Annotated in this window: 33 protein-coding genes, 6 tRNA genes and 1 pseudogene (1 of these 40 cut by a window edge); 29 read left to right on the forward strand and 11 right to left on the reverse strand. The window is 75.5% G+C overall.

The features are described from left to right. The first annotated feature begins 231 nt into the window (after nt 1-231). The 7 genes from ACZ7GX_RS34935 (at nt 232) to ACZ7GX_RS34965 (ending at nt 1,305) form a co-directional block, all read left to right on the forward strand. Entirely contained in the window at nt 232-372 is a 141-nt protein-coding gene (locus tag ACZ7GX_RS34935) for a hypothetical protein (RefSeq protein ID WP_498783180.1), read from the forward strand. A gap of 294 nt (nt 373-666) precedes the next feature. Further along, nucleotides 667-739, forward strand: a tRNA-Leu gene (locus ACZ7GX_RS34940). Between the two features lie 7 nt (nt 740-746). Continuing rightward, nucleotides 747-819, forward strand: a tRNA-Gln gene (locus ACZ7GX_RS34945). Nucleotides 820-838: 19 nt separating this feature from the next. Further along, nucleotides 839-911: transfer RNA gene (locus ACZ7GX_RS34950), tRNA-Gln, on the forward strand. A gap of 26 nt (nt 912-937) precedes the next feature. After that, a tRNA-OTHER gene (locus ACZ7GX_RS34955) sits at nt 938-1,008 on the forward strand. Nucleotides 1,009-1,010: 2 nt separating this feature from the next. Further along, nucleotides 1,011-1,087 (forward strand) — tRNA-His (locus ACZ7GX_RS34960). A gap of 146 nt (nt 1,088-1,233) precedes the next feature. Next, nucleotides 1,234-1,305: transfer RNA gene (locus ACZ7GX_RS34965), tRNA-Cys, on the forward strand. Between the two features lie 94 nt (nt 1,306-1,399). On the opposite strand, the pseudogene ACZ7GX_RS34970 reads toward ACZ7GX_RS34965, so the two are convergent. After that, nucleotides 1,400-1,699: pseudogene (locus ACZ7GX_RS34970) on the reverse strand (helix-turn-helix domain-containing protein); the annotation flags it as partial. 162 nt (nt 1,700-1,861) lie between these two features. Between ACZ7GX_RS34970 and ACZ7GX_RS34975 the strand changes: the two are divergent. Next, nucleotides 1,862-2,215, forward strand: a complete 354-nt coding sequence (locus tag ACZ7GX_RS34975; protein ID WP_498783182.1) for a nuclear transport factor 2-like protein — start codon at nt 1,862-1,864, stop codon at nt 2,213-2,215. 157 nt (nt 2,216-2,372) lie between these two features. Continuing rightward, nucleotides 2,373-5,339 (forward strand): AfsR/SARP family transcriptional regulator, encoded by a 2,967-nt coding sequence (locus ACZ7GX_RS34980; RefSeq protein WP_498783184.1) that lies wholly within the window; start codon nt 2,373-2,375, stop codon nt 5,337-5,339. Between the two features lie 6 nt (nt 5,340-5,345). On the opposite strand, the gene ACZ7GX_RS34985 is transcribed toward ACZ7GX_RS34980, so the two are convergent. The 4 genes from ACZ7GX_RS34985 to ACZ7GX_RS35000 form a co-directional block, all read right to left on the reverse strand. Next, the gene (locus ACZ7GX_RS34985; RefSeq protein ID WP_498783186.1) at nt 5,346-5,669 is read right to left on the reverse strand and encodes a hypothetical protein; all 324 of its coding nucleotides are present in this window, start codon (nt 5,667-5,669) and stop codon (nt 5,346-5,348) included. A 152-nt stretch (nt 5,670-5,821) separates the two neighbouring features. Next, complete coding sequence (locus ACZ7GX_RS34990) at nt 5,822-6,787, reverse strand: GHMP family kinase ATP-binding protein (protein WP_498783187.1); 966 nt, start codon at nt 6,785-6,787, stop codon at nt 5,822-5,824. Between the two features lie 64 nt (nt 6,788-6,851). Then, entirely contained in the window at nt 6,852-7,463 is a 612-nt protein-coding gene (locus ACZ7GX_RS34995) for an LOG family protein (protein WP_498783189.1), read from the reverse strand. Nucleotides 7,464-7,549: 86 nt separating this feature from the next. Then, entirely contained in the window at nt 7,550-9,682 is a 2,133-nt protein-coding gene (locus ACZ7GX_RS35000; RefSeq protein ID WP_498783191.1) for an AfsR/SARP family transcriptional regulator, read from the reverse strand. 187 nt (nt 9,683-9,869) lie between these two features. Here ACZ7GX_RS35000 and ACZ7GX_RS35005 point away from each other — a divergent pair, with 187 nt between their 5' ends. The 6 genes from ACZ7GX_RS35005 to ACZ7GX_RS35030 all read left to right on the forward strand — a co-directional run bounded on the left by ACZ7GX_RS35005 (nt 9,870) and on the right by ACZ7GX_RS35030 (nt 28,379). Then, nucleotides 9,870-10,100, forward strand: a complete 231-nt coding sequence (locus tag ACZ7GX_RS35005) for a phosphopantetheine-binding protein (RefSeq protein WP_498783193.1) — start codon at nt 9,870-9,872, stop codon at nt 10,098-10,100. Nucleotides 10,101-10,220: 120 nt separating this feature from the next. After that, a complete protein-coding gene (locus ACZ7GX_RS35010; RefSeq protein ID WP_498783195.1) occupies nt 10,221-12,467 on the forward strand; it encodes a lantibiotic dehydratase in 2,247 nt (748 codons plus the stop codon). After that, the gene (locus ACZ7GX_RS35015; RefSeq protein WP_498783197.1) at nt 12,464-14,845 is read left to right on the forward strand and encodes a lantibiotic dehydratase; all 2,382 of its coding nucleotides are present in this window, start codon (nt 12,464-12,466) and stop codon (nt 14,843-14,845) included. The genes ACZ7GX_RS35010 and ACZ7GX_RS35015 overlap by 4 nt, the downstream gene beginning before the upstream one ends. Continuing rightward, entirely contained in the window at nt 14,845-18,099 is a 3,255-nt protein-coding gene (locus ACZ7GX_RS35020; protein ID WP_498783198.1) for an amino acid adenylation domain-containing protein, read from the forward strand. Before ACZ7GX_RS35015 ends, ACZ7GX_RS35020 begins: the two co-directional genes overlap by 1 nt. Before the next feature lie 25 nt (nt 18,100-18,124). Beyond that, nucleotides 18,125-27,163: an amino acid adenylation domain-containing protein gene (locus tag ACZ7GX_RS35025; RefSeq protein ID WP_498783200.1), complete on the forward strand. Its 9,039-nt coding sequence runs from the start codon at nt 18,125-18,127 to the stop codon at nt 27,161-27,163. Continuing rightward, on the forward strand, nt 27,156-28,379 hold the full coding sequence (locus ACZ7GX_RS35030; RefSeq protein ID WP_498783202.1) for an MFS transporter: 1,224 nt from the start codon (nt 27,156-27,158) through the stop codon (nt 28,377-28,379). The genes ACZ7GX_RS35025 and ACZ7GX_RS35030 overlap by 8 nt, the downstream gene beginning before the upstream one ends. A gap of 118 nt (nt 28,380-28,497) precedes the next feature. Here ACZ7GX_RS35030 and ACZ7GX_RS35035 read toward each other — a convergent pair whose 3' ends face one another. The 5 genes from ACZ7GX_RS35035 to ACZ7GX_RS35055 are packed head-to-tail and all read right to left on the reverse strand — an operon-like array spanning nt 28,498 to nt 33,552. Beyond that, nucleotides 28,498-29,565, reverse strand: coding sequence for a GntG family PLP-dependent aldolase (locus ACZ7GX_RS35035; RefSeq protein WP_498783204.1), 1,068 nt, complete (start codon nt 29,563-29,565; stop codon nt 28,498-28,500). A gap of 14 nt (nt 29,566-29,579) precedes the next feature. After that, the gene (locus ACZ7GX_RS35040; RefSeq protein WP_498783206.1) at nt 29,580-30,782 is read right to left on the reverse strand and encodes an ATP-grasp domain-containing protein; all 1,203 of its coding nucleotides are present in this window, start codon (nt 30,780-30,782) and stop codon (nt 29,580-29,582) included. Next, complete coding sequence (locus tag ACZ7GX_RS35045; RefSeq protein WP_498783208.1) at nt 30,779-32,314, reverse strand: argininosuccinate lyase; 1,536 nt, start codon at nt 32,312-32,314, stop codon at nt 30,779-30,781. Before ACZ7GX_RS35045 ends, ACZ7GX_RS35040 begins: the two co-directional genes overlap by 4 nt. Further along, nucleotides 32,314-33,351, reverse strand: a complete 1,038-nt coding sequence (locus tag ACZ7GX_RS35050; RefSeq protein WP_498783210.1) for a cysteine synthase family protein — start codon at nt 33,349-33,351, stop codon at nt 32,314-32,316. Before ACZ7GX_RS35050 ends, ACZ7GX_RS35045 begins: the two co-directional genes overlap by 1 nt. Before the next feature lie 3 nt (nt 33,352-33,354). Then, nucleotides 33,355-33,552, reverse strand: a complete 198-nt coding sequence (locus ACZ7GX_RS35055; protein WP_230572455.1) for an MbtH family protein — start codon at nt 33,550-33,552, stop codon at nt 33,355-33,357. Between the two features lie 208 nt (nt 33,553-33,760). Here ACZ7GX_RS35055 and ACZ7GX_RS35060 point away from each other — a divergent pair, with 208 nt between their 5' ends. Both ACZ7GX_RS35060 and ACZ7GX_RS35065 read left to right on the forward strand, forming a co-directional pair. Beyond that, nucleotides 33,761-35,056 carry a Zn-dependent hydrolase gene (locus ACZ7GX_RS35060; protein ID WP_498783211.1) on the forward strand — a complete coding sequence of 432 codons (1,296 nt, stop codon included), beginning with the start codon at nt 33,761-33,763 and terminating at the stop codon, nt 35,054-35,056. A 17-nt stretch (nt 35,057-35,073) separates the two neighbouring features. Further along, on the forward strand, nt 35,074-35,646 hold the full coding sequence (locus ACZ7GX_RS35065) for an LOG family protein (RefSeq protein WP_498783213.1): 573 nt from the start codon (nt 35,074-35,076) through the stop codon (nt 35,644-35,646). A 211-nt stretch (nt 35,647-35,857) separates the two neighbouring features. On the opposite strand, the gene ACZ7GX_RS35070 is transcribed toward ACZ7GX_RS35065, so the two are convergent. Further along, nucleotides 35,858-37,339, reverse strand: coding sequence for an amino acid adenylation domain-containing protein (locus tag ACZ7GX_RS35070; RefSeq protein ID WP_498783214.1), 1,482 nt, complete (start codon nt 37,337-37,339; stop codon nt 35,858-35,860). 288 nt (nt 37,340-37,627) lie between these two features. Here ACZ7GX_RS35070 and ACZ7GX_RS35075 point away from each other — a divergent pair, with 288 nt between their 5' ends. The 12 genes from ACZ7GX_RS35075 to ACZ7GX_RS35130 all read left to right on the forward strand — a co-directional run. Next, nucleotides 37,628-37,870, forward strand: a complete 243-nt coding sequence (locus tag ACZ7GX_RS35075; protein ID WP_498783216.1) for a phosphopantetheine-binding protein — start codon at nt 37,628-37,630, stop codon at nt 37,868-37,870. A 77-nt stretch (nt 37,871-37,947) separates the two neighbouring features. Beyond that, nucleotides 37,948-40,884, forward strand: coding sequence for a non-ribosomal peptide synthetase (locus ACZ7GX_RS35080; RefSeq protein ID WP_498783218.1), 2,937 nt, complete (start codon nt 37,948-37,950; stop codon nt 40,882-40,884). Then, nucleotides 40,881-43,820, forward strand: coding sequence for an amino acid adenylation domain-containing protein (locus ACZ7GX_RS35085; RefSeq protein ID WP_498783219.1), 2,940 nt, complete (start codon nt 40,881-40,883; stop codon nt 43,818-43,820). Before ACZ7GX_RS35080 ends, ACZ7GX_RS35085 begins: the two co-directional genes overlap by 4 nt. Beyond that, nucleotides 43,817-46,729 carry a type I polyketide synthase gene (locus tag ACZ7GX_RS35090; protein ID WP_498783221.1) on the forward strand — a complete coding sequence of 971 codons (2,913 nt, stop codon included), beginning with the start codon at nt 43,817-43,819 and terminating at the stop codon, nt 46,727-46,729. Before ACZ7GX_RS35085 ends, ACZ7GX_RS35090 begins: the two co-directional genes overlap by 4 nt. Next, nucleotides 46,726-47,817, forward strand: coding sequence for a MupA/Atu3671 family FMN-dependent luciferase-like monooxygenase (locus ACZ7GX_RS35095; protein ID WP_498783223.1), 1,092 nt, complete (start codon nt 46,726-46,728; stop codon nt 47,815-47,817). Before ACZ7GX_RS35090 ends, ACZ7GX_RS35095 begins: the two co-directional genes overlap by 4 nt. Then, complete coding sequence (locus tag ACZ7GX_RS35100; protein WP_498783225.1) at nt 47,814-50,786, forward strand: condensation domain-containing protein; 2,973 nt, start codon at nt 47,814-47,816, stop codon at nt 50,784-50,786. Before ACZ7GX_RS35095 ends, ACZ7GX_RS35100 begins: the two co-directional genes overlap by 4 nt. After that, the gene (locus tag ACZ7GX_RS35105) at nt 50,783-52,009 is read left to right on the forward strand and encodes an MFS transporter (protein WP_498783227.1); all 1,227 of its coding nucleotides are present in this window, start codon (nt 50,783-50,785) and stop codon (nt 52,007-52,009) included. Before ACZ7GX_RS35100 ends, ACZ7GX_RS35105 begins: the two co-directional genes overlap by 4 nt. After that, on the forward strand, nt 52,006-52,836 hold the full coding sequence (locus ACZ7GX_RS35110; protein ID WP_498783228.1) for an SDR family oxidoreductase: 831 nt from the start codon (nt 52,006-52,008) through the stop codon (nt 52,834-52,836). Before ACZ7GX_RS35105 ends, ACZ7GX_RS35110 begins: the two co-directional genes overlap by 4 nt. Before the next feature lie 2 nt (nt 52,837-52,838). Continuing rightward, the gene (locus ACZ7GX_RS35115; RefSeq protein ID WP_498783230.1) at nt 52,839-54,068 is read left to right on the forward strand and encodes a condensation domain-containing protein; all 1,230 of its coding nucleotides are present in this window, start codon (nt 52,839-52,841) and stop codon (nt 54,066-54,068) included. A 16-nt stretch (nt 54,069-54,084) separates the two neighbouring features. Continuing rightward, on the forward strand, nt 54,085-54,771 hold the full coding sequence (locus ACZ7GX_RS35120; RefSeq protein WP_498783232.1) for a thioesterase II family protein: 687 nt from the start codon (nt 54,085-54,087) through the stop codon (nt 54,769-54,771). After that, the gene (glyA, locus tag ACZ7GX_RS35125) at nt 54,768-56,078 is read left to right on the forward strand and encodes a serine hydroxymethyltransferase (protein ID WP_498783234.1); all 1,311 of its coding nucleotides are present in this window, start codon (nt 54,768-54,770) and stop codon (nt 56,076-56,078) included. The genes ACZ7GX_RS35120 and glyA overlap by 4 nt, the downstream gene beginning before the upstream one ends. Beyond that, nucleotides 56,075-57,671: the 5' portion of a non-ribosomal peptide synthetase gene (locus ACZ7GX_RS35130; RefSeq protein WP_498783236.1), read on the forward strand. Its footprint extends 602 nt past the window's final position; 1,597 of the gene's 2,199 nt are visible here — the first part of the coding sequence; it begins with the start codon at nt 56,075-56,077; its stop codon lies off the right edge, out of view. The genes glyA and ACZ7GX_RS35130 overlap by 4 nt, the downstream gene beginning before the upstream one ends.

The raw sequence follows: 57,671 nt of genomic DNA on the forward strand, positions 1-57,671 counted from the left end.
TACTCCCCCCCCCCCCCCCCCCCCCCCCCCCCCCCCCCCCCCCCCCCCCTCCCCTCCCCCCCCCCCCCCCCCCCCCCCCCCCCCCCCCCCCCCCCCCGCGGCCCGTGCGGAACAGCCGACCAATAACGGGCGAGTTCCGCCTGCCTTGAGAGCGAGTCAGAAAAAGGGCATTGCCGCAATCCTGGGCGACGTGCATACTTGGACCACGCCGAGAGAAGAAGGGTCGAAACCATGACGAGCACGTGGAAGCGGGGTTCGCAGCGCAGGTGTCAACGCGCCGCGATCGTCGCCGGGTGCCCGTCCTCCGACCAGCAGATGTCGGCGTCGCACTGGCACCACATGCACCTGAGCTGCGCGGACTCCCCGCCCTGACCGGATCCGGTCACGTGGACAGGGAGCCGCCCATCGGGGAACCGATCCGGGCGGCTCTGCTATTTCCCGCACCTGGATCAGTTATCCGTGGTGGCGCGCTTGGGAAGCGGAACGGCCTCCAAAACCGTTGCCCGAGGGTTCGACTCCTTCCGCCACTGCGAATTCCGCCCATTCCTGGACCGGAATGTTCGTTGACAACTCCACAGCGGAGCAGACATGTATTCACGCGCCTCGCCCTGGCCGGGGAGAGGCGCGCGGCACCGGGCGACCGCGCACGCGGTTCCCGGCGCACCCGCCCTTGTAGCCCAACGGAAGAGGCAACGCGTTCAGGACGCGTCGAGTCCAGGTTCGAGTCCTGGTGGGGGCACGCACGATCCCGGTTGGTGTAGTCGGCAGCACGGCGGATTTTGGATCCGTCCAGCCCAGGTTCGAGCCCTGGACCGGGAGCCGCCGAGCACCGGCTCGGTGCCCGTTGGTCCAGTCGGCATGGACACCGCGTTCTGACCGCGGAGACCGAGGTTCGAACCCTCGACGGGCAGCGCAGGAACACCAGGCAGCACGATCACGTCCCGTGGCTCAGCAGGCAGAGCACCCGCCGACCGGCGGAAGGCCCAGGTTCGACTCCTGGCGGGACGGCTGTGACCGAGGCCGAAGCAGACGAGGCGCCAGATTGTGACTCTGGTCGAAGCCGGTGCGAGTCCGGTCGGTCACCCCAACCACCACCGCGCCGGGAGCGCTCGGTGTGGTGGCGACGCGCGTGGCCCGGTGGCCACCCGGAGCTCATATCTCCAGGTTCCCTGGTTCGACCCCAGGACGCGCGACCGGATCGACGGCCCGCCACCGGTGGGCCGTCGATCATCCGGCCCACGTCACGACGGTCGTGAGGCGGCCTGCAAAGCCGTCGACTTCCGGGTTCGACTCCCGGGTGGGTCTCGTCACCGTCCTGCTCCGCCGTGGGGTGCGCCATCGTTCCCGGGTCAGAACTCGACCTTGATGTGACGTCCCATCAGGATGCTGCGCTCGGCGCCCGACTGCTTCGCGGAGAGCACGGCGAGCAGGCCGACCGCGCGCGCTCGGCCTCGTCGAGCTGCAACGCCCGGCTCACCGCGTCCAGCACGCTCGCCGAGGTGCCGGACAGGTTCCCGCGTTCCAGGCGCACGTAGTGGTCGATGGACACCCCGGCGAGCAGCGCCACCTCCTCCCGACGCAGCCCGGCCACGCGCCGGTTGCCGCCGTAGGCGGGCAGTCCGGCCTGGTCAGGGGTGATGCGCGCCCGCCGCGAGCTGAGGGACTCGCGGACCTCGGCGCGGTGGTCGGGGCGGCCCATGACCCCAGGGCAGGTCGCCGGGACGTGCTGGAGGAGGTAACGCCAGAACCCCGGACGACCGGCGCTCCCCCGCGGTCGGGCGACCGATAGCCGGGCAATAGGACGGGGTAAGCGGCGGCGGGCAGGTTGGTCTTGATGGCACAACGAGAGAGGGGGTCGCCGATGAGCGCGGATGCCGGGGTCACGGCGATGGGGATCGACCACGTCCGGCTCAGCTACCTCTACCTCGACCAGGGCGACCTCGACGGGTACGGGTCGCTGTTCGCGGCCGACGCCAGGATCGTGCGGCCCGGTGAGCGGGTGCTGCCCGCCCAGGTCGAGTCCGGGCGCGCCGGGCTCAGCGTCGGCAATCACGTGGTGGAGGAGGTGTTCGGCGTCGACGACCGGGTCACCGTGACCGGGCGGCTGACGCACCGGGCGACGGGTCGGGAAGTGGGCTTCGCGGACGTCTTCGCGTTGTCCGAGCACGGCTTGCTGCGGTTCCAGAAGACCTACTTCTTCATCGCGCCGGGGTAGCGGACGGGGTGGTGGCGGCGCGGCCCCGCCGGTGGGACCGACTGCCGAAGGCCCGTTGGTCCTGTCGGACGAGCGGGCCGGTGAGGTTCGAGCACGACGGTGACACCGGCGCTCACCGCGAGTTACCGTGATCACGCGGTCGACTTGGGGAGTAGCAGTGGGTTTGCCAGCGCGATTACCGGAAACCGGTGTGGTCTACCGCGTCCTCGGGCCCCTGCACGTCTCCAGCGGGACCGACGGTGACGTGAAGATCCCGCCGGGGCGGCAGCAGGTGGTGCTCGCCATCCTGCTGCTGGAGGCCAACCGGGTCGTCGGCGTCGACACGCTGGTCGACGCGATCTGGAACGACGCACCGCCCGCGACCGCGCGCACGCAGGTGCAGATCTGCGTGTCGGCGCTGCGCGGCACCCTGATCCGGGCCGGGCGCGGCGAGGCCATCGCCACCAAGCCGCCCGGCTACCTGCTGCGGGTCGCCGAAGGGGAGCTGGACCTGCACCTGTTCGCCAGGTTGACCGCCGACGCCGAGGAGGCGATCCGGGTCGGTGACCGGGTGGTGGCGTCCACGTTGTTGCGCCAGGCCCTCGGGCTGTGGCGCGGGCCCGCGTTGGGCGGCACCACCAGCCGCGCCCTCAACGCCCGCGCGGCCAAGCTGGACGAGGACCGGCTCGCCGCCTTGGAGATGTCGCTGGACCTGGAGCTGGCCGCGGGCCGCCACCACCACCTGGTCGGCGAGATCAGCGCCCTGGTGGCCCAGCACCCGCTGCGGGAACGCCTGCGCGGCCAGCTCATGCTCGCGCTGCACCGGTCGGGGCGGCAGGCCGAGGCGTTGGAGGTGTACCGGGTCGCGCGCGACCTGCTGGTGGACGAGCTCGGCCTGGAGCCGGGTGACGAGCTGCGCCGGCTGGAGGGCGCCATCCTCGCCGGCGACCCCGGCCTGCTGGTCTCGACGCCCGAGCCCGAGGTGCCGGCGCAACGCGCGCCGGAGACCACCGCGCCGTTCCAACTGCCGGCGGACATGGGTGACTTCACCGGTCGCGCCCGGCTGATCGCGCGGGCCGAGGAGCTGCTGACGGGTCCGCAACGCGCGACGCGGGTGCTGGCGCTGGTGGGCAAGCCGGGCGTGGGCAAGAGCGCGTTGGCCGTGCACCTCGCTCATCGCGTGGTGGAGGAGCACTTCCCCGACGGTCAGCTGTACTGCGACCTCGCGGGCACCCGGGCCGCGCCCGCCACGGCGGCCGACGTGCTGGGGCGGTTCCTGCGCGCGTTGGGCATCCCGGGTTCCTCGATCCCCGACGCCGCCGACGAGCGGGCCGAGATGTACCGCCAACTCGTGGCCCGCAAGCGGATGTTGATCGTGCTGGACGACGCGGCGGCCGAGGGCCACGTGCAGGCGTTGCTGCCGGGCAGCGGCACGTGCGCGATGATCGTGACCAGCCGGGCCAGGCTGACCGGTCTGCCCGGTGCGCGGGTGCTCGAGGTCGACGTGCTCGAGCACGACGAGGCGATGGACATGCTGGCCACGGTGATCGGCCCGGAACGGGTGGACGCCGAGCCCGCCGCGGCGACCGCGCTGATCCGGCTGGTCGGCGGGTTGCCGCTGGCGCTGCGGATCGTGGCCGCGCGGCTGGCCGCCCGCCGCCAGTGGTCGTTGGCGTGGATGCTGGAGCGGTTGTCCGACGAACGCCGCCGGCTGGACGAGCTGGCGCACGGCGAGATGGTGGTCCGGGCCAGCCTGGCGCTCACCTACGACGGCCTCGGCCCGGACGCGCGGCGGCTGCTGCGCCTGCTGGGCCTGCTCGACGGCCTGAGCTTCCCCACCTGGGTGGCCGCCGCGCTGCTGGACGCGGACCTGTACCGGGCGGCGGACCTGCTGGAGCTGCTGGTCGACGCGCAGATGCTGGAGATCGTGGCCATCGACCTCGACGGCAGCCCGCGCTACAAGTTCCACGACCTGATCCGGTTGTACGCCCGTGAGCAGTTGGAGCGGCACGCCGAGCAGGACGCGCCCGAGGACGCGTTGGCACGGGTGTCGGGCGGTTGGCTCGCGCTGGCCGAGGAGGCGCACGCGCGCATCTACGGCGGTGACTTCACCGTGCTGCACGGTGGTGCGCCGCGCCGTCGACTGCCCCGGTCCTCTGTGGACCGGTTGCTGGCCGACCCGGTGGCGTGGTTGGAGGCGGAGCACCGCAACCTGTGCTCGGCGGTCGAGCTGGCCGCCGCCGGCGACCTGGTCGAGCTGTGCTGGGACCTCGCGGTCACGTTGGTGACGTTGTTCGAGGCGCGCTGCTACTTCGACGACTGGGAGCGCACGCACGAGCGGGCGCTGGCGGTGGTGCGCGCGGCCGGTGACCGGCGGGGCGAGGCGGCGTTGCTGTGCTCGCTGGCGTCGTTGCGGCTGAGCCGGTCGCGCGGGCACGACGTGGCCGACCTGCTTGACCCGGCGCTGGCGCTGTTCGAGGAGCTGGGCGAAGTCCTGGGTGTCGCGATGGTGCGGCGCAACCTGGCGCTGGCGCACCACCGGCGCGGCGACGCGGAGCGGGCCGAGCCGGAGTACCTGGCCGCGCTGGACGGGTTCCGCCAGGCGGGCGACCCGGTGGGGCAGGCGTACGTGCTGACGCAGCTCGCGCAGATCGACGTGCGCAACGGGGCGGAGGAGCAGGCCGGAGGTCGGCTGCGCGAGGCGTTGGGCATCTGCCGGGAGGTCGGCAACCGGCGGGTCGAGGTGCAGGTCCGCTACCGGCTGTGCGACTTGATGGTGCGGCGCGGGGAGCACCGGGAGGCCGAAGCGGCGTTGACCGAGCTGCTGGACGGTGTCCGGGAGCTGCACGACATCGTGGGCGAGGCGCGGGTGCTCCACCTGCTGTCGGAGGTGAAGCTGGCGCTGGGCGACGGCGCGGGCGCCGAGGAGCTGCTGCGGCGGGCGCTGGAGGTGCACGAGCGGGCGATGGACCACGCAGGCGCGGCGGAGACGTGCACGGAGCTGGCGTTGGTGCTGGCCGGCCGGGGTGACCGGGTGCAGGCCGCCGACCTGCTGGACCGGGCGATCGCGGTGTTCACCGAGCGGAACATGACCGCGTCCCGGGAGCGCGCCGCTCAGGCGTTGGCGGCGCTCGGGGTGGGCTGAACCGGATCACAGCGCGGTCTGCGTCGGACCCCACGGCGTGTCGTCGGACGTCGGGCCCCAAGGGGTGTCGTCGGAAGTCGGACCCCACGGGGTGTCGTCGGACGTCGGGCCCCACGGGGTGTCGTCGGAAGTCGGACCCCACGGGGTGTCGTCGGAGGTCGGGCCCCACGGGGTGTCGTCGGACGTGGGGCCCCACGGGGTGTCGTCGGAGGCGGTCGTCGTCGGGCCCCAGGGCGTGTCGTCGGCGTGGGCGGCGGTGGCGCCGAGGACCGGGAAGAGCACGATCGCGGCGATCGCGGTGGCGGTGGCGAAGGTCTTGGTGATGTTCATTTCGGGGCCTCTTCCCGGTCGGTTCCTGCTGTTGGAACCGACGTTAGGAATGCTCACCATCGCGGCCTTATCGTGCCGCGATGGAGGCATTATCGCGGCTGAATAGAGATCACCCAGAAGCCGCTCAAACCCACCTTGACCTGCACGTCCATCTAGGCGGCCGTAGTTGCCGCCCCTTTCGCGAATGTGTTGTGGGGCGCGGCGGGACCTGTTCCCGTGGTGCGATCCACCGATACCGGGGCGCCCAGTTCCCGACAAGCCGCGCGAATCTCGTCGACTTTCGCGTCGTGGTCCGGGTCGGTGCGCGACACCAGCACGCCGACCATCGTGCCGCTGTGCGCGACGACCACGCCGAGGGCGTCCGCGTCCCGGCTGATCGCGGTCAGCGGTTCGAGCAGGCGCTTGTGACAGCGGCGCTGGTTCAGCTCGGCGCTGCGGGTGGCCACCCTTCCGACCGCCGCCAGGTCGCCCCGCGCCAGTGCCGCGGCGACCTCGTCGAGCAGCACGCCGTACTCGCGGCGCTCGGCGGCGGTGATCGCCGGACGGGTCGTGTTGAAGTCCACGGTGTCCACCTGGCCGCCCTCGTCCACGCCGATCACGGTCAGCGGCGGCGGCGCGCCCAGCGCCCGGCACAGCGCCACGCGGCGGTGGTGGAACGCGACGATGCCGGGGTGCATCAGGCCGTCGGTCGGCTCGACGCCGCGCAGCAGCAGTTCGGTCTCCCTCGGTCCCACGACGCGTCCCAGCGCGTCGCCGACCGCCCGCACGGTGGCCACGAGGTCGGCCGAGGAACTGGCCATGCCCTTGCCCTCGGGCAGGTCGCTGGCGATCTCCAGCGTGCCGCCGAACCGACCCGCGCCGAACCGGTCCAGGGCCGACCGCGCGACGAACGCGGACTTCCGCTTGTGCTCGGGCGACACGCGCAGCTCGGACGAGTCCGGGAACAGCGTGATCCGCGCGGTGGACCAGCGGGCGATCGGCAGCGTCACCAGGAAGTCCTCACCCGACCCGGGCAGCGCGCCCTGCAACAGCTCGCCGAAGGTGCCGAAGGACACCCCGGTGCCCTGCCGCACCTCGACCGACGTGCCCCTCCGCGTCGCCGTCATCCCCTTGGTCACGACCCATCACCACCCTGTGCTCGGTTCGTCGTCATGTCGGTCGGTCGTGCCCGGTCGAAGTCGGTCACGGCGTGGGCCTGCCGAGCAGGCGCAGCACGTCGTCGGCGGTGTCGGCCACGTCGAGCATCCTCACCTGGGCGCTGGTGGCGAAGTCGTCCGCCTCCGCCTGCGCCAGCAGCGCCACCAGCGGGTCGAAGAACCCCCGCCGGTTGACCAGCACGATCGGCCGGGCCAGGCCGCGCGCCTGCTCCAGCGCCATCAGCTCGGCCAGCTCGCGCAGGACCTCCACGCCGCCCGGCAGCACGACGAAGCCGTCGGCGAGCCGGTGCACGAGCTTGATCCGCTCGTCCTCGGTGCGGACGGCTTGCAGCACCGTGCCGCCGACCTTCGGCACACCGCCGCCCAGCGAGGACAGCGGCACCACGTTGTTCACCGGGCTGCCCGCGGCGTGCGCGGTGCGCACCAACCGGCCGAGCACGCCGACCGGGGCGCCGCCGCACACCACCCCGAGCCCGACGGCGCCGAACCGCGCGCCCAGCTCGGCGGCGAAGGACAGGTACTGCCCGCCCGCGCCCTCCTCCGTGCCGCACAGCACCCCGACCCGGCGCACCGGCGGGCGCAGGGACAGGTCCAGCACCTCGGCCGTCAGCACCGCAACACCGGCTCGATCCGGCATCGCCACCACCGTCCTCTCCTGTGGGCCGCCGTCCCGCCGAAGCGAAGACGTCGCCGCCATCGATGTCCTATCGCCGGGCACGGCGGTCACCGGCCCGAGGTCGCGGTGCGCAGTGCGCGCGGCTCGGAGGCGCGCGCGGCGGGAAGGGCGAGCACCACGCCCATCCCCCGGTCTTGCGCGCGACGGGGCGCGTGCACCCGTCGTGGCCGCGCGCCCTCGGCCGGCCGTTGCCGCGCGAACGCCACGACCAGGCCGCCGACGTGGCAGGTCAGGCCGCCGTCGGGGGCGCGTTCCAGCTCGAACAGGCCGGCGTCGACCAGTTCGGCGAGCGCGTCGTCGGCCTCGTCGGGGTGGGCGTCCAGCAGCGCGGCGCACAGCGTGCCGGGGAACTCGACCGGTCCGGGTCCGAGCACGCCGATCCGGCGCAGCAGGCGGCGGGCCACCGGGCTCAGGCGGGCGTGCGGGGTTTTCAGCGCCTCTTCGACGTCCCGGGCGAGCTCGCGCCAGCCGTCGCCCGCGGTGAGGCGGGCGGTCTGGGTCGCGACGGGCCAGTGCGGGCGGGCCGCCAGGCGCGCGCCGGCCAGGCGCAGCGCGAGCGGGTCGCCGCGGCACTCCTCGGCCAACCGCAGGACGTCGTCCTGCTGCGCTCCCGCGCGTTCCGGGCCGATCACGGCGGTGACCAGGCGTGCGCCTTCGCCGGCGCTCAGCGGGCCCGTCGTGACGTGCCAGGCGCCTACGAGCGTGGTCAGCCCGCGCCTGCTGGTGACGATGACGGCGCAGGTCGGGCTGCCCGGGAGGAGCGGTGCGACCTGCCGTTCGTCCGCCGCGTCGTCCAGCACGACCAGCACCCTGCGGTCGGCGGTCAGGTCGCGGTAGAGGTCGGTGCGCTCGTCGGTGCTCGGGGGGATCGACGGATCGGGCACGCCCAGGGCGCGCAGGAAGCGGGCGAGCGCGTGGGCCGGGTCGACGGGGTCGGTGCCCGCGCCGTGGAGGCGGACGAACAGCTGGCCGTCGGGGTAGTCCTCGCGCAACCCGTGGGCCGCGTGCACGGCGAGTGCCGTCTTGCCGCTCCAGGCCCGGCCGCCCACGGCCACCACACGGGTGCCCGGGTCGGTGGTGGGTGGGGCGAGCAGGTCGCGGACGCGGGTGAGGAGGTCGGTGCGGCCGGTGAAGTCGCGGCTGGTCGGTGGCAGCAGGTGCGGCACGGCGCGGCGGGTGACGGCGCCGGGGCCACGACCGGGGCCGGGGCCGGGGCCTGGATCAAGGCCCGGCATCGAGCCGGGACCGGGGTCGGGAGAGGAGCCGGAGCCGGAGCCCGAGCGAGCGTCCGAGGCGGGACGGGCACGCGAGTCGGGACCGGCACCCGGGCCGGAGCGGACGCCGGAGCCGGAGCGGGTGCCCGAGTCTGGACGGGCGGCGGGGGTGAGGCTGGCGGGGGCGCTGCGATTGGACATCGCGGGGGCGGCGGTGGGGGTCCGGTCGGGGTGGGCGGCGGGGTCGGCGCCGGCGAGGATGGCCCGTTGGACGCGGGACAGCTCCTCCCCCGGCTCCAGGCCGAGCTCGTCGACCAGCAGTCGGCGGCCGTCCTGGTAGACGTCCAGGGCCTCGGCTCGCCGGCCGGCCCCGTGCAAGGCCGTCATCATCTGCGCGCGCAGCCGCTCCCGGAACGGGTTGGCGGCCACCAGTTCCGCCAGTTCCCCGATCAGGTCCGGCCGGGGGCCGAGCGGTAGCTGGACGTCGACGTGCTCCTCCACCACCGAGATCCGCCGGTCGGCGAGCGCGGTCCGGGCCGCGTCGACCAGCGTGCCGTTCACGCCGTCCAGCGGCCGTCCGCGCCACAGCGCCAGCGCCTCCCGGAAGTGCGCCACGGCGGCCCGGGGATCGTCACCGGCGGCGGCGAGGCGGGCGCGGGTCACCAACGCGTCGAACGCCAGCAGGTCGAGCTGGTCCTCCCGGCAGCGGATCAGGTAGCCGGGGGTCTGGCGGACCACGACGTCCGGCAGTCCCGCGCCGTGCAGCGCGCGCCGGATCGCGGACACGCAGATCTGGATCTGCTCACGCGCCGTGGACGGCGGCCTGGTGTCCCACACGGCGTCCACCAGCCGGTCCACCGCGACGACCCGGTTGGCCTGCAACAGCAGCATGGCCAGCACCGCCCGCTGACGCGGCGGGAACGCCAGGCCGGCCGCGTCCAGCGGGCCGAGAATCCGGAAAATCATGTCTGCGAACCCCCGGGTCGATTTCACCGAGCTGCTTGCGGACTGACCTTCGTCGCCCTTTTTATCCCGCCGCTATCGCGGACTTAACGGTCGCCCCGTTGCCCTCGCGATAGCACGGCGATAAGCCGCCTTCTTAGCGTTCCGCTCATCAAGATGCCAGGTGGGACCCTATGCAGGAGGTGGCGGGATGTCCGTCGAAACGATCGGCACAACCGTCCTGGAGGTCTTCCGGGACGTGCTGAAGAACAGCGAGCTCGGCGAGGACACCGATTTCTTCGAGGCCGGTGGTGATTCCCTGCTGGCGATCGACGCGATCCAGCGGATCGGCCAGGACGTCGGCCTCGACCTCGACCCCGTGGTCATCTTCATGTACCCGACGCCGGCGAGCTGCGCCGGCGCCGTCGCGGACCTCGGGTAAGCGCCGATGACCTCCGTCGTCACGGGCCGGCGCCCGCCGGCCCCACAACCCGCCGCGGCACCACAACCCGCGGCACCCCAATCGCCAGCACCACGACCCGCGGCACCACGAGCGGCGCCCGTGACCGACGGCTTCCGGTGGTGGCCGGAGCTGATCGTGCGCGGGGCGGGCTTCGCCGCTTCCGGCGTGCTCGACCTGGCCGACCCCGAACTGGGCGGGCACGCCGACGAAGCGGTCGCCGCCGGGGACGACCCCGCCGCGTGGCAGCGGTTCCGCGAGCGGTTCGAGGCCGCCACCACCGCGATGGGGCAACGGCTGCGCGACATCGCCGCGTCCCCGCTGTTCCAGCACGCGGTGACCTGGCAGAACCACAGCCTGCTCCCGCTGGCCGTCGAACCGTTCCTGCGCCGCCCGGCCACCGAGTCGCGCAACTCCAAGAACCGGCAGCGCGAGGAGCTGATCGCCTCCTACTGGCAGCGCTACTGCCTGAAGAACGACTCGATCGGCTTCTTCGGACCGGTCGGCTGGGCACGGTGGGACGACCGCCCGCACAGCGAGGTCGTCGTCGGCGACCGGCTGGTGCGCCGGTCCACCGTGTTCTTCGAGAGCTGGGCGGTCGACCGGCTGGCCGAGGTCGTCGGCGCCACGCCGGGGCTGCGGCCCTGGCTCGCGCCCCGGCGGATGCCCTACCTGCGGCTGGTCGGCGATCGGGTCGAACTGCCGATGGGCGCCCCGGTCGACCTGAACCCCCTCCAGGCACGGGTGCTGCGCGCCTGCGACGGGGTGGCGCGGGCCCGAGACCTCGGCGGTGACGAGGTCGCCGAGGTGCTGGCCGACTTCGCCCGCCGGCGGTGGATCACCTGGAAGATCGACCTGCCGGTGACGCCGTTCCCCGAACGGGCACTGCGCGCGGTGCTGGAGCGGGTGGACGACGAAGATCTGCGCGACGCCTGCCTGGCACCGCTGGACCGGCTGGAGGCGTGCCGGGAGGCCGTCGCCCGAGCGGGCGACGCGACCGCGTTGACCGAGGCGCTGACCGCGGCCGACCGGGTGTTCCACGAGCTGACCGGCGCGGACGGGCGGCGTCACGGCGGTCAGGCCTACGGCGGCCGCACGCTGATGTACCAGGACTGCGCCCGCGACCTGGACGCCGTGTTCGGCCAGGACCTGATGGCCGCGGTCGAGCCGGTGGAGCTGCTGGCCCGGGGCTGCCGCTGGTTGTGCGCGCAGGCCGCCGACACGGCGCGCGCCACGCTGCTGGAGGTCTACCGCCGCGTCGGCGGGCCGTGCGCCCTGTCCGACCTGTGGGCGGCGGCCCTGGGCCCGCTGCGCCGGGACGTGACGGCGGCGGTGGACGCGGCCCGCGTCGAGTACGCGGCGCGCTGGGCGGACGTCCTCCGCCCGCCGCCGGGCGCGACCGAGGTGCGCCGCTCGCACGCCGAACTGCTGCCCGCGGTGCGCGCCGCGTTCGACGTGCCGGGACCGGGCTGGAGCGCCGCGCGCTACCTCAGCCCCGACCTGATGATCTCGGCGACCGACCTGGACGCGGTGCGCCGCGGCGACTTCCAGGTGGTCGTCGGCGAGATCCACCTGGCGATGAACAGCCAGCGCAGCAACTGCTTCGTCACCCAGCACCCGGAGCCTGCCGACCTGCTGCGGCACGTCGACGCGGACTTCCCGCGACCGCGGCTGCTGCCCGCCCCACCGCGCAGCGGCCCGGTCCGCCGGTCCACCCGCACCCAGTCCGCGCTCACCCGCGACGCCGACCGGCTGGTCGAGTTCCACCACCACACCGTCCCCGCCGACCGGCCGGGGCTGCTCCCCAGCAGCGCGATCACCGTGCACGAGGACCACGACGGCCTGGTCGCGGTGCTGCCGGACGGCACGCGGCACGACCTGCTCGACGTGTTCTCCGAGGTCCTGATGGACGTGGTGCTCAACGCGCACAGCCTGTTCGCCGGGCACGCGCACGTGCCGAGGGTGGTCGTGGACCGCGCCGTGGTGCAGCGCGAGACGTGGCGCTTCCCGGCGGCCGAGGTGCCGTTCGCGTCCGAGAAGGACGAGGCCCGCCGGTTCGTCGCGGCCCGCGCCTGGCGGGAGGCCGCCGGCCTGCCGCCGCGGGTGTTCGCCAAGTCGGGCTCCACCGACAAGCCGGTGTACGTCGACTTCGACAGCCCGGTGCTGGTGAACGTGCTGGCCAAGATGCTGCGCGGCGCCGCACCCGACCAGCTCCTCGGCTTCACCGAACTGCTGCCCGACCTGGACCACCTGTGGCTGGTGGACCAGAACGGCGACCGCTGCACGTCCGAGCTGCGCTTCGCGATGGTCGACCGGCTCGGCGCGCCCGATGGACAGGAGGCCCCGTGACCACAGTGCTGCCGGCTCCGGGCGCGATCGCGGACGACGTCCCGCTCGCCCGACCGGACCACCTGACGCTCGGCGGCGGCTGGCGCTGGTCGCCGCACGTGATCGCGCGCGGCGCGGGTTTCCCCGCCGACGGCGTGCTGCGGCTGCGGGCGCCCGCGCTGCTCGACCGCGCCGACGACCTGGCCGACGCCGCGCCGGACGACCCGCGGTGGAGCGGGTACCGCGCCGCGTTCGACACCGCCGCCCGCGCCGGCGGGGTGGAGTTGCAGCGGGTGGCCGCCGACGGCGAGTTCCGCCGCGCGGTGGCCTGGCAGAACCACCGGCTGATCGACGGCGCCCTCGCGCCGTTGCTGCGCTGGCGGTCCGACGAGGAGCCGCGCAACGCCAAGCACCGTGCCAGGGAGGAGCTGATCGCGTCCTACTGGCAGCGCTACTGCGTGAAGAACGACTCGATCGGGTTCTTCGGTCCGGTGCTGTGGGCGACCGCGGTCGCCGAGGCGGACACCCGGCTGCGGCCGGGGCCCGGTCTCACCCGGAGCATGGAGGTCTACTTCGAGCCGTGGGCGGTCGACCGGCTCGCCGACGTGGTGCAGGCGTTGCCCGGCCTGCGGACCTGGCTGCGCCCGCGGCGCAACGCCTTCCTGAAACTGGACGGGGACGTGGTGTCGCCGCCCGGTGGCAAGCCGGTCGCGTTGAGCGCGGCCGAGGCGTCCGTGCTGCGCCTGTGCGACGGGCGCACCCGGGTCCGCGACATGCCCGCCCTGCTCGCCGAAGCGTCCACTGTGGACTCAGTGGTCGCGGTGCTGGACGGCTTCGCCAAGCGCCGCTGGGTGAGCTGGAAGCTGGACGTGCCGGTGTCCAAGTGGCCCCTGCGCGAGCTGCGGGCGTTCGTCGAGGGCGTGTCCGACGACGCGCTGCGGGAGTCCGCCGCGCGGCTGCTGGACCGGCTGGACGCCGGGCGGGCCGGGTTGCAGGCCAAGGTCGACGCCGGGGCCGACGAGGTCACCGCCGCCCTGCTCGACCTGGACGCCACGTTCACCGAGCTGACCTCCGGGCCGTCCACCCGCAACGCGGGCCAGGCCTACGGCGGCCGGACGCTGGTCTACGCCGACTCCCGCCGGGACGCCGACCTGACCATCGGCACGACCGTGCTGGCCGCGGCGGAACCGGTGCGGCTGCTCGCGGACAGCGCGCGGTGGTTCTGCGCCGAGGTCTCCGCGGGCGTGCGGCCCGCGCTGGACGAGGTGCACCGGTCGTTCGACACCGCCGCCCCGGTCGACTTCGCGGCGTTCTGGGTGAAGTCGCTGGTGCCGCTGCGCTCGGCGATCAACCGCGCGGCCGACGCCACCGCCGCGGAGTTCCGCCGCCGGTGGGCCGAGGTGCTGCGGCTGCCCGAGGGCGAACGGCGGGTGCGCCGGGCGTTCGCCGACCTGCTGCCCGCCGTGGGCGCGGCGTTCGCCGCCGGCGGGCCGGGGTGGTCGGCCGCCCGGCACTTCAGCCCGGATCTCATGGTGGCCGCCCGGGACGCCGACGCGATCAACCGCGGCGAGTTCGAGCTGGTGCTCGGCGAGGCGCACATGGCGATCAACGCCCAGCGCAGCAACTGCCTCGTCAGCCAGCACCCCGACCTGCCCGCGCTGCTCGCGCAGACCGACGAGGAGTTCCCCCGGCCGAGGCTGTTGCCCGTGCTGCCCAAGGGCAGCCTGCCGCGCCTGTCGATCCGCACGCACCCCGGGTTCGTGCGGGACCGCGACTTCCTGCTGGAGACCACGCACCACACCGTGCACGCCGACCGGCCCGGCCTGGTCGCCGCGCGCGACGTCGCGGTGGTGCGGGTGGCGGGCGGACTGGCGCTGCGCCTGCCCACCGGCGAGGTGTTCGACGTGCTGGACGCGTTCTCCGAGATCCTGATGGACGCGGTGATCGACCGGTTCAGCCTGTTCGACGACCGCCCGCACACGCCGCGCGTCACCGTCGACAAGGTGGTGCTCAGCCGGGAGAAGTGGCGGGTGCCGAGCGCGTCGGTGCCGTTCGCCAAGTGCAAGGACGAGGCGCTGAGGTTCGTGCTGGCCCGGCGGTGGCGGCGCGAGCTGGGGCTGCCGGAGCAGGTCTTCGTGACGCCGGTGAAGGGCGCCAAGCCGGTCTACATCGACTTCGACAGCCCGGTCTACGTGAACCTGCTGGCGAAGTTCGCCCGGCGGGCGGCGGAGACGGGCTCGGTGCTGACCGTCTCCGAGATGCTGCCGCGGCACAACGGGCTGTGGCTGCGCGACGGGGCGGGGCAGCGCTACACCTCCGAGCTGCGGCTGGCCGCGTTCGACCTGACCGGCGGCGGACCTTCCACCGACGGCGACCGATTCCGGACGGAGGGACCGTGATGGCCGACCAGGTGATGGCCCACCCCGTGATCGCCGACCCCGTGATCGCCGACCCGCCAGCGGGCGGCCCGGCGGCGGGTGCGCTGCCCCGCAACCAGCGGCGGCTGTGGTTCACCCACCAGCTCGACCCCAGTGGCGAAGAGCTGCTGGTGCCGTTGGTGCTGCGGTTCTCCGGGCCGCTGGACGTGCCCGCGCTGCGCTCGGCGCTGACCGGGATCGTCGCCCGCCACGAGGTCCTGCGCACCTCCGTGGTCACGGTGCACGACGAGCCGGTCGCGGTCGTCCGGCCGGCCGGCGCGTTCGACCTGGCGGTGACCGCGCTGCCCGAGGGCAGCGAGCTCCGCCCGGCCGTGGACGCCGAGCTGCGCGTGGCGTTCGACCTGGCGGGCGGGTTGCCCATCCGGGCCCGGCTGTTCCGGCTCTCCGCCGAGGAGCACGTGCTGTGCGTGAGCGTGCACCACATCGCGTTCGACGGCTGGTCGGCGGCGGTGTTCCAGGACGAGCTGGCCGCGCTGTACGACGCGCACCACGCGGGCGTCGACCCGGAGCTGCCCGCGCCGCCCGCGCAGTTCCGCGAGGTCGCGCTGGCCGCCGACGAGCAGCTCGCGGTCGGTGACCGGCTGGCCCGCGGCCTGGCGTTCTGGCGCGCCGAGCTGGCCGACGCGCCCGCGTTCGAGCTGCCACCGGACCGGGCGCGGCCCGCCCGCCGCTCGGGTCGCGGCACGACCGCCTCGTTCACCCTGTCCCCGCGCGCCGCCGAGGCGCTCGCCGGGGTGGCGCGCTCCCGGCGGGCGACCCTGTTCTCGGTGCTGCTGGCCGCCGCCCAGGTGTTCTGCCACCGGGTGTCCGGGCGCGGCGACGTGGTCACCGGCACCTCGCTCGCCGAACGCGACCAGGCCGTGCGCAAGAACCTGATCGGGCCGTTCCTGGCCATGTTGGTGCTGCGCAACGACCTGACCGGCAACCCGCCGTTCGCCGAGCTGGTCGGGCGGGTCCGCCGCCGGATGATCGAGGCCTACGCCCACCGGCACGTGCCGTTCGACCTGCTCGTGGAGGAGCTGGCCCCGGAGCGGGACCTCTCGCGCACCCCGCTGTTCGGCGTGCTGGTGGACATCCAGCCCGGCGCGGTGCGGCTGCCCGAGCTGGCCGGCGTGACGACCGGCGCGGTGCCCGTGGCCGGGAAGACGGCGCGCTACGACGTCGAGATCGCCTTCACCACGTGGGCCGACGGCAGGATCGACTGCCGCGTCACCGGTGACGCCGCGCTCTACCGGGCGGACACCGTGCGGCGCTGGGCCCGCCAGTTCGACACCCTGCTGGCGGACCTGGCGCACCGGCCGGAGCAGCGCGTCGACGAGGCCGCGCTGTCCTCGCCCGAGGAGGCGGCCGGGCTGCGCGCGGTCACCGTGCCCGAGCCCGTGCCCTTCCCCGCCCGCACCCTGCACGAGCTGTTCACCGACCAGGCCGCCCGCACCCCCGACGCCTTGGCCGTGATCACGGCGGACGGCGAACGGCTGTCCTACCGGGAACTGGCCGACCGGTCCGACGCGATCGGGCGGGCGCTGGTCGCCCGCGGCGTGCGGGTGGACGACGTGGTGGGCGTGCGCATGGACCGCACGGCTGACCTCGTGCCCGCGCTGCTGGGCGTGCTCAAGGCCGGGGCGTCGTTCCTGCCCCTGGAGACCGACACGCCGCCCGCGCGGGTGGCCAAGCTGCTCACCGGCGCCCGCGCCCGGCTGTGCCTGTCGGATCACGGCCTGCCCGACGCGGGCGTGCCGACCGCGACCCCGGACGAGCTGGTCGACCCCGGTCCGCACGTCGCGCTGCCCGACGTGCACCCGCTCGACCTGTGCTCGGTGTACTGCACGTCCGGGTCGACCGGCGAGCCGAAGCGCGTGGCCAGCACGCACGAGGGCTGGGTCAACCGGATGCTGTGGATGCAGCGCCAGCACGGCCTGCGGCCCGGCGGGACGGTGCTGCACAAGACCACGCTGACCTTCGACGACGCCGCCGTGGAGGTGTTCTGGCCGCTGCTGACCGGCGGTGTGGTGGCGTTGCTCGGCCCCGGGCTGCACCGCGACCCGCGGGCGATCGTGGCCGCCGGCGTCCGGCACGACGCGGCGCACGTCCAGTTCGTGCCCAGCATGCTCGAGTTCTTCGTCGAGGCGGTCACCCCCGCCGACCTGGCCGGCTGGCCGTCGCTGCGCAGCGTGCTGTCCAGCGGCGAGGCGCTGCGCCCGGACCTGGTGCGCCGGTTCCTCGACGTCACGGCCGCGGCGGGCCGGTCGATCAGCCTGGACAACACCTGGGGCGCCACCGAGGTGTCGATCGACTCGACCTTCCACGTCTGCGGTCCCGAGGACGTGGGCCCGGACGCCGCCGCCGGCGCCGTGTCGCTGGGCGTGCCGCTGGACAACAACGAGGTGCACGTCCTGGACGAGCACCTGCGGCCGGTGCCGGTCGGCGTGCCCGGCGAGCTGTACCTGGGCGGTGTCGGGCTGGCCCGGGGCTACCTGCACGACCCGCGGCGCACCGCCGAGTCGTTCGTGCCGCACTTCGAACGGCCCGGACAGCGGCTCTACCGCACCGGCGACGTGGGCAGGCTGCGGCCGGACGGGTCCGCGGAGTTCCTCGGCCGCGCCGACGACCAGGTGAAGGTGCGCGGTGTGCGCATCGAACTGGGCGAGATCGAGGCCGTGCTGCGCGAGCACCCCGGGATCGCCGACGCCGTGGCCGCCGTGCGCGCCACCGCCGCCGGTCCGACCGTGGTCGGCTACGTGGTGCCCGCGCCCGGCGCCGCCGTGGGCACGGCCGAGCTGCGCGCGTTCGCCGCCGACCGGCTCACCGGGTACGCGGTGCCCGGCGCGCTGGTGGTGCTGGACGCCCTCCCGTTGCTGCCCAACGGGAAGCTCGACCGGCGGGCGCTGCCCGCGCCCGAGCAGGCCGACGTGCCGGCGGCGGAGTTCGTCGAGCCGCGCGACAGCGCCGAGCTCGCCGTGGCCGAGCTGTGGGCCGAGGCGCTGGGCCGGCCGCGGGTGGGCGCGACCGACGACTTCTTCGCGCTCGGCGGGCACTCGCTGCTCGCGATCCGGGTGACCAACGCGATGAGCCGCGCGTTCGGCGTGGCGCTGTCGCCGGTGCTGCTGTTCGAGCGGCGCACCGTCGCCGCGGTGGCCGAACGGGTCACCGACCTGGTGCTCGCCGACGTGGACGCGTTGAGCGACCACGACGCGGAACGACTCCTGACCCCCTGACCGCACGAGACCGACGGGAACCACGATGACCACCGAAGCAGTGCGGCCGGGCGAGATGAGCACGGCGAAGCAGCGGTTGATCGAGCAGCGGTTGCGCGGCCGTGCGTCGGCCGGCGCGCCGGACCGGCCGGAGATCCGCCGGCTCACCGGTGACGGGCCGACCGCCCTCTCCCCGGTGCAGCACGGGATGTGGCTGGCCAACCAACTCCTGACCGACAACGCCGTGTACGGCGTCCAGTGGTCGATGTGGCTGCGCGGTGTGGTGGACCGCGGCGCGCTGGCCGCCGCGTTCGCCGCCCTGGCCCACCGGCACGAGGTGCTGCGCAGCGCCTACCCGGAGGGCGAGAACGGCCCCGTGCAGGTGCTCGGCGACGTGTCGGCGGACCTGCTGCGGGTCGAGGAGCCGCACGACCTGGACGGCGCGCTCGCCCTGGCCGCAGCGCTCGCCCGCGTCCCGTTCGACCTGGCCGCCGGGCCGCTGTTCGGCGCGGTGCTGGTGCCGGTCTCCGGGGACGCCGAGGAGCACCTGCTGGTGATCCGGGCGCACCACCTGCTGGTCGACGAGTGGTCCGGCGGCATCCTGGCCCGCGAGCTGACCGCGTTCTACGAGGCGTTCCACACCGGTGCCGAGCCCTCGCTGCCCGAGCTGGACGTCCGTTACGCGGACTACGCGCGGTGGCAGGCCGAACGGGTGGCCGGGCCGCTGGGCCGCCGCCAGCTCGACCACTGGCGCACCGCGCTGGACGGCGCCGCGCCCGTGCTGGAGCTGCCGACCGACCGGGCCCGCGACGTCGCGGACCACCGCGGCGCGACGATCCGCGCCCGGCTCTCCGCCGAGACCTCCGCGGGCGTGCACCGGCTGGCCGCCGCCTCGGGCACGACCGTGTTCAGCACGGTGCTGGCGCTGTTCGCCGGGCTGCTGCACCGCTACACCGGGCAGCCGAGGTTCGCGATCGGCTCGCTGGTCGCGGGCCGGCCGACGCCGCAGACCGAGCCGCTGGTCGGGTTGTTCGCCAACACCGTGGCCATCCCCGTCGACCTGTCCGGCGACCCGACCGCGGCCGAGTCGGTGCGCCGGGTGAACCGCTCGGTGCTCGACGCGCTGGCCCACTCCGACGTGCCGTTCGACCAGGTGGTCGCCGACCTGCGGGTGGAGCGCAGCGCCGAGCACAACCCCGTGTTCCAGGTGCTGTTCCAGGCGTTCGAGGCCGGTGCCACGCCGTGGCGGTTCGCCGGGCTGGCGGTCGAGCCGGTCCCGGTGGACGACGGCCACGCCAAGGTGGACCTGACCCTGTTCGCGATCACCAGGCCGGACTGCGTCGAGCTGGTCCTGACCTACGCGCGCGGCCTGTACGAGGACGCGACCGCGCGGCGGTTGCTGGACCACCTGGCCGAGCTGATCGGCCGCGCCGTCGCCACGCCGGACCGCCCGCTGGCGGAGCTGGACGTGCTCACCCCGGCCGAGCGCGACCGCGCCCTGCGGAGGTGGAACGACACCGACGCGGTGTTCCCCGACGACGCCACCGTGCACGGGCTGTTCGAGCGGTGGGCCCGGGAGGAGCCCGACCGGGTCGCGGTCCGTGCCGTGGACGGCGGTACGGTGACGTACCGGGAGCTGGACGAGCGGGCCAACCAGCTCGCCCACCACCTGCGGGCGATGGGCGTCGGCCGGGAGTCCCTGGTGGCGGCGTGCGTCGGCCACTCGACCGAGATGTTCGTGGCGCTGCTGGGCATCCTGAAGGCGGGTGCGGCCTACGTGCCGCTGGACGCCGCGTTGCCCAGCGCCCGGCTGGAGTGGATCCTCACCGACACCGCCGCGCCGATCGTGGTCACCACGGCCGCGCTGCGCTCGGCCGTGCCGGAGGCGTTCGCGGGCCGGTTCGTGCTGGTGGACGCCGACTGGCCGGAGATCGACGCCCGACCGCGCAGCGCGCCGGAGCCGTTGTCCGACGCCGGGAACCTGCTCTACGTCATGTACACGTCCGGCTCGACGGGCAAGCCCAAGGGCGTGCTGGTGCCGCACGTCGGCGTGGTCAACTACCTGCACTGGGCGATCACCGGCTACGGGCTGGAGGGCGAGCGCGGCGCGCCGATGCTCGGCTCCATCGCGTTCGACCTGTCGGTGCCGAACTTCTGGCTGCCGCTGGTCGGCGGCCGGTGCGTGACTCTGCTGCCGCCGGACCGCAGCCTGGAGACGCTGGCGGGCGTGCTGGCCGACCCGGGCGACTTCAGCCTGCTCAAGATCACCCCCGGGCACCTGGACGTGCTGCGCGGGATGCTCGACCCGGGTTCGGTGCGTTCCGTGCGCACGTTCGTGGTCGGCGCGGACGAGGTCCGGCCGGAGACCGTGGCGGGCTGGCGGCAGGTCGCGCCGAACGCCCGGATCATCAACGAGTACGGCCCGACCGAGACCGTGGTCGGCTGCTCGGTGCACGTGGTCGAGGACGACTTCGACCCGTCGCGGTCGGTGCCCATCGGCAGGCCCATCGACAACATCCGGATGTACGTGCTGGACAGCGGCCTGAACCCGATGCCGGTCGGCGTGGTCGGCGAGCTGTACATCGGCGGCATCGGCGTGGCCCGCGGTTACCTGCACCGGGCCGCGCTGACCGCGGAGAAGTTCGTGCCCGACCCGTTCGGCGAGCCCGGCGACCGGCTGTACCGCACCGGCGACCTGGCCCGCTACCGGCCGGACGGCGAGCTGGACTTCCTGGGGCGCACCGACTTCCAGGTGAAGGTGCGCGGGTACCGCATCGAACTGGGCGAGGTCGAGGCGCGGTTGGGCCTGCACCCCGGCGTGGTGGACGCGGTGGCCGCGGCGGTCACCGGGACCGGTGGCCACAAGCGGCTGGTGGGCTACCTGGTCGCGGCGGACCGGACCGCTCCCCCGACGCCGGCCGAGCTGCGCGCGTTCCTGGCCGAGGTGCTGCCGGACTACATGGTGCCGTCGGTGTTCGTCGTGCTCGACCGGATGCCGTTGACCAGTGCGGGCAAGGTGGACCGCACCGCGCTGCCGGCACCGGGTTCGGCCGCCGCCGGCCGTGCCGCCGACGACGCGCCGAGCACTCCCGTGGAGCACCTGCTGGTCGCCGTGTGGCGGGAGGTGCTGGGCCGGTCGGTCGGGGTGCGGGAGAACTTCTTCGAGGTGGGCGGCGATTCGGTGCTGGCGATCCGGGTCGCGGCCCGGGCGCGGCGGGCCGGCCTGGCGATGTCGGTGAGCGCGCTCTTCCGCCACCAGACGATCGCCGAACTGGCCGGCGCGGTCGGCCCCGGTGACGTGATCACTGCCGGTGACGCGGCGGTCGGGAACGGCCCGGTGCCCGGTGCGGCGGCGTCGACTGGGCCGGATGCGGTGCCGGATGCGGCGGCGGCGACCGGGCCGGATGCGACGGCGGTGGCCGGGCTGGACGCGGTGCGCGGTGCGGCGGCGTTGACGGGGCTGGGCCCAGTGCCCGGTGTGGCGGCGTTGGCGAAGCTCGGTGCGGTGCACCGGTTGTCGCCCTTGCAGGCCGGGATGTTGCTCAGCGCGGTGGCCGATCCGGAGGCCGGCGACTACCTGGAGCAGTTCGTGCTCACCTTCGACGGCGTCCTCGACCACGACGCGATGGCGCGGGCGTGGCGGGCGGTGGCCCAGCGGCACGCCGCGCTGCGGACCTCGTTGCACTGGCGCGACCTGCCGCACCCCGTCCAAGTGGTGCACCCGGACGCCGTGCTCGCGGTGGAGCGACACGACTGGCGGGACCCGCACCCCGAACCTCCGGCCGAACGGCTCGCCGGGCTGCTGCGCGCCGAGCGCTCGCGCGGGTTCGCCGAGGACCGGCCGCCGGTGCGGGTGCACCTGGTCCGCGTGGCCGAGCAGGCGCACCACGTGGTCTGGGTGCTGCACCACGCCCTGCTGGACGGCTGGAGCATGCCGATCGTGCTGGGCGAGCTGGTCGCGCTCTACCGCGCGTTCGCGGTCGGCGCCCCCGCACCCGAGCTGCCCGAGCCGGTGGACTCGCTGCGCCACCTCGCCTGGCTGGCCGGTCGCGACCGGGCCGAGGAATCCGCTTATTGGCGCGACGCCCTGGCGGGCTTCACCGAACCGACGCCGATCCCGGCGGTCGGGCCCGAACCCGCGACCACGAAGCGGCCGGCACCGCGCGAGGACCGGGTCGTGCTGTCCGATGAGGACAGTGCGGCGCTGCGGGCGCTGGCCCGTCGCCACCGCGGCACGCTCGGTGGGTTGATGCAGGGCGCGTGGGGCCTGGTGCTGGCCCGCAACAGCGGTCGGCGCGACGTCGTCTTCGGCACGGTGGTCGCCGGGCGGTCGGCGGACCTGCCGGACCTGGACCGCGTGGTCGGCATGTTGATGAACACCGTGCCGACCCGAGTCCGGTTCACCCCCGGCGAGACCACCGGCGACTGGCTGCACCGGCTGCGCGCCGAGCAGTGGGCGCTGCGGCCCTTCGAGCACAGCGTGCCGGGCGAGGTGCGGCGGCACTGCGGCGTGCCGGCCGGGCGGTCGTTGTTCGACAGCATCGTGGTGTTCGACAACGTCCCCACCGGACAGGTGCGGCTGCCGGGCGCGGTGCTGAGCGCGGTCGCGCACGACCACGGCCGGTCCGGTCACCCGCTGGTGCTGGACATCGCGGACCGCGACGCGGTCGAGGTGTCGTTGTTCGCCGACCCCGAGCGGGTGACCGCGGCGGACAGCGCGGCGCTGCTCGCCGAATACGGAGAGGTGCTGGCCCGACTGGCGGCCGGGGCGTCACCGGACGAGGTGCTCGTGTCGTCCGCGGCCCCGGTGGGGGCGACGCGCTTCGAGCCGGCCGCAGCGCCGGTCGTGGCAACGCCGGTCGAACCGGCCGCGGCGCCGGTCGGGTCGCGGTCCGCCGAGGCGGAGCGCATCCTGACCGCGATCTGGTCCGACGTGCTCGGCGTGCCCGACATCGGGCCGCACGACGACTTCGTGGAGTGGGGCGGCGACTCCATCCTCGCCATGCAGGTGGTGGCGCGGGCCCGGGACGCCGGTCTCCGGCTGCGGCCCGGTCACGTGTTCGACCACCCGACGATCGCCGCACTGGCCTCCGTCGCGAGCGTGGCCGCCACCGGAGCAGCCCCGGTCGACACGACCGGACCCGACGACGACGTGCTGGCGCAGCTGCACGCCCGCTTCGGCGCCGACGCGGTGGCCGATGCCTATCCGCTGTCCGCCCTCCAGACCGGCATCCTGGTGCACTCCATCGGCGAGGACAGCGCGTACGTGCAGGTGTTCGGCTTCCACCTGGACGAAGACGCGGACGCGGAGCGCTGGGAACGGGCCTGGCGGCTGGTCGCACGGCGGCACGCCGCGCTGCGCACCGCGTTCGTCTGGCAGGGCCTGGCCGAACCGCACCAGGTGGTGCTGCGCGCCGAGGACGTGCAGCTGTCCGTGCTCGACTGGCGCGGCCTGCCCGCCGACGAGCGCCCCGACCGGCTCCGCGAGCTGATGACCGCGCAGCAGCGCACGCCGTTCGACCTGTCCGCGGCGCCGCCGATGCGGCTCACCCTCGTCCGCACCGGCGACCGGAGCGCGGAACTGCTGTGGCGCACGCACCACATCGTGCTGGACGGCTGGAGCGCGACGGCGGTGTTCCGCGAGGCGCACGCCGCGTACCGGGCACTGGGCGAGGGCGACGCGCCACCGGAACTGCCCGAGCCGACGCCCTACCGCGACTACCTGGCCTGGCTCGCCGGCCGTGACCGCGACGCGGACGCCCGGCACTGGGCGGGCGTGCTCGCCGGGTTCACCGAGCCGACCCCGCTGCCCGCGGCCGATCCGGTCGAGGCGGGTCGGGCCGAGGACGAGAACGAGGACGGCCGGATCGGCAACGGCATCGTGGTCGTCGACGCGCCGGCGGACCTCGTGGCCGCCGTGCACCGGGCGACCCGACGCCATCGCGTCACGGCGGGCGCGCTGGTGCACGCCGCGTGGGCGTTGGTGCTGGGCCACCACGGCGGCCGGTCGGACGTGCTGTTCGGGTCCACCGTGACCGGCCGGTCCGCGCCCGAGGTGCAGGACGTCGTCGGCATGGTCATGAACACCCTGCCGGTGCGGGTCGGCCTGGACGGCGCGGCCCCGGTCGGCGGCTGGCTGCGCGGCCTGCACGAGCAGTTGGTGCGGCTGCGCGAGCACGAGCACTGCACGATGACCGAGGTCCGCAGGCAGGCCGACCCGGCCGACCGGTCCCGGCGGCTGTTCGACAGCATCGTGGTGTTCCACAACGAGCGCTACGGCACGCAGGCCCTGCCGCCCGGCGTGGCGGCGATCGCGTCCACCGAGGCCCTGGACACCGGCTACCCGCTGGTGCTGGACGCCATCCTGCGCGACGGCCTGCAACTGCAGCTCAACCACCAGCGCGACCGGTACCGCCCGGGAACCGCCCGGCGGCTCGCCGAGGACTGCCTGGTGGTGCTGCGGGCCCTGGTCGCCGAGGACGAGCGGACCTTGGGCGAGTTGCCGGCCCTGCTCGCCCCGAGCGTGGTGGGCACCGCGCCGACGGCCGTGACGACCGCGCCCGCCGGGTTCCTGCCGCCGCGCAGCGGCCGGGAGCAGACGATGGCCGACATCTGGGCCGACGTGCTCGGCGTGGACCGGGTCGGCGTGCACGACAACCTGTTCGACCTCGGCGGCGACTCGGTGCTGGCGATCCGGATCGTGTCCCGGGCGCGGCAGGCGGGCATCCCGATCAGCCCGCGCCGCCTGATGGACCACCCCACGATCGCCGGCCTCGCCGTGGACGACCTGGACGCGCGGGCCGCCGTCGCGGTGCACGCGGACCAGGGCGTGATCACCGGGCCGGTGGCGCAGACCCCGGTCCAGCGCTGGTTCACCGAACTGGACTGGCCGCACGACCACTACAACCAGAGCGCCCTGCTGGCCGCCGACGAACGCCTGGACCCCGACGTGCTGCGGTCCGCGCTGGCGGTGCTCGTCGGGCACCACGACGCGCTGCGGCTGCGGCTCACGCGCGGCGAGCACGGCTGGGAGCAGCGGCTCGCCGACGTGACCGACGCGCCCGAGGTGCGGGTGGTCGCCGACGACGAGCTGGCCGACGCGGCGGACGAGGCCCACCGCGGGCTGAGCCTCGCCGGCGGTCCGCTGCTGCGGGCGGTGCTGTGCCGCGGGGAGGACGGTGACCGGCTGCTGCTGGTGATCCACCACCTGGCCGTGGACACCGTGTCGTGGGGCGTCCTGCTCGACGACCTCACCACCGCGTACCGGCAGGTGCGCGACGGCGAGCCGGTCGCCCTGCCCGCCAAGACCACGTCCGTGCAGCACTGGGCGTCCAGGTTGGCCGCGCACGCCACCGGCGACGAGTTCGCGGGCGAGGCCGCGTACTGGCGGGGGTTGGACTTCTCCGCCGCCGCCGACCTGCCCGTCGACCACGTGACCGGCGCCCACACCGAGGGGTCGGCGGTCGAGATCACCACCCGCGTGCCGGCCGGGCTGGTGACCGGCTCGCCGCACCGGGTGGAAGACCTGCTGCTGGCCTCGGTGTCCCGAGCCCTGGCCGACTGGACGGGACGGCGGACCGCCCTGGTCGACGTCGAGCGCCACGGTCGCGAGCCGCTGTTCGCCGACGTGGACCTGTCCCGCACGGTCGGCTGGTTCACCGCGGTGCAGCCGGTGCTGGTCGAGCTGACGGGCGACGCCGCGACCGACCTGGCCGTGGCCGCCGAGCAGCTGCACGGCGTGCCCGACCACGGCATCGGCTACGGGCTGTCCGGCGGGCGGCAGGCCGCGCAGCTCGTGCTGAACTACCACGGTCGGCACACCGGGGGGACGCGCGAGTTCCTGCGGCCGGTCGACGGGCCGACCGGGGTGGCGCGCTCGCCCGAGGGCGTGCGGCCGTACCTGCTCGAAGTGGACGCCGCGCTGGACGCGGACGGCCTGCACGTGACGTGGAAGTTCTCCACCGCCCGGCACGACGGGGCGACCGTGCGCCGCCTCGCGGACGCGGTGCTCGACCACCTGCGGCTGCTGGCGGCCCTGCCGGCGCCGCCGGCCGACCCGGTGGCGACCCGGGTGTTCCCGGGCGCGCCGGTGCTGCTGGTGCCCGCCGCCCGTCGGGCGCTGCCCGGCTTGAGCGCCGCCGTGGTGGTGGACGGCGAACCGGTGCGGGCGTTCGCGCACGGCGTGCTGCGCCGCGGCGAGTCCGCGCCGATCACGCCCGGCACGGTGTTCCAGGCGGGTTCGGCGAGCAAGCAGGTCGCCGCGCTGACCGTGCTCCGGCTCGTCGACGCGGGGCTGGTCGAGCTGGACGCGCCGGCCGACGCGCACCTGCGCGGCTGGCGGGTCGGGTCGCCGGTGACCGTGCGGCAACTGCTCGACCACACCGGCGGGCTGACGTTCCACGACTACTCGGGCTACCCGCCGGACGGGCCGGTGCCGCCGCTGGCGGAGGTGCTGACCGGTTCCGCGCGGGTCGACACGCCCGCGGTGCGCGGCGAGCTGCCGCCCGGCGAGCGGTACCGCTACTCGGGCAGCCACTACACCGTGCTCCAGCAGCTCGTCGAGGACGTCACCGGCACGTCGTTCGCGGTGGCGGCCCACGACCTGGTGCTCGCCCCGCTCGGGCTGCGCGCCAGCGGTTACGGGGCGGAGTTCGTGGCCGGTCGGGCCGACGTGGCCAGCGGGCACCGGGCGACCGGCGAGGCGTACCCCGGCGGGTGGCGGGTGCTGCCCGAGCACGCCGCGGCCGGGTTGTGGACCACCGCGACCGACCTGGCCCGGATCACGCTCGAGGTGCACCGGGCCGCGCACGGCCGGTCGTCGCTGCTGCCGGCCTCGCTCGGCGGGCAGCTGGGCACGCCGGGCATGGGTTCCGGCTACGGGCTCGGCGTGTTCGTGTTCCGCCTCGGCGGCCGGACCCGGATCGGGCACGGCGGCGAGACGCCGGGCTACAAGTGCTTGACCACGTTCGACTGGGAGACGGAGGCGGGTCTGGTGGTCATGACCAACGGCGACGTGGGGCGCGAGTTCCTGCGCGAGGTGCACGCCGAGATGGGCGTCGCGGACTTGGAGATCATCCATGACTAGCGTGCTGCGCGACCGCGTGGTCCGGCTCTACCTGGTCGGCCAGTCGTTGTCCGGGCTCGGCGACTCGGCGCTGTGGCTGGCGCTCGCCATCTGGGTGAAGACGCTGACCGGCAGTTCGGCGGAGGCCGGGCTGGTGATGTTCTTCTTCTCCGCCGCCGCGCTGGCCGCGCCCGTGCTCGGCGCGGTGGTGGACCGGGTGCGCCGGTCCCGGCTGCTGGTGTCCGCGAACCTGGTGGGCGCGGTGGTGGTGCTGCCGCTGCTGCTGGTGGACGGCCCCGAGGACGTGTGGCTCGTCTACCTGGTGATGTTCGCCTACGGCGCGGTGAACAAGGTGATCGGGTCGGCGCAGTCCGCGCTGATCGCCGACGTGCTGCCCGCCGACCGGCTGGCCGAGGCCAACGGGTTGCTGCGCTCGACCAGGGAGGCGCTGCGGATCGTCGCGCCCCTGGTCGGGGCCGGGCTGTTCGTCTGGCTCGGCGCGCCCGCGGTGATCGTGCTGGACGCGTTGACGTTCCTGGCCGCGGTGGCGTTCCTGCTGCGGATGCGGGTGCGGGAGGAGCGGCCGGAGCCCAGCGGCCGGGCGTTCGGGGCGGACATCGCGCAGGGCGTCCGGTACGTGGTCGACCACCGCGTGATGCGCTGGCTGGTGCTCGGGTTCGGGGTGGCCGCGCTGGCGTACGGGTTCGGCGAGTCGGGCATCTTCTCGGCGATCGGCGACGGGCTCGGCCTCGACCCGGCGTTCGTCGGCATCACCGGCGTGGTGCAGGGCGCGGCGGCGGTGCTGATCGGGCCGTTCGCGGGGCGGCTGAACCGACGCCTCGGCGAGCTGCGGCTGGTGCGGCTCGGCCTCGCCGGGTACGCGGTGAGCCTGGTGCTGCTCGTGGTGCCGTCGCTGCCGGTGGTGCTGGTGTCGATGGCGGTCGCCGGGGTCTGCCTGCCGCTGGCGGGCGTGGGTCTGATCACCTACCTGCAGACGAACACGCCGAAGAACCTCCAGGGCCGGGTGTTCTCCGCGGCGGACCTGGCGGTGTCCGCGCCGTTGGCGCTGTCGGTCGCGCTGGGCAGCGGCCTGCTCACCGTGCTGGGGTACCAAGTGCTGTTCGCGGTGGGCGCGGTGGTGCTGCTGGCCGGGGCCGCCCTGACCCTGCGGGCGTCGGCCCGGCAGGCCCCGGTGGTGGCCGGCGAACCGCCCGTGCCGGTGGGCGCGGAGCGCTGACGGGCAGCGGGCCGGCCCGGTCGTGCGGCGGCCCGCACCCCGACAGCGCACACCCCGTCGACGTGACAGCGAAGAGGCCGGTGGTCTGCGGACCACCGGCCTCTTCGCACGCGCACGATCAGACCGCGACGGGCGAGTGCTCCCGCACGATCGCCGCGATGGTGGACACCGCGCGCGACACGTCGGCGGCGTCCACGCCCCGGTGGGTGACCGCGCGGAGGGTGCCGCGGCCCAGCTCCGCCAGCCGGACGCCGTCGCGCGCGGCCAGCTCGATGAGCGCGGCGTGCGTCAGGCGCGAGCCGGTCAGCCGGAAGCGGACCATGTTGGTGCGCACGCGGACCTGGTCGACCTCGACGCCCGGCACCCCGGCCAGGCCCTCGGCCAGCGCACGGGCGTTGGCGTGGTCCTCGGCCAGCCGGTCGATCCCGGTGTCGAGCGCGACGAGGCCGGCCGCCGCCAGCACGCCCGCCTGGCGCATCCCGCCGCCGAGCATCTTGCGCAGCCGGCGGACGGCGGCCACGAAGTCCGCCGAACCCACCACCACCGACCCGATCGGCGCCGACAGCCCCTTGGACAGGCAGAACTGCACCGAGTCCGCGTGCCGGACCAGGTCCGCCGGCGGCACGCCGAGCGCGACGGCGGCGTTGAAGATCCGCGCGCCGTCCAGGTGGAACCTCATCCCGTGCGCGGTGGCGAAGTCGGCCACGGTCGCCAGTTCGGCGGCCGTCAGCGCGACGCCGCCCGCCCGGTTGGCCGTGTTCTCCACGCACACCACGGCCGGCACCGCGAACTGCGGGTCGTCGACGTCCTCCGGCAGCGCGGCGAGCAGGGACTCCGGCCGCGGTCGGCCGTGCTCGTCGGTCTCGACCGGGTGCAGCGCCAGCCCGCCGAGCACCGAGACGCCGTGGGCCTCGTAGGCGTAGATGTCCGAGTCCCGCGCGGCCAGCACGCCCGTGCCGCGCGGCGCGTGGGCCATGATCGCGGCCAGGTTGGCCATGGTGCCGCTGGGCAGCAGGCAACCGGCCTGCTTGCCGAGCAGGTCCGCCGACCGCTCCTCGAGCCGGGCCACGGTCGGGTCCTCGCCGTAGACGTCGTCGCCCAGCGGCGCGCCGACCATCGCGGCCAGCATCTCCGACGTCGGGGTGGTGAAGGTGTCGCTGCGCAGCTCCACGATCGAACTCGGCATGGCACGTCCTCTTCTCAACGGGTGGCCGGCACCGGGATCGGTGCGGTCGCGATCCGGATGCGCGCGTGCGCCGATCCCGCCCGCGCGATGGCCTGCGCCGCCGTCGCGCCCACGGCGATGACGTGGCCCCGGCGGTCGGTGAAGCTGTGGTCGGGGGTCAGCCGCTCCCCCGGTGTCGCCGTGCACACGGCTTCGGTCACGCCCGGGGCCCGGCGCGCGTCGTCCACACCGGACACCGAGGTCACGACGCCGGCGGGCGGCACCAGGAAGCGGATCGAGGCGTGAGCCGGTGCCGCGGGCGCCGACGGGGAGGGCGGCGCCAGGCCGGCGGCGCGGGCGACCACCTCCGCCACCAGGTCCCGTCCCGACGCGTGCCGCACGAGGCGGGGGATGAGGCCGCCCGCCAGCCGCGGGTTGACCTCGATCAGCCACGGTCGGCCGTCCGCCCAGCGGAACTCGACGTGCGCGGTGCCGTCCGGCAGGCCGCACGCCTCCAGCGCCGCCAGCGCGGCCGAGCCCAGCGCGGCGGACGTCGACCGGGGCACGGGCGCGGGGAAGTCGTGCCCGTGCTCGACGAAGTGCGGCTTCGGGCCGAGGTGCTTGGCGGTCACGCCGACGAGCTCGCCCGCCAGCACCTCCACCGAGAACTCGGGACCGGTGATCTCCCGCTCCACCAGCACCTCCGCCGCGCCGTCGGCGAACAGCCGGGCGGCCCAGCGCCCGGCCTCCTCGGGGTCGGCGCACGCGCGGACCCCGCACGAGCCGGAACCGCGGCCCGGTTTGACCACCACAGGGCCGAACGCGCGGGCCGCCGCCACCGCCTCGGCGGGCGTGCGGCACCCCGCGAAGTCCGGCGCCCCGAGGTGGCCCAGCCGCTCCCGGGCGGCCACCTTGTCGCGGCAGACGGCGATCCCGTCCGGGTCCACGCCGGGCAGCCCGAGGTCCCGGGCCACGGCGGCGGCCACGCCGATGAAGTACTCGCTGCTGCTGGTGACGCCGCGCAATCCCGGCAACGCCGCGCACGCGGTCCGCACGGCCTCCGCCGAGGCGGTGTCCACCGGCAGCACGTCCAGGTCCAGTTCGGCCGCGTACGGGTAGCGCCGCTCCCCCTTGGTGAGCAGCACCGGGCGCAGGCCGAGCCGGCGGGCGGCCACCGCGAAGTCGCGGCCGGTGCCGGTGGTGTTGCTCTCCACCAGCGCCAGCCGACCCGCGCTCACCGCCCCGCCCCGGCGACCAGCGCGTGCACCGCGGCCGACCGCTCGTCGTCCGCGGCCCGCACCCGGCCGGCCCAGGCCCGCGCGTCCCGCACCCGGTCCCGCCAGTCGGCCAGCAGCCGCGCGTGGGCCCGGTCGAACGAGCGCGGACCCGGCCCGCCGCCGAAGTCGGTCGCCGCGCAGACCGCGGCCGGGTCCAACCCGGTGAGCACCGCGCCCAGGTCCACCGGGAACCCCTCGTCGCACAGGACCCGGTCGAGGTCGGCGGAGGCCGCCACCATCGCGGACCCGGACACGGGACCGCCGCCCGCCAGGCCGGTGATCAGCCGGCCGACCGCGCGGTGCGCGACCCGGAACGGCACCCCGGCGGTGACCAGTCGGTTGGCCAGCGCGGTCGCCACCGTGCCGCCGCGGTCGGCGTCGGCGAGCATCGCGCCCGCCCTCGGCCGCGCGCCGGCCACGACGGACAGCGCGAGCCCGAGCACGTCGACGAGCTGCCCGAACGCGGGCCAGACCGGCGCGACGGCGTCCGTGGTCGCCTCCACCGAGTTGCCGAACGGCACCCCGCGCGTGACGCTCGCCGCCGCCGTCCACGCGCCGATCAACGCGCCGGCGCCGCCCTTGATGTGCTCCAGCAGGAACGGGTTGCGCTTCTGCGGCATGGCGGAGCTGGAGCCGACCAGGCTGTCCGGGAAGTCGACCAGGCCGAACTCGGGCGTGCTCCACAGCTGGAGGTCGGCGGCCAGCCGGGACAGCGTCAGCCCGGCCAGCGCGCCCGCCGACAGCAGCCGGACCAGCCCGTCACGCGAGGCGACGGAGTAGCCCGCGTGCTCCACCGGCTCGTCGAACCCGAGCAGCCGCGCCGTGTGCGCCGGGTCGACCGGCACGTCGGTGCCCGCGCCCGCCGCCGCGCCCAGCGGGCACCGGCGCAGCGAGCGGGCGGCGTGCCACACGCCGGTGATGTCCTCGTCCAGCGCCTCCGCGATGCCCAGCAGGTACCAGCCGTAGCTCACCGGCACGGCGGGCTGGTACTGGCTGAACGCGGGCATCACGGTCCTGCGGTGCCGCCGTGCGGCGGCCAGCAGCACGGCCTGCAGCCGAAGCAGGCCGCTCAGCACCGCCGCCACCTGCTCGCGGGCCCGCAACTGGTGCACGGTGGCCTTCAGGTCGTTGCGGGAGCGCCCGGTGTGCAGGACGCCGCCGACGGCGGGGCCGAGCAGCCCGATCAGGTGCTCCTCGTACAGCAGGTACGCCCCGCGCACCGCGGGCCGCCCGCGCAGCGGCGCGAACCCGTCACCGCGCAGCCGGTCGATCTCGACCAGCAGCGCGGCGGCGGACTCCGGCGCGATCAGCCCGCGGGCGGCGAGCATCAGCAGGTGCGCCTGGTCGATCGTGCTGACCCAGGGCAGTTCGGCGTCGATCCCGGCATCCGCGGTCGCGCCGAACACGATGCGCGCGGAGCGGGCGCCGAGCCCGCCGACCACCCGCCCGGTGCCCACCGCGGACCTCGGCGGCGCGACGGTCGGCACGTCCATCACGCGACTCCCGCCAGGTCCGCGCCCACGACCTCGGCCAGCGAACGGCGTCCCCACGGCAGCCGGGACCAGCCGGCCACCGCGTCCGAGGCCGCGCTCGCGGTCACCGGCGCGCCGGCGGGCGCGTCGGCGGACCAGCCGCCCGCCGCCAGCCACCCGTCGTCGTAGACCGTGTCGAGGTAGCGGTACCCCTCGTCGGGCAGCACCACGACGGTCAGCGCGTCCGGGTTGCGCGCCGCCCACCACGCGCCGGCCAGGTAGGACGCGCCGCTGGTCGGCCCCATGAACAGGGCGTGCCTGCGGTGCAGGTCCCTGGTGGCGGCGTAGGCGCGGCCCGCGTCGACCCAGTGCACCTCGTCGAACTGCCGGTGGTCCAGGTTCGCGGGCACCAGGCTGTTGCCCAGCCCGCGCAGCGCCCGCAGCCCGTCGGGCTGGCCGAACAGCACGCTGCGGTGGGTGTCCACGCCGACGGCCCGCAGGTCCGGGAACGCCTCGCGCAGCGCGCTCGCCGTGCCGCACATCGAGCCGCCCGACCCGACCGGGCCGACCAGGCAGTCCACCTGGCCGAGCTGGTCGGCGAGCAGCTCGGCCACCAGCGCGTAGGACGCCGGGTTGGCCGGGTTGGCGTACTGCTCGGGGCAGAACGCCGACGGCAGCGAGGCCATCAGCTCCGCCACCCTGGCCAGCCGGGTGGCCTGGTAGCCGCCGCCGGGCGCGCGTTCGCGCACGATGTCCACGGTCGCGCCGAGGTCTTCGAGCCTGCGTTGCAGGGGCGCGTCGATCACCGGGTCGCTGACCAGCACCAGCGGCCGCCCGGTGATCGCGCACTCCATGGCCAGCGCCAGCCCGAACGTGCCGGAGGTGGTCTCGACGACCGTCGTGCCCGCCTCCAGCAGGCCCTGGTCGGCCGCCTGCCGCATGATGTGCCGCGCGGGCACCATCTTCATCAGCCGGTAGGCCAACGCGTAGAGGTTGTCCGTCAGGCGCACCACCACGGGGATCCGGTACGCCTCGACCACGTCGCCGAACGCGGGCACGGCTCAGCCCCCGGACCGCGTGCGCAGGCTGAGCGGGCGCATGTCGGTCCACACCCGCTCGATGTGCCCCAGGCACTCCTCGCGGGTGCCCGTCGCGCCGCCGTCGCGCCAGCCGGCCGGGACGTCCCGACCGGCCGGCCAGATCGAGTACTGCTCCTCGTGGTTCACCACGACCTTGAAGGTCGCCTCGCTGTCGGACACGGTCTCCGCCTCTCGCCGTCGTGCCGGGGACACCAGGTTCCGACGGCCGTTTACCGCGGTCCTATCCCGCCGCTATCGCCCGGTCGGCGTCGATCGGCCACCGATGCCGGATCGATAGGACCGGGCGGTTCAGTGGTGGCAGTCCCGTGGATCCGGCGACGGTGTCACCCAGCCGGTCCGGCCCCCGTCGAAGGCAGGTCGAAGTCCCATGAGCATTCCCGCCGAAGGATCAGTGCGCCCGGCCGCGTGGCCGTGGCCCGATGACGAGTTGCACGTCGACGGTGTGCTGCTGCTGCGCCGGCTGGCCGAGATCTCCCGCATCGGCGCCCGGCCGGGGCGGGGGATCACCCGGCTCGGCCTCACCCCCGAGGAGACCGCGGCCCGCGCGTACCTCGCCGAGCAGTGCCGCCGCGACGGGCTGGTGGCCCGCACCGACGAGGCGGGCAACCTCGTCGTGCGGCGGCCCGGCGCCGCTCGCCCGGACCGGCCGGTGCTGCTCATGGGCTCGCACATCGACACGGTGGTCGACGGCGGCAGGCTGGACGGCACCTACGGCGTGATGGCCGCGTGCGAGGTGTTGCGGGTGCTGGCCGCGCACGACGTCGAGCTGGCCTACGAGCCGGTCGCGGTGGCGTTCACCAACGAGGAGGGCGCGTTCTTCCCCTACCCGTTCTTCGGTTCCCTCGGCCTGGTCGGCCGGGTGGACACCGAGCACGCCCGGCGGATGACCGCGAACGGCGTGGCGCTGCCGGACGCCCTGCGCGCCGCGGGCGGCGACCTGGACAACATCGCGGACGCGGCGTGGCCCGCCGGGTCGGTCGCGGGCTACCTGGAGCTGCACATCGAGCAGGGCCCCGTGCTGGAGCAGGCGGGCGTCCCCATCGGGGTCGTTCAAGCCATCACCGGCCGCACCATCCTCGACATCACCGTGCGCGGCGACCAGGACCACGCCGGCACCACGCCGATGTGGGCCCGCCGCGACGCCCTCACCGTGGCCGCGCGGGCGGTGCTGGCGATCGAGAAGCTGGCCCGCACCCGCGACCTGTGCCGGGTGTCCACAGTGGGCCGGATCAGCGTGGACCCGGGCACCACCAACGTGATCCCCGGCACCGCGCGGCTCACCGCCGAGATCCGGGACGGCCGCGCGGACCGGCTGCGCGCCGCCGAACTGGCGATCACCACCGAGCTGGCGCAGCTCGCCGAGGCGACCGACACCGGGATCGAGGTGCTGCCCGCCCGGATCACCCAGCCGGTCGCCACCGACGACGCGCTGAGCCGCGCCATCGCCGACGCGGCCGACGGCCTGGGCCTGCGGCACGCCGCCCTGGACAGCGGGGCGGGCCACGACGCGCAGGTGGTCGCGTCCCTCGCGCCGATCGGGATGATCTTCGTGCCGAGCCGGGACGGGATCAGCCACGCACCGCACGAAGACACCGACGACACCCACCTGGTGGCGGGCGCGGACACGCTGCTGCGCACCGTGCTCGGGGTGGCGCGGCCATGAGCCACGAGGAGGAGACCATGACCAGTCCACAGAGGATCGCGGTGTTCTGCGGCGCCAACCCCGGTCGCGGCGGCGCCTACCTGGCCCGCGCGGCCGAGCTGGGCGCCGAGCTGGGCAGGCGCGGCATCGGCCTGGTGTACGGCGGCAGCGGGGGCGGGCTGATGGGCGCGGTGGCCGACGGGGCGCTCACCTCGGGCGCCCACGTCACCGGCGTCATCCCCCACCACCTGACCCAGTACGACCCGGTGAAGACCGACATCGACGAGATCCACCTCGTGGACACCATGCACGAGCGCAAGTCCATGATGTACCGGCTGGCGGACGCGTTCATCGTGCTGCCCGGCGGTTTCGGCACCTTCGACGAGCTGTTCGAGGCGTTGACGTGGGTCAAGATCGGCCTGCACGACAAGCCCGTGGTGCTGCTGGACGTGGACGGCTACTACCGCCCGCTGGGCGCGCTGCTGGACCGCAGCTCCCGCGAGGGCTTCATCTCCGGCGGCGAACGCGGCCTCGTGCGGCTGGCCTCGACCGCGGAGGAGGCGCTGGACCTGTGCGGCGCACGACGGGTCGCCGAGCTCGCCGCCCGCTGACCACCCCGCCGAACGGCCCGGGACCCGGATCCGACCGGGTTCCGGGCCGTCGCCTCGGCCCCGATCGGAGCCGGTCGACACTCCGCCACCGGCCCGCGGTCGGTGCGGTGCCTCGACCGCGCCACGGTGGCCGCCCAGCCCTCCCCCGGCCGGGGAACCGCGGCACGATCTCCGCGCTACCGGTCCGTGTCGCGCGCGGATCCGACGCGTGTCACGTCCGGAGGATTTTTCCGTTCGGGCTCAGCGGCAGCTCGTCGCAGTGCTCGAAGCGGTGCGGGAGCATGTAGGGGGGCAGGTGCTCGCGCACTAGGTCGATCAGGTGACTCACCGGCACCGGATTACCCGTGTAACGGGCGACGAGATCCGTCCGATCGCTTTGCGTGACCGCATTCACCACCGCATCGCGGACATCCGGGTGACGACACAGAACAGATTCCACCTCACCCGGCTCAATGCGGTAACCACGAATTTTCACCTGGTTGTCCACGCGACCAAGGAATAGCAGCCGGCCATTCTCCTCGGCGACCCGGTCGCCAGTCCGGTACCAATGCCGGTCGGTCGGCACGCGGTCCTCGAACACCCGCGCGCGGCCGCCCTCCCAGGCCGTGAACCGGCCCGCGTTGTCCGCCGGGTCGAGGTAGCCGTCGAACCGCTGCGGCCCGCGCACGCACAGCTCGCCCACCGGCGCCGGCCGGCCGTCCTCGTCCAGCACGACGTGCTCCATGTGCGGGTAGATCCGGCCGATCGGCACCGTGGGCAGCCCGTCCTCGTCCCCGGTGAGCTCGTGCCTGCTGACGGAGATCGTCACCTCGCTGGGGCCGTAGGAGTTCAGCAGGCGGCTGTTCGGCGCGGCCCGCCGCCACCGCGCGGCCTGGCCGGGCAGCAGCCGGTCCCCGCCGAACACGCTGCGCCGCAACGTCGGCATGCTGCCCGGTTCGAGCCCTTCCAGCCGTTCCGCGACGGCGATCGTCGACGGCACCGACCACCAGTGCGTGATGCGGCGGTCGCGCACGTACCCGACCGGTTTGAGCACCTCGTGCGGCTCGGGCACGACCAGCGTCGCGCCGGCCGTCCACGCCAGCCACATGTCCGCGACGGACGGGTCGAAGGTGAGGTCGAAGGTCTGCGACACCCGGTCGCCCGCCGCCATGCCGCGCCGCGGCCCGTTGAACCGGAGCCAGGGCAGCAGGTTGCGCCACCGGATCGGCACGCCCTTGGGCCGGCCCGTCGAGCCCGAGGTCGACACCACGTAGACCAGCGGGTCGGGATCGTCGCGGGCGGGCGCCGGGGCGACCGGACCGGTCAGCGCCTCGTCCGGGGTGAGGGCCAGACCACCGCCCAGGGCGCTGAGCTGCGCGGTGTCGGCCGCGTCCGCGAGCACGAGGTCGACGCCGGCCGCACGCGCGAACAGCTCGTTGCGCGCCCGCGGGAACGCCGGGTTGAGCGGCACCACGGCCGCGCCCAGGCGCACGGCCGCCAGGTAGCCGGTGAACGCCACCACGCCGCGCGCGGCGAGCAGGCCCAGGCGCGCGGGCGGTCCGCCGTTGGCCCGCCCGACCAGACCCGCCACCCGCTCGGCGGCCCGCGCCAACTCCGCGTAGGTGAGCCTGCGGCCCTCCGCTTCGAGCGCCACGAACCCGCGGTGCGTGGCGGCGCTCGAGGTGAACAAGTCCCACAACGACACCACGCCCATTGGCGCCCTCCCGGTCCACCGCGGTCCGTTTCGGGTTTCTCCGACCGCCAGTGAACCACAAATTGCCGGCGGACCCGGACGGCGTATTCCCGGGAACGCGGTCGAGACCGATCGCCCGACGTGCACCGAATTGATCTTGGGCGCGTGGACCCCTTCCCCTCCCGATCCGTTGTGGTACGGTCCGACTGAATGGGGAAATTGACTGTCGGACGGTTCGGGGACCGGCTCGGTCGAATTTGCGGTGAGCCCTTTCCGGATCGTCTTGTGCCGATCGAGGGGGATGCGATAGTGGCGCTCGACCGTGACGAACTCCTGCTCGACCTGTGGCGGGAGGTCCTCGGACCGGCGACCGATCCCGCGGTGGGGTTCATCGAGGCGGGCGGGGACTCGTTCAAGGCCGTGCTGCTGGCCACGCGGGTGTTCGAGGCGACCGGGCGCGACCTGGACTACCTCGACGTGCTCCAAGCGGACGGGCTCGACGCGCTGCGGCTGCTGGTGACCGGCGCGGAACCCGCCGGGCCGCGCGGCTGAGCCGAGCGTCCCGCCCCGCCCCGTCCTGCCCCTCCCGTCCCGCACGGCACCGGTCTCGTCATCGTCGGGGGATCGCCATGTCCGACCGCTGGCCGCTCACGCCCAACCAGACCGAGCTCTACGTCGCCGACCAGAACGCCGACCACGTCGCCACCTACCACGCCGCCTCGGTGCACCGGGTGCCCGCCGACCTCGACGCCGCCGAGCTGTCCCGGCGGCTGGCGGCGATGGTCGCCGCCAACCCGCTCCTGGCCGCACGGGTGGCGTTCGACGCCGAGGGCGGCCACTGGGTGCCCGCGCGGCAGCCGGTGCTGCACGTGCGTTCGGCGGCGGGGCCGGACGCGGTGCGCCGCGAGTGCTCCCGGCCGTTCGCGCCGCACCGCGGGCCGCTGCTGCGCGCCGTCCTGCTGCGACACCCGGACCGCGCCGCGGAGCTGGTGCTGGTGGCGCACCACCTGGTCACCGACGAGCGGTCGACCGAGCTGATGGCGCGCTGGCTGCTCGACGGGCAGCGGCCGGAGCCGGTGGAGGGCTACCGCGCGTGGGCCGAGCGGGTGTCCGTGCCGCCCGACCCGGCACGCGTGGCGGCCGTGCGCGAGTCGTTGCGCGACGCGGACCCGGACTTCTCGCTGGAGTGGGGCCAGGGCGACCCCGGCGCGGGCCGCACCTCGGGCGACCGGGCCGACCTGCGCCTGCCCGCGCGGACGTGGCAGGCGGTGCGCAGCAACGCCGCCGCGCTGGGCGTCACGCCGCACAGCGCGGTGCTCGCCGCGGCGGCCGTCGTGCTGGCCCGCAACAGCGGCGCGCGGGCGCCCGTGCTGGGCACCAACGTGTCGCGCCGGTCGGCCCGGCACGCCGACACCATCGGCTACTTCGGCGCGACCGTGGCCGTGCCGATCCCGGTGGACGAGGACGTCGACCTGGCGACCCTGCTGCGCGGCGCGCACGAGCGCTGCCTGGCCTCCTACCGGACCGCGGACCTCCCGCTGTCGGCCGTGTCGGCCCACGCGCCGCGGTGCGTGGTCGTGCCGCGGGCCGGGGGCACCGACGTGGACCTGGGCGCGGCGCAGTTCCCGCTGACCCTGTACGTGGCCGACGAGCCGGACGGCGGCGCGCACGGCCTGCTGCGGTTCCAGACCGCGGTGCTGCGCCGGGCCGCGGCCGAGCGGTTCTGCCGGCAACTGGCCGTGGTGCTGCGGGCGTTCGCCGACGACCCCGGCACGCCGGTGCACGCCGTGCCGACCATGGCCGAGCCCGACCTGGCCGCGACCCTGGCGCTGGGCCGGTCGCAGCCGCGCGCGGTGCCCGCGGCCACGATCCCGGAGCTGTTCGCCGCGCGCGTCCGGTCGGGGCCGGACCGGGTCGCGGTGACCGGCGAGGGCGGTTCGCTGACCTACGCGGAGCTGGACGACCGGGCCACCGGCCTGGCCCGGGCACTGGTCGGGGCGGGTGTCGCGCCGGGCGACCGGGTCGGCGTCCGGCTGGACCGCGACCCGCGGCTGGTGGTCGCGCTGCTGGCCGTGCTGAAGGCGGGCGCCGCGTACGTGCCGCTGGACCCCGGCCACCCGGCCGGGCGCACCGCGTTCGCCGTGTCCGACAGCGGGGTGCGGGTGGTGATCGGCGACACCGCGGGCGTGCCCGGCGCGACCGCGGTCCCGGTCGACTCGCGCGGCGTCGCGGAGCTGCCGGGGTCGCGGCCCACCGATCCCGCCTACGTCGTCTACACGTCGGGCTCGACCGGCCGGCCCAAGGGCGTCGTGGCCACGCACCGCAACGTCGTGGCGCTGCTCGCGGCCACGTCCGAGGAGTTCGGGCTGGGCCCGGACGACGTGTGGACGCTGTTCCACTCCCCCGCGTTCGACTTCTCCGTGTGGGAGCTGTGGGGCTGCCTGCTCACCGGGGGACGGCTGGTCGTGGTGCCGCACTGGACGGCGCGCGACCCGGCGGCGTTCCACGACCTGCTGGCGCGGGAGCGGGTGACGGTGCTCAACCAGACGCCGTCGGCGTTCGCGCAGCTGCCGCCCGGTCCCGGCGACCTGTCGGTGCGGTTGCTGGTGTTCGGCGGCGAGGCGCTGGACGCGCGCGTGCTGCTGCCGTGGCTGGACGCCTACCCGCGGCGGCGGTGCCGGGTGGTGAACATGTACGGCATCACCGAGACCACGGTGCACTGCACGTGGCACGACGTGACCCGCGCGGACGCGCTGGCCGGACCGGCACCGGTGGGCCGGCCGCTGCCGGGGTGGGAGCTGCACGTGCTCGACGGGCGCGGGCGGCCGGTCCCGCCCGGCGTCGCGGGCGAGCTCCACGTCGGCGGCTCCGGGGTGACGCTGGGCTACCTGGGCCGGCCGGGGCTGACCGCGGCCCGGTTCGGTCCCGCCGACGCGGGCGCGCGGCGCTACCGCAGCGGCGACCGGGGCCGGTACCTGGAGGACGGCAGGCTGCTGCACCTGGGCCGCCTCGACGAGCAGGTGAAGATCCGCGGCCACCGGGTCGAGCCGGGCGAGGTCCGGTTCGCGCTGCTGGCCGACCCGAGGGTGACGGCCGCGGCGGTCGTGGTGCGCCGCTCCGGCGACGACACCGCGACGGCCCGGCTCGACGCCTACGCGGTGACCACGCGGCCGGCCCCGGACCTGCGCGCCTCGCTGGCGGCGCGGCTGCCCGACTACCTCGTGCCCGCGACGGTCACCGAGGTGGACGCGCTGCCGCTGACCGCGAACGGCAAGCTCGACCCCGATCGGCTGCCCCCGCCCCGCGCCGCCGCGTCCGCCGCCGCGCCGCCACCACCGCCGTCCGACGCGGTGGAGGCCCGCGTCCGGCAGATCTGGGAACGGCTGATGGGCACCGCGGTCGGGCCGGACGACAACTTCTTCGAGCTGGGCGGCAACTCGCTGCTCGCGGTCCGGCTCAACACGGCGCTGCGCGAGTCCGGCTTCGACTCGGTGCAGCTGCGCGACATCTTCCGCCACTCGACCGTGCGCAGGCTCGCCAGGGTGCTGCGGCGGAGCGCGCCGTGAAGGCCGCGACCGCGGCGCAGACCCGGTTCTACCTGCTGGACCAGCGCGACGGCGGCGACACCCGGACGCTGGTGAAGCACTTCGTGGCGCACGGCGCGCTGGACCCGGACCGGTTGGCCGCGGCGTTGCGCGCGGTGCTGGCCGCGCACCCGGCGCTGCGCACGTCGCTGCACCCCGGAGCGGACGGGCTGCGGGCGCGCGTGCACGAGGTGGCGGACGTGCCGCTGGTGGTGCGGACGGTCGGGGCCGACCACGTGGTGACGCCGGTGCGGAGGCCGTTCACGCACGGGACCGGCCCGTTGTGCGCGATCGAGGCGCACGTCGGTCCGGCGCGTGCCGACGTGGTCGTCACGGTGCACCACGCGGTGTTCGACGAGCCGTCGACCGCGATCCTGCTGCGGCACCTGGCCGCCGGTTACGCGGGCGGCCAGGTGCCGGCGCGCGAGCCCGCCCCGCCGGGTGACACCGGGGCCGCCCGGCGGCACTGGGCCGCGGCATTGGCCGACCTGCCGCCGGAGGACACCGCGATGCCCGTCACGGGGACGGGCGGCGAGCCGCGGCGGGGCGTGGTCCGGCTGCCGCTGTCGGCGGGGCGGTTGCGGGCGAGGGCGGTCGCATCCGGCGCGTCGCCGTTCATGCAGGTCCTCGCGGCGCTCGGGCTCGCCCTCGGCTGGTACGCCGACCTCGACGACGTGCTGGTGGCCGTCGCGGTGGACGGGCGCGGCCCGGGTGATGACGAGGTCGTCGGCTGCCTGCAGAACACGGTGCCGGTCCGGCTGCGCCTGACCGGCGACACCACCGACGTGCTGGACCGTGCGCTGGACGGGGTGCTCGACGCCGTGGAGCACGCGGCGCTGCCGTTCGAGGAGATCGCGGACCTGGCGTCGGCAGGTGGCCCGCGGCGGGCGTTGACCCGGGTGCTGTGCGCCGAAGCCGGTGCGCCGCAACGGGTCGAGGCCGGTGGCGTGGTGTGGGAGGAGCCGCCCGCGCCACCGCCGCGCGACGCCGAGTACGACCTGGCGGTGACGCTCGCGCCGGGGCCGGAGCTGGTGGTCGAGCACCGCGTGGACGTGGTGGCCGCGCCGGTGGCCGGCCGGTTCGCCGAGGCGGTGGTGCGGGCGCTGGACGCGTTCGACGGACGGCCCGTCGCCGCGGTGGACCTGGCGGGCCCGGCCGACCGGGCGCTGGCGGCGGCGTTGGGCGAAGGCCCGCCGCCGCGGCCGACCCCCGTGGTGACGGAGTCGGTGGCCGACGCGCCGGCGGACGCCGTGGCGGTGCGCGACGACGCGGGCGCCGTGCTGACCTACGGGGAACTGTCGGCGGCCTCGGCGGCGTTGGCGCGGGCGCTGGTGTCGACGGGCGTGCGACCGGGCGACCGGGTCGGGATCTCGGTGCCGCGGTCGGTGGAGCTGGCGGTGGCGGTGCTCGGCGTGCTGCGCGCCGGCGCGGCGTACGTGCCGCTGCCGCCGGACCACCCCGCGGAGCGGTTGGCGCACATGGCGGCCGACGCGGACCTGCGGGCGGTCGTGGGCGGTGCGCTGCCCGGGGTGCCGTCGGTGCCGGTGCGGCACGAGCCGGCCGACGGGCCAGACCTGCCGGGGATCACCCCCGGGATGCCCGCGTACGTGATCTACACGTCCGGCTCGACCGGGCGGCCCAAGGGCGTGGAGGTGCGCCACGGGAACGTGGCCGCGTTCCTCGGCGCGCTGGACGTGCTGCTGCCCGACGCGCCCGGCGTGGTGGTCGCGGCCACGGCGCTGTCGTTCGACATCAGCGTGCTGGAGCTGCTGTGGCCGCTCGCGCGCGGGCGCGCGGTGCTGATCACGGACCACCGCCGGGTGACCGCGGTGGCCGGGCGAGGCGCGTTGTACCAGTGCACGCCGACCGTGGCGCGCCTGCTGGCCGACGAGCCCGCGGGCCGGGCGTTCCTGTCGGGGCTGGGCGTCCTGCTGGTGGGCGGTGAGCCGTTGGCCGACGACCTGGCCGCCTCGCTCGTCGCCCTGGTGCCCGGACCGGTGTGGAACTGCTACGGCCCCACCGAGACCACGGTGTGGTCCACCGCCTGGCGGGTGCGGCCGGGCGTTCCCGTGCACATCGGGCGTCCGCTGGCCGGTGAGCGCTGCCTGGTCGTCGACTCGCGCGACCGCCCACGGCCGTTGGGCGTGCCGGGTCGGCTGCTGGTGTCGGGCGCGGGCGTGGCGGCCGGGTACTGGCGGCAACCCGGGATGACCGCGCGCCGGTTCCGCCCGGGTCCCGGCGGTGACCGGGCCTACGACACCGGCGACGAGGTCCTGGTCGACCCCGTGGAGGGGTTGCGCTTCGTCGGGCGGGTGGACGCGCAGGTCAAGGTGCTGGGGCAGCGGGTCGAGCCCGGTGAGGTGGAGGCCGTGCTGGCGGAGCACCCGGCGGTGCGGGCGGCGGTCGTGGCGCCGGCGTTCGACCGGACCGCGCTGGTGGCGTACGTGGTGGCGGACGGCCCGGTCGACGACCTGGACGCGCACGCCCGCCGGTTCCTGCCGCCGGCCATGGTGCCGGTGGCCTGGCACGTGGTGCCCGAGCTGCCCCGGACACCGCACGGCAAGCTCGACCGCGCACGGGTGGCCGAGTGGGCGTCCCGCCTGCGGCCGGAGCACCCCGGCGGTCGGGACGCGGCCGACGTGCTGGCGCTGTGGTCGCGCGTGCTCGGCCGACCGGTGTCCGATGTGGACAGCACGTTCTTCGAGCTGGGCGGCAGCTCGGTGCAGTTGTTGCGCGTGGCGGCGGCGTTGCGGGAGCGGTACCCGTCGGTGGCGGTGGCTGACCTGTTCCGGCACGTCACGGCGCGGTCGCTGGCCGCGCACCTGCGCCGGGGCGGACCGGCCGAGGCCGGGTCGGGGCGCGGTGCGGCGCGGGCCCGCGCCGTGGCCGGCTGGACACGACGAGGGGAGCGGACGTGAACGTGGCCGTGGTGGGGCTGGCGGTGCGGGTGCCCGGCGCCGGTTCCCCCGAACAGTTCTGGGACAACCTGGTGGCGGGCCGGGTGTCGTTGCCCGGGATCGGTCCGGACGGCGTGCCGGTGGCCGGGCGGCCGCCGCGCGTGCGGGAGTTCGACGACGGGTTGTTCGGGCTGTCGGCCGCCCAGGCCGCCGCGACCGACCCCCAGCACCGGGTGCTGACGGAGCTGGCCTGGGAGGCGTTGGAGCGGGCCGGGATCGACACCACGCGGTCGTCCGACGTGGTGGGCGTGTTCGCGGGCAGCGGTCCCGACACCTACCTGCACCGCAACGTGCTGCCCGCCGCGGACGTGGTGCGGGTGACCGGGGAGCAGCAGGTGCGGCTGGGCAACGACCGGGACTTCCTGGCCACCGGCCTGTCCTACCGGTTGGGCTTCACCGGGCCGAGCATGACCGTGCAGACCGCGTGCTCGACCTCGTTGGTGGCGGTGCACCAGGCGGTGCGGGCGCTGCTGACCTACGAGTGCGACGTGGCCCTCGCGGGCGGGGTGACGGTGCAGCTGCCGTTGGCGGGCCGCTACACGCCGGTGGAGGGCGGGATCACGGCGGCGGACGGGCGCTGCCGCCCGTTCACCGAGGGCAGCGGCGGCACCGTGCCCGCCGGTGGCGCGGGGGTGGTGGTGCTGCGGCGGGCGGCGGACGTGCGGCCGGGTGAGCCGGTGCTGGCGCACATCGTCGGCACGGCGGTGAACAACGACGGCGCGGACCGGATGAGCCTGGTCGCGCCGAGCCCGCGCGGGCAGGCGGCCGTGCTGCGGGAGGCGTTGGAGGTGGCCGGGCTGACCGGTGCGGACGTCGGGTTCGTGGAGACCCACGGCACCGGGACGGCGCTGGGCGACCGGGTGGAGCTGTCGGCGTTGGCGGAGGTGTACCGGGGCGGGCGGTGCGCGTTGGGCGCGGTGAAGGCGAACGTGGGCCACACCGACACCGCCGCCGGGGTCGTCGGCCTGGTCAAGGCGGTGCTGGCGCTGCACCACGGCATCGTGCCGCCGACGCCCCGGCAGCCCGGCGACGGTCCCGACGTGGAGCTGGGCCCGGACCTCTTCCTGCCGCGCGAGGCCGTGGCGTGGCCCGCGGGCTCGCCGCGCCGGGCGGCGGTCAGCTCGTTCGGCTTGGGCGGCACCAACGCGCACGTCGTCCTGGCCGATCCGGCCGCCGCCGATCAAGAGTCGGCCACACCCCCGACCGACGGCACCGCAGAGCCCAGCCGGGAATCGGCCGAAACCCGCACGGAGCCGGCCGACCTCTCCCCCGTCGTCCTGTCCGCCGCGACCGAGGAAGCCCTGCGCGAGCAGGGGCGTCGGCTGGCCGCGTGGCTCGACACCGGGTCCACTCCCCTGCCCGAGGTCGCCGCCGCGCTGTGGCACCACCGTCGGCAGCTCACCTGGCGGTGGGCGGGCGTGGCGGGTGATCGCGGCTCGTTGCGCACCCGTCTGTCCGAACTGGACGGTGTGCGCGAAGCCGTGCCGGAGCCCGGTTTCGCGCTGCTGCTCCCCGGTCAGGGTGGTCGCGTCGCGGGGATCGGGATGCTGCGGCACGACGGGTTCCGCCGGGCCTTCCACCTCGCGGCCGACGCGGTGCGCGAAGGCGGCGGCCCGGTGTTGCACGACCTCGCCGACTGGTCGCCGGACGACCGCCGGTTCGGCCGCACGGCGGTGGTCCAGCCCTTGCTGTTCGCCTTGCAGTGGGCGGCCTTGGGCACGCTCGCCGACCGGGGGTTGCGGCCGGACCTGCTGCTCGGCCACAGCGTCGGCGAGCTGGTGGCCGCCGCCCACGCGGGGGTGTTCTCGTTCGCCGACGCGGCCCGCGCGGTCGTGGCGCGCGGCGCGGTGATGGAAGCGGCTCCCGCCGGCGCGATGGTCGCGGTGCGGTTGGGCGAGGAGGAGGCCCGCGCCTTGGCCGACGGGCACGCCGTGGAGGTGTGCGTGGTCAACGCGCCCGACAACACCGTGCTCGGCGGTCGGCCGGCAGCGGTCGAGGCCGTGGTGCGGCGGTGCCGGGAACGGGGCGTCCAGGCGACCCGGCTGTCCGCCGGGCACGCGTTCCACTCCGTCGACATGGCCGAGGCCGCCGAGGAGTTCACCCGCTTCCTGACGACCATCCCGCTGTCCGCGCCGCGGCACGTGGTGCTGTCGAACACGACCGGCGACGTGCTCACCGCCGACCAGGCCACCGATCCCGCGTACTGGGGTGCGCAGGTCCGCCGCACCGTCCGGTTCCACGACTGCGTCCGCGCGCTGCTCGACCACCGGCCGGACGTCGTGGTGGCCCTGGACCGGGACGGCGCGGTCGGCAGGCTGGCACGCCAGGCGGCCCGCGCCGCCGGGCTCGCGCCGCTGGTGCTGGACTTGTTCGGCGGGCGCGGTGCGGTCGACGAGCCGCGCGGGCACGCCGAGGCCATCGCCCGCACGTGGACGGCGGGCCTCACGCCGACCATGCCCGCGCCGCCGACCCGCCCGGTCCCGCTGCCGACCTACCCGTTCGCCGACCGGGTGCACTGGCTGGGCGACGAGCAGGACGCGCCGTCGCCGCGGCCGGAAGTGGTGACGCCCGTGCCCGCCGACGACCTGGAGGACCGGGTGATCGCCTTGTGGCACAGCGCCTTCGGCGGACCGCCGCTGCGGCCGGAGGACAACTTCTTCGAGCTGGGCGGCACGTCGTTGCAGGCCGCCCACCTGGTCGCGGCGGTCAACGAGGACCTGCTGCTCGACGTCCGGCTGCACGACCTCTACGAGTGCTCGACGCTGGGCGACTTCGTCGCGCGGGTGCGCGAGATCGTGGCGGGCCGCGACGACGAGGAGCTGCTGAGGCTGCTGGACGAGCTGGAAGCCGAGGAGGAGGCGCAGCGATGACCACACCGGCGCAACGGCTGCGCGCCCTGTCTCCCGAGCAGCGGCGGCGGCTGCGGGAGAGGTTGGGCGCGCAGGCGGGACCGCTGCCGAAGCGGTTGAGCCTGTACTTCTTCGCCAGCGCCGACAGCATGGCCGCGGCCGACTACTACGACCTGGTGCTGACCGCCGCGACGGCCGCCGACCGGGCGGGGTTGCACGCGGTCTGGTTGCCGGAGCGGCACTTCGTGGACTTCGGCGGCTTCTCGCCGAACCCGGCGGTGCTGGCCGCGGCCGTGGCGGCGCGCACCACCCGGCTGCGCGTGCACGCCGGCAGCGTCGCCGCGCCGCTGCACCACCCGGTGCGGGTGGCCGAGGACTGGGCGCTGGTGGACAACCTGTCCGGCGGCCGGGTCGGCGTCTCGTTCGCCAGCGGCTGGCACCCGGACGACTTCGTGCTGGCCCGGTCGGGCTTCGACCGGCGGCGCGAGGTGACCGCGGAGGCGGTGGACCTGGTGCGCCGGTTGTGGCGCGGTGACGTGGTGCGCCTGCCCACCACCGCGGGCGGCGACGCCGAGGTGCGCGTGAGCCCGCCCCCGGTGCAGCCGACCCTGCCGGTGTGGCTGACCGCCGCGGGCAACCCGGCGACGTTCGTCGAGGCCGGCCGCACCGGCTGCGGCGTGATGACCGCGCTGCTGGGCCAGACCCTACCGACGTTGCGCGACAACGTCGCCCGCTATCGGCAGGCGTGGCGGGAAGCCGGACACGACGGCGACGGCGACGTGGTGGTGATGGTCCACGCGCACGTCAGCGACCGGCCGGACCTGGAGGAGTTCCTGCGCCCGGCGATGCACCGCTACCTGGCCGCGTTCCGCAGGCAGACCGGTGGCGCCACGGACGAGGTGTTGCTGGAGGAGGCGTTCCGCAGCTACCTGCACGGCCCGCTGTCGCTGCTGGGCGACCGCGACAAGGCCCGGTCGACGCTGCGCGGGTTGGCGGCGGCGGGCGCGGACGAGGTGGGGTGCCTGGTGGACTTCGGCCTGCCCGCGGCCGACGTGCTGGCGGGGCTGCCCGCGCTGACCGCACTGGTGTCGGACGAGGAGGCGGCATGAGCACCGACGCGATCGACGCGCGACTGGCCAGGCTGACCCCGGCGCAGCGCGCCGCGCTCGCCGGACGCCTCGCCGCGGCCAAGGCCGGGCCGCCGCTCGCACCGCGTCCCGGCCCGCGCGAGCGGTTCCCGCTGGGGCTGGACCAGGAGCGGCTGTGGGTGCTCGACCGGCTGGACCCGGGCGCCACCACGTACTCCCTCAGCTTCGGCCTGCGGTTCCGGGGCAGGCTGGACGTGCCGGCCCTGGTCGCCGCCGCACGGGCCGTGGTCCGCCGGCACGAGCTGCTGCGCAGCACGGTCGAGGTGCGGGACGGGCGGCCGGAGCTGCGGGTGCGCCCGGACGCGCCGGTGGCCGTGCGCGAACTGGACCTGCGCGGCGCGCCGGACCGGGAGCGCCGGCTGGCCGAGTTCGTCGCCGAGCAGGTGGGCACGCCGTTCGACCTCGGCGCCGGTCCGCTGCTGCGGCTCGGCGTGGTGCACCTGTCCGACGACGAGCACCAGGTCTGCGAGACCATGCACCACTCGGTCACCGACCAGTGGTCCTACGTCCGGCTGAACCGGGAGCTGCTGGAGCACTACCGCGCGGCGCTGGAGGGACGCGCGCCGGACGTGCCCGACCTGCCGGTGCAGTTCGGCGACTTCGCGCACTGGCAGCGGGAGCTGTTCGCGGGCGAGGCGGGCCGCCGGCACCGGGAGTTCTGGCGCGACTACCTGGCGGGCGCGCCGACCTCGTTGCCGCTGCCCTACGACGGCTCGCCGGACACCGACGACCACGCCGGCGCGCACCACCAGTTCCGGCTCGAAGAACGGGTCGGCGCGGCGTTCCTGCGGCACACCAGGGCGCGGCGGACCACGCTGGCGACGTCGCTGCTCGCCGTCTACGCAGCGCTGCTGTTCGAGGAGACCGGTCAGCGGGACCTGTCCATCGGGCTGCCCAGCGTCACCCGCGGTCGGCCGGAGACCCAGGACCTCATCGGCTTCCTGCTGACGAACGTACCGGTGCGGGTGCGGTTGCCCGAGCGCCCGACCCCGGACGACGTGCTGGCCGCGACCGCGGCCGGTTCGGCGGCCGTCGCCGAGCACCGGGAGGTGCCGTTCGCCGAGATCGTGGCCGCGGTGTCGCCGGACCGCTCGGCGACCCGCTACCCCCTGTTGCAGACGATGCACCTGGTGCTGGACTTCGACGACACGATCTTCCAGGTGCCCGGCGCCGAGGTGTACGCCAACGGCGTCAAGGACGGCGTGTCGCCGATGGACATCACGGTCGGCTGGTGGCAGGCGGGCGACGTGCTCTACGGGCGGTTCGAGTACCGCACCGCCCTGTTCGACGCGGCCACCGTGGACCGGCTGACCCGCCGGCTGCTGCGCCTGGTCGAGGTGTTCGTCGACGAGCCCGGCACGCCGCTGCGGTCGCGGGCGGTGGTCGCCGCGCCGCCGCCCCCGGTGCTGGCCGTCCCGACGCGGTCCGTCGCCGCGGACACCGATCGGCTGGAGCTGGCGCGGCGGGCGTGGCAGGAGGTGCTCGGCCGGGCCGACGCCGCGCCGGAGGACGTGTTCTTCGAGCACGGCGGGACGTCGGTGCTGGCCGTCCGGTTGGTGGACCGGCTGCGGGCCGCCGGGTTCGCGGCGACCGTGCGCGACGTGTTCGCCCGGCCGACGCTGGGCGGTCTGGCCGCGTTGCCGGAAGCCGCGAAGGGTGAGGCCCCGCGCCCCGCCGCCGACGTCGCGCCCGCCGGACCCGAGCAGGACCTGCTGCTGCGGGCCGGGCTGCCCCGGGTCGAGCGCTGGGCGCACACCGCGGTGCTGGCGGCGCCCGAGCCGCTGGACCACGCACGGCTGCGGGACGCGGTCGCCGCCGTGGTCGCCGCGCACCCCGGCCTCCTCTCGCGCTTCACCCGCGAGGGCGAGGAGTGGGTCGTCCGCACGGGTGACCGCTGGGACTGGCGGGTGTCCGCCGGCGGGACGCCGGAAGAGGTCGCGGCGGCGCAGCGCGCGGGCTTCGACGTGGCGGAGGGTCCGCTGTTCGCCGCGTGCGCGCTCGGGCCGGACCGGGTCGTGCTGACCGCGGCCCACCTGGTGATCGACGGCCTGTCGTGGGCCGTGGTCGTGGACGACCTGGCCCGCGCCTACGCCGGTGGCGCGCTCGTGCCCGAGCCCGTCGCGCCGGCGGCGCACTCCGCCGCGTTGCGCGAGGTGTCCGCACGGCCGCAGGAGCGGTACTGGCGGGCGCAGCAGGAGGCCGTCGCGCCGTTCACCTGGGGCACCGGCGAGCCCACGAGGCAGGGTGACGTGGTCGAGCTGGAGACCGTCGTGCCGCTGCCCGGACCGGGCACGTACCGCGCGGAGGCGGCGACGGCGGTGGCGCGCGCTCTGCGGCCGTGGACCGAGCGGGTCGTGCTCATGGTGGTGGGGCCCGGCCGGGAGACGCCGGCCGCGCTGCCGGAGTGGGACGCCGACCGCGCGGTGGGCTTCCACGCCTGCTCGTACCCCGTGGTGCTGCCGGTGACCGGTGGCGACCCGGCCGACGACCTGGCCGCGGTCGGTGCGGCGCTGCGCGCGGTGCCCGACGGCGGAAAGGGGTTCGGGCTGCTGCGGGCCGGGCCCGACCCGGTGCTCGCGGACGTGACGCCCGCGGTGAGCTTCAACTACCTGGGCGCGCTCACCGGCCCCGGTGCGGGGTACCTGACCCGGGTCGCGGAACTGGGGCCCTCCGACAACGACGACTTCACCCGGCCGACCGAGCTGGACGTCGTCGCGGCGCTGGAGTCGGGGAACCTGGTGTTCCGCTGGCGGTTCAGCCCGCGCGCCGTGCCGGAGGCGGTCTTGCGCGAGGTCGCCGACCGGACCGCGGCCGCGTTCCGGGACGTGGTGTCGCCCGACGACGACGTGCCGGGCGAGACCGGGATCCCCGACACCCGGATGGACCGGCTGTTCGCCGAGCTGAGCCGGGCCCGGCGGGGCGCGCGGTGAGCCGGCGGCCGTTGGTGGCGCTGCTGAGCGCCAACTACCTGTCGTGGTTCGGCAACGCGGTCTCGTTGGTCGCGGTGCCGCTGTACGTGCTGGAGGAGACGGGCAGCGCGGGGCAGACCGGGCTGGCCGGGTTCGCCAACACCCTCCCGCTGGTGTTCGCGGGCGCGGTCGGCGGCGTGCTGGTCGACCGGTTCGGCGGCCGTCGCGTGGGTGTGGTGTCCGACCTGCTGGCCGCCGTGGCCACCGCGGCCGTCCCGCTGCTGCACGGCACGGTCGGCCTGCCGCTGCCGGTGCTGCTGGCCCTGCTGTTCGGCCGGGCGGTGGCCGCGACGCCCGCCGGCACCGCCCGGCTGAGCCAGCTCGCGCCGCTGGCGGACGCGGCCCGGGTGCGGCGGGAGACCGCCAACACCGTGCACCAGTCGGCGCAGCGGCTGGCGCTGCTCCTCGGCCCGCCGCTGGCCGCCGCGCTGGTCGCGGCGGTCGGCCCCGCGCCGACGCTCTACCTGGACGCCGGGTGCGTCCTGCTGGCGGCCCTGGTGACGTTGGTCGGCGTGCCCGCCACCGCGCCGGCCGCGCAGGAGCGGCTCGGGTTCGCCCGGCAGGTCCGCGAGGGCTTCGCGTTCGTGGCCGCGACCCCGGTGATCGGCGCGATCCTGGCCGTGGTGGTGGTGACCAACTTCGTGGACGACGCGTTCGCGCCCGTGCTGCTGCCCGTCTACGCCACGGAGGTGGCCCACGACGTGCGCGCCCTGGGCTGGCTGCTGGCGGCGGGCGGGCTGGGCGCGGTCGTGGGCACGTTCGGGTACGCGCCGGCCAGTCGCGGCCCGCTGCGGCACCGGTACGCGACGTTCGTCGGCTGTTTCGCGGTGGTGGCCGCGCTGCGGGTGGTGATGGTGCTGCTGCCCGGCGTGCCGCTGATGGCGGTGCTGGCGTTCCTGGTGGGGCTGGCGAGCGGCCCGCTCAACCCGCTGCTGACGACCGTGATGCAGGAGCGGGTGCCCGAGGCGTTGCACGGCCGGGTGTTCGGGCTGACGGGAGCGGCGGCCTTCGCCGCGGTGCCGGTCGGCGTGCTGACGGCCGGGTGGTCGGTGGAGGGCGTGGGACTGCGCTGGACGCTGGCCGGGTTCGCGGCGGTCTACCTGGTGCTGGTGGCGGTGGCGCTGCGGTTGCCCGCGCTGCGCCGGTTGGACGTGCACGGGGTGGACGAGGGGGCGCGGCGGTGACGGGGCGGTTGTCGGGCAAGGTCGCGGTCGTGACCGGGGCGGCGCGCGGTGTCGGCCGGGCGTGCGCGACGGCGTTCGCGGCCGAGGGCGCGGACCTGGTGCTGGTGGACGTGGCGCGCGACGTGCCGGGCGTGCCCTACCCGCTGGGCTCCGAGAGCCAGCTGGAGCACACCGCCGAGCTGTGCCGCGAGCGAGGTGCCGAGGTGCAGGTGTCGATCGCCGACGTGCGCGACCTGGCCGCCGTGCGCCGGCTGGCGGACGCGGCGCTGGACCGGTTCGGCGCGGTCGACGCGGTGGTCAACAACGCGGGTGTCGCCGCGCCGTCGGGCAGGCCGGCGCACGAGATCGCCGAGGACGAGTGGCTGCTGATGCTCGACGTGGACCTGAGCGGCGCCTGGCGCGTCACCGCGGCGTTCGCGCCGGCCATGCTGGAGCGGCGGTCGGGCAGCGTGGTCAACATCGCCTCCACCGCCGGGCTGGTCGGCTACCGGCACTTCGCCGGGTACGTCGCGGCCAAGCACGGCCTGGTCGGCCTGACGAAGGCGACCGCGCTGGACTTCGCGCCGCTGCGGGTGCGGGTCAACGCCGTGTGCCCCGGCAACGTCCGCGACGACCCCGACGTGGAGGGCCGCATGCTGTCGGAGATCGCGCGCAGCCTGGACGTGCCGGTGTCCGAGCACGAGGCCGCGTTCCTGGCCGACCAGCCGATGAACACCCTGGTCGACCCGGCGGACGTGGCCGCGGCGGCGGTGTGGCTGGCCTCGGACGAGACGCGGCACGTGACCGGGACCGTGGTGACCGTCGACGCCGGCTACTCGGCGAGGTAGCCGTGGCCGAGCGCGCGTCCGCCGCGGAGCGGAGGTTCTGGTTCGCCGAGCGGGTCCGACCGGGCGCGCCCGCGGCGATCGCGTTCGGCCGGGTGCGGGTGGACGGTCCGGTGCGGGAGGCGGAGCTGCGGGCGGCGGTCCGGGCCGTCGTCGCCCGGCACCCGGCGTTGCGCACCGCGTTCGCGGTGGCCGGCGGCGACCTGGTGCGCGAGGAGCGGGACGTGCCGCGGGACGTGCTGCGCGTGCTGCCCGCCGGGACCACGCCCGACCGGGCGTGCGGCGAGCTGGCCGCCCGGCCGTTCGACCTGGCGGCGGGCCGGGTGTTCCGGGCCGCGCTGGTGCCCGACGGGCAGGGGGCCGTGCCGGTTCCCGGGGCGGACCTGCACCTGGCCGTGCACCACGCCGTGTTCGACGGGTTGTCCGAGGAGGTGTTCACCGCCGACCTGGCGCGGGCGTACGGGGTGGCGCTGGCCGGTGGCGTGCCCGCGTTGCCGCAACGCCCTCGGCTGCCCGCCGCCGACCCGGACGACGCGCGCGCCGAACGGCTCGCCGCGTACTGGCGCGAGGCGCTGGCCGGCGCGGGCGACCTGCCGGACGGCGGGCTGGGGCTCGGCCTGCGCGACCTGGCCGAGGACCGGCTGGTCGAGGCGCCGCTGACGTGCGAGCCGGCGCCGGTGCGCGAGGCGGCGCGGCGGCTGTCCTGCTCGCCGTTCGCGGTGCTGCTCGCCGCGTACGGCCGGGCGTTGGCCGAGCTGACCGGTGTGGCCGACTTCTGCGTCGGCACGGCCGTCGCGGTGCGCCCGCCCGGCGCGGAGGACGAGGTGGGCTGCGCGCTGAACATGCTGCCGATCCGGGTCCGCGACCCGCGCGGACCGGGCGCGGTGACGCGGGTGTGGACGGCCCTGGTGGGCGCGCTCGGGCACGCCGACCTGCCGTTCGACCGGATCGTGGCGGCGGCGCGGCCGGGCCGGGGCAGGCGGATGCCGGTGTACCAGGCGTCGTTCGCCTTCCAGAGCTGGACCAGGGCCCGGCACCGGGCGGGGCCCGCGGTGCTGCGGTCGGTGCCGGTGCCGCAGCGGGGGCTGCAGTCGGAACTGCTGCTGGAGCTGCGCGACGAGGGCGAGCGGTGGCGCGGCCAGGTGCAGGCGGTGTCCCGGTCGTGGTGGGCGACCCGCCTGCCCGACCTGGCCGCGGCCTTCCGGCGGGCCCTGGCCGAGACGACCACGAGCTGACGCGAGGGGATTCGCCATGCCGACCACGATCATGTGCCTGCCGCACGCCGGCGCCGGGGCGAGTGTGTACCGACCGTGGCGCGACCACCCGTTCGAGTCGATCCGCGTCGCCCCGATCCAACTGCCCGGTCGCGAGGAGCTGTTCGTCGAGGACTTCCACGCCACCATGGCGGACGCGGCCGAGGACGTCGCCGACCGCGTCCTGGCGCAGGCGGGCGACGCGCCGTTCGCCCTGTTCGGCCACAGCTTCGGCGCGGTGCTCGCGCACGAGGCCGCGCACGTGCTCGTCGCGCGCGGCAGGCCGCCCGCCCACCTGCTGGTCAGCGGCGCGCTGACACCGCAACGCGTGGCCGGCCGCATCCGCGTGTCCGAGGTGGACGACGACCGGCTGGCCGCCGGGGTGCGGGACATGATCGGTTACGACCACGAGGCGTTGCGGGACCCCGACCTGCGCGAGTTGCTGCTGCCCGTGCTGCGGGCGGACATGCTGCTGCTGGAGCGGTTCCACCCGACCGGGGCCCGGTTGCCGCTGCCGATCACCGCCCTGCGCGGCGAGGACGACGTGATGGTGTCCGTGGCGGACGTCCGGGAGTGGGCCGACCGCACGACCGACCGGTTCGCACTGGTGCAGCTGCCCGGCGGGCACATGTACTTCACCGAGGCGTGGCCGTTGCTGTGGAAGACGATCGGGGCCGTGCTGTGACGCTGGAACGCGACGACCCGGAGCTCGCGGGCGCGCTGGCCGCGGACGCCCGCGGGCAGCGGGACACCCTGGCGCTGGTGGCGCACGCGAGCCTGGCCCACCCGTCGGTGCTGGCGGCGGCGGGCGCGGCGCTGAACAACGTGACCGCGGAGGGGTACCCGGGCGCGCGCTACCACCCCGGGGCGGCGTGGTTCGACGTGGTGGAGCGGTTGGCCGTGCGCCGGGCCAAGGCGGCGTTCGGCGCGCGGTACGCCAACGTGCAGCCGCACTCGTGCTCGTCGGCGAACCTCAGCGCGCTGGTCGGCCTCCTGCCGCCGGGCGGGGTGCTGCTGGGCATGGACCTCGACGCGGGCGGGCACCTCACCCACGGTTCGGCCGCGTCCGTGACCGGCACCCACTTCCGGGCCGTCGGCTACGGCGTGGACGCGGCCGGGCGGGTCGACTACGACCAGGTCGCCGACCTCGCCCGACGGCACCGGCCCGGCGTCGTCGTGGCCGGCGCGAGCGCGCACCCGCGGGCGCTGGACTACCGGCGGTTCCGGGAGATCGCCGACTCGGTGGGTGCGTACCTGCTGGCGGACATCTCGCACGTCGCGGGCCTGGTGGTGGCCGGCGAGCACCCCAGTCCGATCGACACGGCGCACGTGACCACGACGAGCACCTACAAGCAGCTCGGCGGACCGCGCGGCGGGCTGATCCTCATCGGCGCCGAGCACCGCGCCCCGGCGCCGGACGGCACGACGACGTTGGCGGGCCTGATGCAGCGCAGCGTGTTCCCGCGCACGCAGGGCACCCCGAACCCCGGCGCGATCGCCGCGAAGGCGCGGGCGCTGGACCTGGCGGGCCGCGCGGAGTTCCGCGAGTGGGCGCGCCGCGTCGTCGCCGACGCCGCCGCGCTCGCCGCCCGGCTCTCCCGGCTCGGGCACCGCGTGCTGACCGGCGGCACCGACACCCACATGGTGGTGCTGGACCTGCGCCCGCGCGGGGTGACCGGTGTGGTGGCCGAACGCGCCCTGGAGGAGTGCGGGATCCTCGCCAACCGCAACCGCGTCACCGGCGACGACCGGCCGCCTCTGGTCGCGAGCGGGTTGCGGCTGGGCACGAACGTCGTGGCCCGGCGCGGCATGGGGCCGGGCGAGGCGGAGGAGTGCGCCGACCTGGTGGACGCGGTGCTGCGCGCGGTGCGCCCGCTGGACGACCGCCGCTACGACCTCGACCCGGCGGTGCGCGACCGGGTGCGGGCCCGGGTGGCGTGGCTGTGCGCGGAGTTCCCCGTCCCGTTCGAGTTGTCGGAGGTGCCCGCATGACCACGTCCCTGCCCACCGACCGGCCGCGCGGCCCCCGGTCCGCGCGGCGCTCGGCCGTGCTGCGGGCGGACCTGCCCGGCGAGCACCCGGTGGAGGCGCTGGTGGCCGCGTTCGCACTGCTGCTCGCCCGGTACACCGACCAGGACGTGGTGGTGTTCGACGGTCCTCGGGGCGCGGTGGCGGTGGACGGGTCCGGAGTGCCGCGCCCGGCGACCGGGCCGTGCCCCACGGCGTTGCTCGTCGAGGACGACGGGGTGGACCGCGAGCTGACCGTCGTCGTCGACGGCGGCGTCACCGCCCGGTACGACCCCGACCTGTTCGACGCGGACACCGTGCGGCGGCTGCTCGGCCACTTCGCGATGGCGTCGACCCGGCGGGGACGACCGGACCTGTCGCTGCTCACGCCCGAGGAAGAGCACCGGCTGCTGGTCGAGTGGAACGACACCGCGGTCGCCCTGCCCGCCGACGGCTGCCTGCACGGGCACTTCGAGGACCGGGTGCGGGCCGCGCCCGACGCGGTCGCGGTGGTGCGCGGCGACCGGACGTGGACCTTCGCCGAGGTCAACCGCTCGGCGAACCGGCTGGCGCACCGGTTGCGCGGGCTGGGCGTCGGGCCGGGGGTTCGGGTGGGGGTCTGCCTGGACCGGTCGCCCGACCTGCTGCCCGCCGTGCTCGGCGTGCTGAAGGCCGGTGGCGCGTACGTGCCGCTCGACCCCGACTACCCGCCCGCCCGGCTGGACCTGATGCGGCGCGGCGCGGGGCTGGCCGTCCTGGTCGGCCGCGCGGACCTGGCCGCGAACCTGCCCGACGACACGCCCGCCGTGCTGCTGGACCGGGACGCGGCCGTGCTGCGGGAGCAGCCGGAGCACGACCCGGACGGCGGCGCGGGACCCGACGACCTCTGCTACGTCATCTACACCTCCGGTTCCACCGGCGGCCCGAAGGGCATCGCGTTGCGGCACCGGGGCGTGCTGAACAACCTCGTGGACCTCAACACGCGTTTCGGCGTCGGCCCGGACGACCGGGTGCTCGGCCTGTCGTCGCCGAGCTTCGACATGTCCGTCTACGAGCTGCTCGGCATCACGATCGCCGGCGGCGCGGTGGTGCTGACCGGTCCCGACCCGGCGCGGTGGGCGGCGGAACTGGCCGACCGGCCGATCACGGTGTGGAACTCCGCGCCCGCCCTGCTGGAGCTGGTGCTGGACCGGCTGGACCGCCCGCTGCCCCACCTCCGGGTGGCCATGCTGGGCGGCGACTGGGTGGCCGTGACGCTGCCCGACCGGCTGCGGCGGTTCGCGCCCGACGTGCGGATCGCGGTCCTGGGCGGCGCCACCGAGGCGTCGATCCACTCAACGGTGTACGAGGTGGGCGAGGTGGACCCGGCGTGGACGTCGATCCCGTACGGGCGGCCGATGGCCAACCAGCGCGTCTACGTGCTGGACCGGGCGATGCGGCCGGTGCCGGTCGGCGTGCCGGGCGAGCTGCACCTCGCGGGCGCGGGCCTGGCGCGCGGCTACCTCGGCCCGCCGGAGCAGACCGCGCGGCGGTTCGTGACGTGGAGCTACGGACCCGTGCGCGACGAGCGCCTCTACC

Source organism: Actinosynnema sp. NPDC037264 (assembly GCF_055603705.1).

Coding starts and splice junctions, on each gene's coding strand:
- ACZ7GX_RS34935 (WP_498783180.1), top strand. CDS start 232: ATGACGAGCACGTGGAAGCGGGGTTCGCAGCGCAGGTGTCAACGCGCC.
- ACZ7GX_RS34975 (WP_498783182.1), top strand. CDS start 1,862: ATGAGCGCGGATGCCGGGGTCACGGCGATGGGGATCGACCACGTCCGG.
- ACZ7GX_RS34985 (WP_498783186.1), bottom strand. CDS start 5,669: ATGAACATCACCAAGACCTTCGCCACCGCCACCGCGATCGCCGCGATC.
- ACZ7GX_RS34995 (WP_498783189.1), bottom strand. CDS start 7,463: ATGCCGGATCGAGCCGGTGTTGCGGTGCTGACGGCCGAGGTGCTGGAC.
- ACZ7GX_RS35000 (WP_498783191.1), bottom strand. CDS start 9,682: ATGATTTTCCGGATTCTCGGCCCGCTGGACGCGGCCGGCCTGGCGTTC.
- ACZ7GX_RS35005 (WP_498783193.1), top strand. CDS start 9,870: ATGTCCGTCGAAACGATCGGCACAACCGTCCTGGAGGTCTTCCGGGAC.
- ACZ7GX_RS35020 (WP_498783198.1), top strand. CDS start 14,845: ATGGCCGACCAGGTGATGGCCCACCCCGTGATCGCCGACCCCGTGATC.
- ACZ7GX_RS35025 (WP_498783200.1), top strand. CDS start 18,125: ATGACCACCGAAGCAGTGCGGCCGGGCGAGATGAGCACGGCGAAGCAG.
- ACZ7GX_RS35030 (WP_498783202.1), top strand. CDS start 27,156: ATGACTAGCGTGCTGCGCGACCGCGTGGTCCGGCTCTACCTGGTCGGC.
- ACZ7GX_RS35035 (WP_498783204.1), bottom strand. CDS start 29,565: ATGCCGAGTTCGATCGTGGAGCTGCGCAGCGACACCTTCACCACCCCG.
- ACZ7GX_RS35045 (WP_498783208.1), bottom strand. CDS start 32,314: ATGGACGTGCCGACCGTCGCGCCGCCGAGGTCCGCGGTGGGCACCGGG.
- ACZ7GX_RS35060 (WP_498783211.1), top strand. CDS start 33,761: ATGAGCATTCCCGCCGAAGGATCAGTGCGCCCGGCCGCGTGGCCGTGG.
- ACZ7GX_RS35065 (WP_498783213.1), top strand. CDS start 35,074: ATGACCAGTCCACAGAGGATCGCGGTGTTCTGCGGCGCCAACCCCGGT.
- ACZ7GX_RS35070 (WP_498783214.1), bottom strand. CDS start 37,339: ATGGGCGTGGTGTCGTTGTGGGACTTGTTCACCTCGAGCGCCGCCACG.
- ACZ7GX_RS35080 (WP_498783218.1), top strand. CDS start 37,948: ATGTCCGACCGCTGGCCGCTCACGCCCAACCAGACCGAGCTCTACGTC.
- ACZ7GX_RS35095 (WP_498783223.1), top strand. CDS start 46,726: ATGACCACACCGGCGCAACGGCTGCGCGCCCTGTCTCCCGAGCAGCGG.
- ACZ7GX_RS35100 (WP_498783225.1), top strand. CDS start 47,814: ATGAGCACCGACGCGATCGACGCGCGACTGGCCAGGCTGACCCCGGCG.
- ACZ7GX_RS35120 (WP_498783232.1), top strand. CDS start 54,085: ATGCCGACCACGATCATGTGCCTGCCGCACGCCGGCGCCGGGGCGAGT.